This window comes from Micromonospora sp. DT15, from assembly GCF_049841475.1.
GTDB lineage: Bacteria > Actinomycetota > Actinomycetes > Mycobacteriales > Micromonosporaceae > Micromonospora.
The window spans coordinates 79301-136236 of sequence record NZ_JBNCKJ010000009.1; the positions used below are offsets into that span (position 1 = coordinate 79301).

The 56936-nt window shown below is 71.1% G+C and carries 50 protein-coding genes, 1 tRNA gene and 1 pseudogene (1 of these 52 cut by a window edge); 30 read left to right on the forward strand and 22 right to left on the reverse strand.

Annotated elements, in window-relative coordinates; genetic code table 11:
- Positions 1-64: 64 nt before the first annotated feature.
- The 3 genes from rocD to ACLQ3F_RS20520 form a co-directional block, all read right to left on the reverse strand.
- Positions 65-1279: an ornithine--oxo-acid transaminase gene (gene rocD / locus ACLQ3F_RS20510; RefSeq protein WP_425851046.1), complete on the reverse strand. Its 1215-nt coding sequence runs from the start codon at positions 1277-1279 to the stop codon at positions 65-67.
- Positions 1279-2094 carry a dimethylargininase gene (ddaH, locus tag ACLQ3F_RS20515; RefSeq protein ID WP_334502249.1) on the reverse strand — a complete coding sequence of 272 codons (816 nt, stop codon included), beginning with the start codon at positions 2092-2094 and terminating at the stop codon, positions 1279-1281. The genes rocD and ddaH overlap by 1 nt, the downstream gene beginning before the upstream one ends.
- 591 nt (positions 2095-2685) lie before the next feature.
- Positions 2686-3633 (reverse strand): thrombospondin, encoded by a 948-nt coding sequence (locus ACLQ3F_RS20520; protein ID WP_425850846.1) that lies wholly within the window; start codon positions 3631-3633, stop codon positions 2686-2688.
- A gap of 336 nt (positions 3634-3969) precedes the next feature.
- On the opposite strand from ACLQ3F_RS20520, the gene ACLQ3F_RS20525 reads away from it, so the two are divergent.
- Positions 3970-4779 carry an Fpg/Nei family DNA glycosylase gene (locus ACLQ3F_RS20525; protein WP_425850847.1) on the forward strand — a complete coding sequence of 270 codons (810 nt, stop codon included), beginning with the start codon at positions 3970-3972 and terminating at the stop codon, positions 4777-4779.
- Between the two features lie 146 nt (positions 4780-4925).
- On the opposite strand, the gene ACLQ3F_RS20530 is transcribed toward ACLQ3F_RS20525, so the two are convergent.
- Positions 4926-5822 (reverse strand): aminoglycoside phosphotransferase family protein, encoded by an 897-nt coding sequence (locus tag ACLQ3F_RS20530; protein ID WP_425850849.1) that lies wholly within the window; start codon positions 5820-5822, stop codon positions 4926-4928.
- Between the two features lie 99 nt (positions 5823-5921).
- On the opposite strand from ACLQ3F_RS20530, the gene ACLQ3F_RS20535 reads away from it, so the two are divergent.
- From ACLQ3F_RS20535 to ACLQ3F_RS20550, 4 genes are all read left to right on the forward strand, one after another.
- Positions 5922-6773 carry an LLM class flavin-dependent oxidoreductase gene (locus ACLQ3F_RS20535; protein ID WP_425850850.1) on the forward strand — a complete coding sequence of 284 codons (852 nt, stop codon included), beginning with the start codon at positions 5922-5924 and terminating at the stop codon, positions 6771-6773.
- Positions 6770-7195 (forward strand): nucleoside deaminase, encoded by a 426-nt coding sequence (locus tag ACLQ3F_RS20540; protein WP_425850852.1) that lies wholly within the window; start codon positions 6770-6772, stop codon positions 7193-7195. Before ACLQ3F_RS20535 ends, ACLQ3F_RS20540 begins: the two co-directional genes overlap by 4 nt.
- 236 nt (positions 7196-7431) lie before the next feature.
- On the forward strand, positions 7432-8697 hold the full coding sequence (locus tag ACLQ3F_RS20545) for an AGE family epimerase/isomerase (protein WP_425850853.1): 1266 nt from the start codon (positions 7432-7434) through the stop codon (positions 8695-8697).
- A complete protein-coding gene (locus tag ACLQ3F_RS20550) occupies positions 8694-9647 on the forward strand; it encodes a carbohydrate kinase family protein (RefSeq protein ID WP_425850855.1) in 954 nt (317 codons plus the stop codon). Before ACLQ3F_RS20545 ends, ACLQ3F_RS20550 begins: the two co-directional genes overlap by 4 nt.
- Before the next feature lie 166 nt (positions 9648-9813).
- Here ACLQ3F_RS20550 and ACLQ3F_RS20555 read toward each other — a convergent pair whose 3' ends face one another.
- The 3 genes from ACLQ3F_RS20555 to ACLQ3F_RS20565 all read right to left on the reverse strand — a co-directional run bounded on the left by ACLQ3F_RS20555 (position 9814) and on the right by ACLQ3F_RS20565 (position 13394).
- Positions 9814-10782 (reverse strand): LacI family DNA-binding transcriptional regulator, encoded by a 969-nt coding sequence (locus ACLQ3F_RS20555; protein ID WP_355008237.1) that lies wholly within the window; start codon positions 10780-10782, stop codon positions 9814-9816.
- Between the two features lie 72 nt (positions 10783-10854).
- Complete coding sequence (locus tag ACLQ3F_RS20560; protein ID WP_425850856.1) at positions 10855-12234, reverse strand: FAD-dependent oxidoreductase; 1380 nt, start codon at positions 12232-12234, stop codon at positions 10855-10857.
- Positions 12235-12257: 23 nt separating this feature from the next.
- Complete coding sequence (locus tag ACLQ3F_RS20565) at positions 12258-13394, reverse strand: carboxylate-amine ligase (RefSeq protein ID WP_357195599.1); 1137 nt, start codon at positions 13392-13394, stop codon at positions 12258-12260.
- 163 nt (positions 13395-13557) lie between these two features.
- On the opposite strand from ACLQ3F_RS20565, the gene ACLQ3F_RS20570 reads away from it, so the two are divergent.
- From ACLQ3F_RS20570 to ACLQ3F_RS20580, 3 genes are all read left to right on the forward strand, one after another.
- Entirely contained in the window at positions 13558-13851 is a 294-nt protein-coding gene (locus tag ACLQ3F_RS20570) for a DUF6412 domain-containing protein (protein ID WP_425850858.1), read from the forward strand.
- Between the two features lie 102 nt (positions 13852-13953).
- Positions 13954-14709, forward strand: a complete 756-nt coding sequence (locus ACLQ3F_RS20575; protein ID WP_425850860.1) for a YidC/Oxa1 family membrane protein insertase — start codon at positions 13954-13956, stop codon at positions 14707-14709.
- A gap of 63 nt (positions 14710-14772) precedes the next feature.
- A complete protein-coding gene (locus ACLQ3F_RS20580) occupies positions 14773-16158 on the forward strand; it encodes a chitinase (RefSeq protein WP_425850862.1) in 1386 nt (461 codons plus the stop codon).
- A gap of 40 nt (positions 16159-16198) precedes the next feature.
- Here ACLQ3F_RS20580 and ACLQ3F_RS20585 read toward each other — a convergent pair whose 3' ends face one another.
- Together ACLQ3F_RS20585 and ACLQ3F_RS20590 are read right to left on the reverse strand one after the other, a co-directional pair.
- Entirely contained in the window at positions 16199-16870 is a 672-nt protein-coding gene (locus ACLQ3F_RS20585) for a DedA family protein (RefSeq protein ID WP_425850863.1), read from the reverse strand.
- A gap of 57 nt (positions 16871-16927) precedes the next feature.
- Positions 16928-17542 (reverse strand): DUF1349 domain-containing protein, encoded by a 615-nt coding sequence (locus tag ACLQ3F_RS20590; RefSeq protein WP_425850865.1) that lies wholly within the window; start codon positions 17540-17542, stop codon positions 16928-16930.
- 80 nt (positions 17543-17622) lie between these two features.
- Between ACLQ3F_RS20590 and ACLQ3F_RS20595 the strand changes: the two genes are divergently transcribed.
- Positions 17623-19275 (forward strand): alpha-amylase family protein, encoded by a 1653-nt coding sequence (locus ACLQ3F_RS20595; protein ID WP_425851048.1) that lies wholly within the window; start codon positions 17623-17625, stop codon positions 19273-19275.
- A 43-nt stretch (positions 19276-19318) separates the two neighbouring features.
- Positions 19319-20077 carry a 3-oxoacyl-ACP reductase FabG gene (gene fabG, locus ACLQ3F_RS20600; protein WP_393220378.1) on the forward strand — a complete coding sequence of 253 codons (759 nt, stop codon included), beginning with the start codon at positions 19319-19321 and terminating at the stop codon, positions 20075-20077.
- A gap of 55 nt (positions 20078-20132) precedes the next feature.
- Here the strand turns inward: fabG and ACLQ3F_RS20605 are convergent, their stop codons facing one another.
- The 3 genes from ACLQ3F_RS20605 to ACLQ3F_RS20615 all read right to left on the reverse strand — a co-directional run bounded on the left by ACLQ3F_RS20605 (position 20133) and on the right by ACLQ3F_RS20615 (position 21448).
- Complete coding sequence (locus tag ACLQ3F_RS20605) at positions 20133-20549, reverse strand: hypothetical protein (protein WP_425850867.1); 417 nt, start codon at positions 20547-20549, stop codon at positions 20133-20135.
- A complete protein-coding gene (locus ACLQ3F_RS20610) occupies positions 20542-20934 on the reverse strand; it encodes a hypothetical protein (RefSeq protein ID WP_357195623.1) in 393 nt (130 codons plus the stop codon). Before ACLQ3F_RS20610 ends, ACLQ3F_RS20605 begins: the two co-directional genes overlap by 8 nt.
- 151 nt (positions 20935-21085) lie before the next feature.
- On the reverse strand, positions 21086-21448 hold the full coding sequence (locus ACLQ3F_RS20615) for a cupin domain-containing protein (protein WP_357263209.1): 363 nt from the start codon (positions 21446-21448) through the stop codon (positions 21086-21088).
- Between the two features lie 240 nt (positions 21449-21688).
- Here ACLQ3F_RS20615 and ACLQ3F_RS20620 point away from each other — a divergent pair, with 240 nt between their 5' ends.
- A complete protein-coding gene (locus ACLQ3F_RS20620; RefSeq protein ID WP_355008101.1) occupies positions 21689-22591 on the forward strand; it encodes a Gfo/Idh/MocA family protein in 903 nt (300 codons plus the stop codon).
- Between the two features lie 177 nt (positions 22592-22768).
- On the opposite strand, the gene ACLQ3F_RS20625 is transcribed toward ACLQ3F_RS20620, so the two are convergent.
- The gene (locus ACLQ3F_RS20625; protein WP_355008100.1) at positions 22769-22960 is read right to left on the reverse strand and encodes a DUF2795 domain-containing protein; all 192 of its coding nucleotides are present in this window, start codon (positions 22958-22960) and stop codon (positions 22769-22771) included.
- A 128-nt stretch (positions 22961-23088) separates the two neighbouring features.
- Between ACLQ3F_RS20625 and ACLQ3F_RS20630 the strand changes: the two genes are divergently transcribed.
- Complete coding sequence (locus tag ACLQ3F_RS20630; protein ID WP_357195628.1) at positions 23089-24345, forward strand: erythromycin esterase family protein; 1257 nt, start codon at positions 23089-23091, stop codon at positions 24343-24345.
- Between the two features lie 102 nt (positions 24346-24447).
- Here ACLQ3F_RS20630 and ACLQ3F_RS20635 read toward each other — a convergent pair whose 3' ends face one another.
- The 3 genes from ACLQ3F_RS20635 to ACLQ3F_RS20645 all read right to left on the reverse strand — a co-directional run bounded on the left by ACLQ3F_RS20635 (position 24448) and on the right by ACLQ3F_RS20645 (position 27770).
- Positions 24448-26649 carry an MMPL family transporter gene (locus tag ACLQ3F_RS20635; RefSeq protein ID WP_425850870.1) on the reverse strand — a complete coding sequence of 734 codons (2202 nt, stop codon included), beginning with the start codon at positions 26647-26649 and terminating at the stop codon, positions 24448-24450.
- Complete coding sequence (locus ACLQ3F_RS20640) at positions 26649-27236, reverse strand: TetR/AcrR family transcriptional regulator (RefSeq protein WP_357195634.1); 588 nt, start codon at positions 27234-27236, stop codon at positions 26649-26651. Before ACLQ3F_RS20640 ends, ACLQ3F_RS20635 begins: the two co-directional genes overlap by 1 nt.
- A 105-nt stretch (positions 27237-27341) precedes the next feature.
- A complete protein-coding gene (locus ACLQ3F_RS20645) occupies positions 27342-27770 on the reverse strand; it encodes a winged helix-turn-helix transcriptional regulator (RefSeq protein ID WP_425850872.1) in 429 nt (142 codons plus the stop codon).
- Between the two features lie 78 nt (positions 27771-27848).
- Between ACLQ3F_RS20645 and ACLQ3F_RS20650 the strand changes: the two genes are divergently transcribed.
- The 5 genes from ACLQ3F_RS20650 (at position 27849) to ACLQ3F_RS20670 (ending at position 33665) form a co-directional block, all read left to right on the forward strand.
- Positions 27849-29312 carry an MFS transporter gene (locus ACLQ3F_RS20650; protein WP_425850874.1) on the forward strand — a complete coding sequence of 488 codons (1464 nt, stop codon included), beginning with the start codon at positions 27849-27851 and terminating at the stop codon, positions 29310-29312.
- 52 nt (positions 29313-29364) lie between these two features.
- Positions 29365-30324, forward strand: coding sequence for a DNA polymerase domain-containing protein (locus ACLQ3F_RS20655; RefSeq protein ID WP_425850875.1), 960 nt, complete (start codon positions 29365-29367; stop codon positions 30322-30324).
- A gap of 64 nt (positions 30325-30388) precedes the next feature.
- Positions 30389-30838, forward strand: coding sequence for a helix-turn-helix transcriptional regulator (locus ACLQ3F_RS20660; protein ID WP_355008093.1), 450 nt, complete (start codon positions 30389-30391; stop codon positions 30836-30838).
- A gap of 5 nt (positions 30839-30843) precedes the next feature.
- Positions 30844-31254 carry a VOC family protein gene (locus ACLQ3F_RS20665; protein WP_357195648.1) on the forward strand — a complete coding sequence of 137 codons (411 nt, stop codon included), beginning with the start codon at positions 30844-30846 and terminating at the stop codon, positions 31252-31254.
- A gap of 29 nt (positions 31255-31283) precedes the next feature.
- On the forward strand, positions 31284-33665 hold the full coding sequence (locus ACLQ3F_RS20670; protein WP_425850877.1) for an ATP-binding cassette domain-containing protein: 2382 nt from the start codon (positions 31284-31286) through the stop codon (positions 33663-33665).
- Positions 33666-33680: 15 nt separating this feature from the next.
- On the opposite strand, the gene ACLQ3F_RS20675 is transcribed toward ACLQ3F_RS20670, so the two are convergent.
- Complete coding sequence (locus tag ACLQ3F_RS20675; RefSeq protein ID WP_124855056.1) at positions 33681-34307, reverse strand: TetR/AcrR family transcriptional regulator; 627 nt, start codon at positions 34305-34307, stop codon at positions 33681-33683.
- A gap of 123 nt (positions 34308-34430) precedes the next feature.
- On the opposite strand from ACLQ3F_RS20675, the gene ACLQ3F_RS20680 reads away from it, so the two are divergent.
- Positions 34431-36566 carry an ABC transporter permease gene (locus ACLQ3F_RS20680; RefSeq protein WP_425850878.1) on the forward strand — a complete coding sequence of 712 codons (2136 nt, stop codon included), beginning with the start codon at positions 34431-34433 and terminating at the stop codon, positions 36564-36566.
- A gap of 57 nt (positions 36567-36623) precedes the next feature.
- Here the strand turns inward: ACLQ3F_RS20680 and ACLQ3F_RS20685 are convergent, their stop codons facing one another.
- Positions 36624-37049, reverse strand: coding sequence for a VOC family protein (locus tag ACLQ3F_RS20685; protein WP_425850880.1), 426 nt, complete (start codon positions 37047-37049; stop codon positions 36624-36626).
- A gap of 177 nt (positions 37050-37226) precedes the next feature.
- On the opposite strand from ACLQ3F_RS20685, the gene ACLQ3F_RS20690 reads away from it, so the two are divergent.
- Together ACLQ3F_RS20690 and ACLQ3F_RS20695 are read left to right on the forward strand one after the other, a co-directional pair.
- Complete coding sequence (locus ACLQ3F_RS20690; RefSeq protein ID WP_425850882.1) at positions 37227-37442, forward strand: hypothetical protein; 216 nt, start codon at positions 37227-37229, stop codon at positions 37440-37442.
- Positions 37439-37786 (forward strand): annotated as a pseudogene (locus tag ACLQ3F_RS20695) (helix-turn-helix transcriptional regulator); the annotation flags it as partial. The gene ACLQ3F_RS20690 and the pseudogene ACLQ3F_RS20695, both read left to right, overlap by 4 nt.
- A gap of 419 nt (positions 37787-38205) precedes the next feature.
- Here the strand turns inward: ACLQ3F_RS20695 and ACLQ3F_RS20700 are convergent.
- The 4 genes from ACLQ3F_RS20700 to ACLQ3F_RS20715 all read right to left on the reverse strand — a co-directional run bounded on the left by ACLQ3F_RS20700 (position 38206) and on the right by ACLQ3F_RS20715 (position 40871).
- A tRNA-Arg gene (locus ACLQ3F_RS20700) sits at positions 38206-38280 on the reverse strand.
- A 92-nt stretch (positions 38281-38372) separates the two neighbouring features.
- Entirely contained in the window at positions 38373-39068 is a 696-nt protein-coding gene (locus tag ACLQ3F_RS20705) for a winged helix-turn-helix domain-containing protein (protein ID WP_425850883.1), read from the reverse strand.
- Positions 39069-39384: 316 nt separating this feature from the next.
- Complete coding sequence (locus ACLQ3F_RS20710; RefSeq protein ID WP_425850884.1) at positions 39385-40053, reverse strand: DUF305 domain-containing protein; 669 nt, start codon at positions 40051-40053, stop codon at positions 39385-39387.
- An 8-nt stretch (positions 40054-40061) separates the two neighbouring features.
- The gene (locus ACLQ3F_RS20715; RefSeq protein WP_425850886.1) at positions 40062-40871 is read right to left on the reverse strand and encodes a DUF3105 domain-containing protein; all 810 of its coding nucleotides are present in this window, start codon (positions 40869-40871) and stop codon (positions 40062-40064) included.
- Positions 40872-40968: 97 nt separating this feature from the next.
- Here ACLQ3F_RS20715 and argS point away from each other — a divergent pair, with 97 nt between their 5' ends.
- The 10 genes from argS to ACLQ3F_RS20765 all read left to right on the forward strand — a co-directional run.
- Complete coding sequence (gene argS / locus ACLQ3F_RS20720) at positions 40969-42636, forward strand: arginine--tRNA ligase (protein ID WP_425850888.1); 1668 nt, start codon at positions 40969-40971, stop codon at positions 42634-42636.
- A 1-nt stretch (position 42637) separates the two neighbouring features.
- Entirely contained in the window at positions 42638-44023 is a 1386-nt protein-coding gene (gene lysA, locus ACLQ3F_RS20725) for a diaminopimelate decarboxylase (protein WP_425850889.1), read from the forward strand.
- A gap of 8 nt (positions 44024-44031) precedes the next feature.
- A complete protein-coding gene (locus tag ACLQ3F_RS20730) occupies positions 44032-45342 on the forward strand; it encodes a homoserine dehydrogenase (protein ID WP_357195705.1) in 1311 nt (436 codons plus the stop codon).
- 139 nt (positions 45343-45481) lie between these two features.
- A complete protein-coding gene (gene thrC, locus ACLQ3F_RS20735; RefSeq protein WP_355008081.1) occupies positions 45482-46531 on the forward strand; it encodes a threonine synthase in 1050 nt (349 codons plus the stop codon).
- 141 nt (positions 46532-46672) lie between these two features.
- Entirely contained in the window at positions 46673-49954 is a 3282-nt protein-coding gene (locus tag ACLQ3F_RS20740) for an efflux RND transporter permease subunit (RefSeq protein WP_425850891.1), read from the forward strand.
- 134 nt (positions 49955-50088) lie between these two features.
- Positions 50089-50931, forward strand: coding sequence for a polysaccharide deacetylase family protein (locus ACLQ3F_RS20745; RefSeq protein WP_357195676.1), 843 nt, complete (start codon positions 50089-50091; stop codon positions 50929-50931).
- Positions 50932-50942: 11 nt separating this feature from the next.
- Complete coding sequence (locus ACLQ3F_RS20750; RefSeq protein ID WP_357195679.1) at positions 50943-52187, forward strand: MFS transporter; 1245 nt, start codon at positions 50943-50945, stop codon at positions 52185-52187.
- Positions 52188-52251: 64 nt separating this feature from the next.
- The gene (gene thrB, locus ACLQ3F_RS20755) at positions 52252-53196 is read left to right on the forward strand and encodes a homoserine kinase (RefSeq protein ID WP_425850893.1); all 945 of its coding nucleotides are present in this window, start codon (positions 52252-52254) and stop codon (positions 53194-53196) included.
- A 296-nt stretch (positions 53197-53492) separates the two neighbouring features.
- Complete coding sequence (gene rho, locus ACLQ3F_RS20760; RefSeq protein ID WP_425850895.1) at positions 53493-55676, forward strand: transcription termination factor Rho; 2184 nt, start codon at positions 53493-53495, stop codon at positions 55674-55676.
- A gap of 179 nt (positions 55677-55855) precedes the next feature.
- Positions 55856-56936, forward strand: the start of a protein-coding gene (locus ACLQ3F_RS20765) for a phosphodiester glycosidase family protein (RefSeq protein WP_425850896.1). It continues 2414 nt past the right edge of the window; 1081 of the gene's 3495 nt are visible here — the first part of the coding sequence; the start codon lies at positions 55856-55858; its stop codon lies beyond the right edge, outside the window.

Below are 56936 nucleotides of genomic sequence, written 5' to 3' on the forward strand. Positions count from 1 at the left end.
ATCATGAAGTTATTGCCACGACACGCCGAGGCGCAGGGCAATAACTTCATGATCGACGCAGGGGTTACGGGGCCAGGACCTCGGCGAGGGCGTCGATTGCGAGGTCGATCTCCGCTTCGGTGATGACCAGGGGTGGGGCGAGCCGGATGGTGGAGCCGTGGGTGTCCTTGGCGAGGACTCCGCGCTCGGCGAGCCGCTCACACGCCTCCCGACCGCTCATCAGCGCCGGGTCGATGTCCAGCCCGGCCCACAGGCCGCGGACGCGTACCCCGACCAGACCCTTGCCGACCAACCCTTCCAGGCCGGCCCGCAGCCGCTCACCCAGCTCGGCCGAACGGCGCTGGAACTCGCCGGTGGCCAGCAGCCGGACCACCTCGATCGCCACCGCGCAGGCGAGCGGGTTGCCACCGAACGTGGAGCCGTGCTGGCCGGGCTTGAGCACCCCGAGCACGTCTGCGTTCGCGGCCACCGCGGAGACCGGCACGATGCCGCCGCCGAGCGCCTTGCCGAGCAGGTACATGTCCGGCACGACGCCCTCATGGTCACAGGCGAAGGTCGCGCCGGTACGCCCCAGACCCGACTGGATCTCGTCGGCGATGAACAGCACGTTGCGCTCGGTGCAGACCTGGCGTACGCCCGGCAGGTAGCCCTCCGGCGGCACCACCACACCCTGCTCACCCTGGATCGGCTCCAGCAGCACGGCCACTGTGTTCTCGTCGATCGCGGCGGTCAGCGCCTCCAGGTCGCCGTACGGCACGACAGTGAACCCCGGGGTGTACGGCCCGAAGTCGGCGCGGGCGTCCTCGTCGGTGGAGAAGCTCACGATGGTGGTGGTTCGGCCGTGGAAGTTGCCCTCGGCGACCACGATGTTGGCCTGGCCGGCGGGCACGCCCTTGACCTGGTAGCCCCACTTGCGGGCCACCTTGATCCCGGTCTCCACCGCCTCGGCGCCGGTGTTCATCGGCAGCACGAGGTCCTTGCCGCACAGCTCCGCCAGCTCCCGACAGAAGTCGGCGAACTGGTCGTGGATGAACGCACGGCTGGTCAGCGTCAGCCGGTCCAGTTGGGCGTGCGCGGCGGCGATCAACTGCGGGTGCCGGTGACCGAAGTTCAGCGCGGAGTAGCCGGCCAGACAGTCCAGGTAGCGGCGGCCGTCAACGTCGGTGAGCCAGGCACCCTCGGCGGACGAGATCACCACCGGCAGGGGGTGGTAGTTGTGCGCGGTCCAGCGCTCGGCGTCCCGGACCGCTCCCGGCGTACGCAGCTTGTCATCCACGATCACTTGCTTGCCTTTCCCTGACGGAGTCGCAGCGTGCAGCACTTCGGTCCGCCGCCGGCCTTACGTAGCTCGGACAGGTCGACCCCGATGGTCTCGTAGCCCCGGTCGCGCAGCTTGGCGGCCAGGTCGGTGGCCTGCGCGGGCAGCACAACGTGCCGCCCGTCGCTGACCGCGTTCAACCCCAGCACCTCGGCGTCGGCCATGGTGGCGTGCACCGCGTCGGGGAAGAGCCGGCGCAGCACAGCCTGGCTGCCCGGGGAGAACGCCTCCGGCAGGTACGCCACGGTCCGCTCGTCGAGCACTGTCAACGCGGTGTCCAGGTGGTAGAAGCGCGGGTCGACCAGTTGCATGGTGATCACCGGGTAGCCGAAGACCTCCTGCAACTGGGCGTGCGCGGCGTGCGCCGTACGGAAGCCGGTGCCGGCCAGCAGGTGGTCACCGGCCAGCAGGACGTCACCCTCGCCCTCGTTGACGTGCTTCGGGTCGTACATCTCGAAGCCGGCGGCCTCGAACCAGGCCCGGAACGCCGGCGCCTCGTCGGCGCGCTGCGGGTCCCGGAACTGCACGGCCATCGCCTTGCCGTCGATCACGGTGCCGCCGTTGGCGGCGAAGACCATATCGGGCAGGCCGGGCACCGGAGTGATCTCCTCGACGGTGTGGCCCAGGTCAAGGTACGTCTGGCGCAGCTGCTCCCACTGCCGGACGGCCAGCGCGGCGTCGACCGGCGCGCTCGGGTCCATCCAGGGGTTGATCGCGTAGTCGACGGCGAAGTACGTCGGCCGGCACATCAACAGGCGCTGGCTGGTGGCGTCCATCGTCATTGTCCTGCTCCCAGGGGTCGGGCGCGCCCGGCCACCGTGGCCCACGGGCTGGCGCCGTTGCTCAACGGTATGCGGCGTGAGCGGCAGGATCCACCGCCAGGAGTTGCGCAGGGCGTAGATCCGTTGCGTGTGGTGAGACCTCCGAGGCGATTCGTTGCGTCGGAGCCGAGATCCGGCAGGCAGAGCTCAGAGGCAGGGCCGGGAGGCCGGTTCGCAGCCTTTGCTCTGCTGCCTTATGTGCGCCACCAGACGGCGTCGCCCTCACCGGCGAGTAGCGGAATCCGCCACCACTTCCCGGCGCCACTCATCGGACACCTGGCCCCGACCCCCTGGCGCATATAGGGCAGCAGAGCAAAGGCTGGCGTACATGGTTCGCCCGGCAGTGTGGGGTGGGGGATCGCCGGGTGACGCGCGAATCCTCCGGCGATCTGGACCGGAGACGTCGAACCCCGGAAACACTTCAGGGGCGGCGAACCGCCGCCCCTGAAAGGGTGTCTCCCGGCCGGTGAACCACCGGACTGATCGGGTTGCCGGCGAACCGCCGGCTGCTCGCCGGTGCATCACCGGCGAGCGGAACAGTGCCCGCTAGAAACGATCGACAAACTGTGAGTCAAGCCACTCACGGAAGCGCTGCACCCAGTCGCCGTCGGTGGTCGGCCAGTCGAACTGGCCGGTCATCGCGAGCACCCCGATCACGACCGCGGCCAGACCGATCAGCACCCCGAAGAGCGCGTCGGTCTTGCCGGCGACGTGCCGGCGGCGGGTGGCCATCAGGCCGAGCACCGACAGCACCGCGCCGAACGCGCCGAGCCCGATGCCGTACCCGGCCAAGGTTCCGGTCAGCACGAACGTCGCACCGACGACCGAGACGATCAGGCCGAGGGTGGCGAGCAGACTGGCCCGCGGTTTCGGGCCACGCGTCACCGGCGGCTCAGGCGTGGTCGCGCCCGGGGTCGGGTCGACAGTGCGGTCCGTGGTGGTCCGGTCCGTGACGGCACTGTCGGCCGTGACCCGGTCGGTGGTGTCGGGCCGACGGGTGGTGCTGTCGAGGTCGGCGTCCCGCTCGGCGGTGCGCTCGGCGGTCCGCTCAGTGGTCGGGGCGACGGCGGGCCGGGCCTCGGTCTCCACCTTGCTGGTGGTGCCGGTGCGGGGCTCCGGCGTGACCGGGCGGGTCGTGCCGTTCACGGGCTCGGGTGCGACCGGGCGGGCCGTGCCGTTCGAGGGCTCGGGCGCGACCGGGCGGGCGGTGCCCCGGGAGTCGACCTCCGCCGGTCGACCGGTGGCAGCTCGGGCCACCGCCGCCCGCTCGTTGGCCCGCCGCTCGGCCTCACTGATCTGGCCGTCGGTCGTGCCGGCGCTGCGGTACGTCGTCTGGTCGGCGTCCCGGTCGGTGACCACCGGGCGGCCGACGCTGTCGTCGGACTGGGCGGGCTCGGTGACCGGGGTGTCGCGGCCGTCCACTTGGCCGTCGAGGTTCTCGTCCCGCGTCGGTGCCGGCTCGGACCGGCGGGACAGCGAAGGAATCCTGACCACTACACACCTCCTGATGAATGCGTGGTGGCCGACGGAAAGGGTGGCACCCACGCGGTGTCGGCCCTCAAATACCCACCTGGGCGTTTCCTGACACCAATCCTGGGTACGGCCGCCAAGACCGGCCTCGGCGGGCCTCGCCGCCTGGCCCGGACCAGCCCCGTCGCGTTGATCGACTCGGCTTCCTGGAAGTCGCGGTTTCCCGCCTCCGTGGACACCCCGATTTCCTGAAACCCGAGTCGATCAACGCGACGGGGACCGGGTCGGTCGAGGCGGCGGCGGGCCCGGTGCGGATCAGCGCGCGGGCCGGTCGGGCGGGGCTGGCTATCCTTGGCACCTGTGCCAGAAGGACACTCGATCCATCGCCTGGCGGCCCGGCACGCCGAGCTGTTCGCCGGGGACAAGCTGCTCGCCGCCAGCCCGCAGGGCCGCTTCGCCGAGGGTGCCGCCCGGCTCTCCGGGACAGTGCTGGAGGGCACCGAAGCGTACGGGAAACACCTGCTGCACCACTACGCCGGCGAGCTGACGTTGCACGTACACCTCGGGTTGTATGGCAAGTTCACCGACGGGCCGGGGGAGCCGCCGGAGCCGGTCGGGCAGGTGCGACTCCGGCTGGCCAGCGACCGGCACTGGCTCGACCTGCGCGGGCCTACGGCCTGTGAGCTGTTCACCCCACCCGAGGTGGCCGCGCTGCGGGACCGTCTCGGGCCGGATCCGTTGCGCGCCGACGCCGACCCGGAGCGGGCGTACGCCCGGATCGCCCGTAGCCCCACCCCTCTCGCCGCTCTGCTGCTGGACCAGTCGGTGGTGGCCGGCACCGGTCTGATCTTCGTGACCGAGGCGCTGTTCCGGGCGGGACTGCCGCCCACGATGCCGGGCCGACAGTTGACCAGTACCGGCTGGGACGCGCTCTGGGCCGACCTGGTCGGCTTGATGCGGCTCGCTGTCGAGCACGGTCGGATCGACACGGTCCGCGACGCGCACCTGCCAGAGGCCATGGGCCGGCCGGCGCGCGTGGACCGGCACGGCGGCGAGGTGTACGTCTACCGCCGCCCGGGAGCACCCTGCCACGTCTGCGGCACCGAGATCAGTCGCGGCGAACTGGCCGGCCGCAACCTGTACTGGTGCCGCACCTGCCAAACCACCTGACCCGCCCACCCGGGCACCCGCGCCCCGCGCCCGCCGATCTTGCGGTTTGTGTTGTCGGTATGGGTGGATACGCGCGCTGTGTCGGGACAGAAAGTGCAAGATCGCGGAGTTGGGGCGGGTGCGGGAACCCTGCGCGCTGCTGGAACTCAGTCGCCGTCGAGCAGCCAGCGGACCACCTCGATCTTCTCGGGGAAGACTGTGTCGTCGGCGAGGCCCCAGGACAGGGTGTGTCCGATCGTCCAGCCTCGGACCCGTTCCCGGTCCAGTCCCAGGTCGGTGCTGAACCGGTCCAGTCGATGCCGGACGGCGGCCGGTGAGTGGCCCAACTCCGGGCCGCGCACCATCGGCACGACCGAGAACTCCCGTTCCCCGGTCAGCGGCTTCGGGTCGATCGCCAGCCACGGCCCTCGATCGCCGCCGAGCGCGTCGCCGCCGAGCGCGTTGGCGGCGAGGATGTTGCCGGCGTGCAGGTCCTGGTTGACCAGCACCTGCTCGCCCTGGCTCGACGCCAGTCCGCTGAGCAGGTCGAGCGCCGCATCCAGCAGTCGTCGCTCGTACGGTCGGCCGGCCCGCTCCCAGGCCCGGGGCATCCGGTCGATCCAGCCGGCGGCCTCCCGTGCGAGCGGGGTGAACGGCGTGTCGGCCGGTCGCCAGAGCCGGGGGAGCAGTCCGACCACCACGTCCAGCGCCCGGTCCGGCGCAAGGTCGTGCAGGGGAGTGCCGGGCTGGCAGCGTTCGAGCAGAAGGGCACGCCGCCCGGGGTCGTGGGCGAGCAGACGGACCGCCGCGACGCCGTCCCAGAGTGCCAACGCGTCGGCCTCGTGCCGGCTCTCCTCGTCGGGATACTGGAGTTTCAGCACCACAGCGGTGCCATCGGGCAGGTGGGCGGGGAGCGCCAGTGACGCGTACGCCTGCCGGAAGGGCGGCCCGACCCGCAGCGACCAGCGCTCGGCGCACTCGTTCAGCCACGTCGGGAGTGCGGCCAGCCAGGCGCGACCGGCCGGTGATCCTCGTACCCAGTCGAGTCCTTCGGGCAGATCCATCCGGCGCTCCTGAGTCGTGCGGCGATCCGCGGCGGCTGCCAGGTGACTCAGCCGGGCTGCGGCGTTCACACACCGGTCCACAGTGGCTAGCGTGGACGGGTGCAGATTGGTGTGAACGTACCGAACTTCGCCCCGGGCACCGACCCCGACGTGCTGCGTCGGTGGGCGCAGACGGTGGAGGGTCTCGGCTTCGACCTGTTGATGGTCTCCGATCACATCGCGGTGACCCCGGACGTGGCCGAGCAGTATCCGGCGCCGTTCTACGAGCCGTTCACCACGCTGTCCTGGCTGGCCGGGGTGACCAGCCGGGTTCGGCTGGGCACCACTGTGCTCATCGTCCCGTACCGGCATCCGCTGCTCACCGCCCGGATGGCGGCGAACCTCAACCGGCTCAGCGGCGGGCGGCTCGTCCTCGGTGTCGCCGTCGGCTGGGCCCGGCAGGAGTTCGAGGCGCTCGGCGTGCCGTTCCGGCAGCGCGGCGCGCTGACCGACGAGTACCTGCACACCATGCGTGCGGCCTGGCAGGACACCGACGACTACGACACGGCAGCGATCCCGATCTGGGTCGGTGGCAACAGCGAGGCCGGCATGCGTCGCGCGGTGATGCTCGGTGACGCCTGGCATCCGCTGCGGTTCACGCCGGGACGGCTGGCCGAGGCGGTCGGACGACTGACGGACATCGCCGGCGAGTTGGGTCGCCCGGTGCCCGCGCTGGTGCCGCGGATCGCGCTCCAGGAGACCCGGGAACCGATCACCGACCCGGACCGGCTCGCCGGTGTCGGCACCATCGACCAGATCGTCGCCGACCTGGACCAGCTTCGTGTGCTCGGCGCGGAGACGGTCGTGCTGGACCCGTTCAACGGTGACCTGACCGAGATCCGCCAGCCCGAACGCGCCTGGCGGACCCTTGCGGCAGTGGCCGCACATCACAGAACCCAGGAGGACCGATGACCCCCGACGACGAGAAGTTTCTCCGCCATGCCGTCGACATCGCCAGGCGGGCGGGGGCTTCCGGCGAACGGCCGTTCGGCTCGTTGCTTGTCGACGCGGCCGGCGTCGTCCTGATCGAGGACCACAACACCGTGGTCTCCGACGCGGACATCAGCGCTCACCCGGAGTTGAAGCTGGCCCGCTGGGCGGCTCGGGAACTCACTCCCGAGGTGGCCGCCGGCACCACCATGTTCACCAGTTGTCAGCCCTGCGCGATGTGCGCGACGGCGATCGACCGGTCCGGCCTCGGACGGGTGGTGTACGCGCTGTCCACCGAGCAGTTCGAGGAGGTCAAGCCGGCCACCCCGCCGCTGCCCCCGGTCCGCTACGAGGGGCCGGCGCTGTTCGACGAGGCACGCCAGCCGATCGACGACTACTACTGAGCGGAGCCGCTCCGGGTCGGTGTGACGCAGCCGGAATTGACAGTCGGCCGGCTGCCGGAGCAGGGTTGAACGGTGACAACGATGTCAACGGTCAAATAGGAGGAAAGCCCTCTAGCTGCGCGCCGACCCTGGCCAGTCGAATCGTGGCGTACCGTTGGCAGTTTTGCGGCGCGGACCCGGTCCGTTCGCCGATCCTGGCCGTATGTCCCTTTCCTACCCCACGGTGACCAGCTGAAATGACCGACGTGCCCCGATCCGACGCCGCAACGACCCCTGCCCCGCCGGGGTCACCAGACCTGCCCGAGCTGGACGAGTTCCTCGTCGACCAGACCCGGACGCTGCTCAACACCGCCCGCCGCTCGCTTCGGCCCGAGGGCGGCTTCTGGTGGCTCACCGACGACCGCACCCCGGATCGCGGAGAACCCATCCACACCTGGATCACCTGCCGGATGACCCACGTGGCCGCCCTCGCCCACCGCAACGGCGACCCGGACGCCGCCGCCCTGGTCGACCACGGGATCGCCGCGCTCAGCACGCTGCTGTGTGACGACCGGTACGGCGGCTGGTTCGGCGCGGTGGACCAGCAGGGAGCACCCGTCAACGACCGCAAGGCCGGCTACGACCACGCGTTCGTGCTGCTCGCCGCCTCCAGCGCCGCGCGCGCCGGACGCCCCGGCGCGGACCGGCTGCTCGCCGACGTGCTGGCCGTCGTGCGGGACCGGTTCTGGGACGACGACGCCGGCGCTGTCCGCGAATCGTGGAACCGGGACTGGACGGTCACCGAGGACTACCGGGGCGCCAACAGCAGCATGCACATGGTCGAGGCGTTCCTCGCCGCTACCGCCGCCACCGGTGACGCGAGTTGGGCCGACCGGGCCCTGCGGATCGCCACCCACCTCGTGCACGGTGAGGCGGCCCGACACGACTGGCGGCTCCCCGAGCACTTCACCACCGACTGGACGCCGCTGCCCGACTACAACCGGGACCAGCCCGCCGACCCGTTCCGGCCGTACGGCTCCACGATCGGGCACTGGCTGGAGTGGGCCCGGCTGCTGCTGGAGTTGGAGGCGGTGCTGCCGCAGCCACCCCGCTGGCTGCTCGCCGACGCCCGGTCCCTGTTCGCCGCCGCCGTGCGTCGCGGCTGGGCGGTCGACGGCGCGGACGGCTTCGTCTACACCATCGACTGGGACGACCAGCCGGTGGTGCGCTCCCGGATGCACTGGGTTCTCGCCGAGGCCCTCGGCGCGGCGATCACCCTGCGTCGCCGTACCGGGGACGCGGTCTACCTCGACTGGTACCGGGTCTTCTGGGCGTACGCCCGCCGCAGTCTCATCGACCAGACCGGATGGCGGCACGAGTTGGACGCGCAGAACCTGCCCGCCGACACGGTCTGGCACGGCCGGCCGGACGTCTACCACGCCTACCAGGCGGTACTGCTGTCCCGCGCGGCCGACGGGCTCGGCGGCACCGGCCCGCTCGCACCGGGGGAGGTGACCGCGTGATCGTCGTCGCGGGTGAGGCGCTGATCGACCTGGTCGTCACGGCCGAGGGGCAGCGTGCCGTCCCGGGTGGTTCGCCGGCGAACGTCGCCGTCACCCTGGCCCGGCTCGACCAGCCGGTACGACTGCTGGCCCGACTCGCCGACGACGACTACGGTCGGCAACTCGTCGCGCATCTGAGCGCCAACCGCGTGGACCTGGAGTGGGCGGTACGCGCCGCGGAGCCCACGTCGGTGGCGGTGGCCACTCTGAACGCCGCCGGGCAGGCCAGCTACGAGTTCCGGCTGGCCGGTGCGGCCGACTGGCAGTGGACGCCGCAGGAGTTGCCCGAGCTGGCGGGGTCACCGGCGATCGCGCTGCACAGCGGGTCCCTCGCGCTCGCGTTGGCACCCGGCGCGGAGGCGCTGGAGGGCCTGCTCGCCCGGGAACACCAGCGGGACGGGCTCACCGTCTCCATCGACCTCAACCTGCGCCCGAGCATCGTCACCGACCGGGCGGCGGAGCAGGAGCGGGTACGCCGGCAGGTTCGCATCGCGCACCTGGTCAAGGCCAGCGACGAGGACCTCGCCTGGCTCTACCCGGACCGTTCGGTGGCCGACGTGATGACCGAATGGCGTACCGCCGGTGTGTCCTGCGCCGTGGTGACCCGGGGCGGGGACGGCGCCTTGCTGCTCGCGCCCGACGGCTCGCTGCACGAGGAGCCGGCGGTCCGCACCACGGTGGTCGACACCGTCGGCGCCGGCGACTCGTTCACCGGTGGCCTGCTGGCCGCGCTGGCCGACCTCGACGCGCTCGGCGACAGCCCGGCCGACCGGCTGGCCGCGGTGACTCCGCAGCAGTGGGGTGCGGTGCTCCGACAGGCCGCCACGGTGGCCGCCCTGACCTGCGCCCGCCGAGGCGCCAACCCCCCGACAAAAGCAGAGGTCGAAGCCCTCCTGACCCCCGCGCCCTGACCCCGCCCTCGCGCCCTGACCCCGTCCCCGCGCCCTCGTCCCCGCGCCCTGACCCCCGCGATCTTGCACATTCTGTCCCGGCAAAAGGCGCATCCCTGCGCAGGTCGCCAACAGTAAGTGCAAGATCGCGGGGGTCAGGCGGGCCCGGGGGCGCGGGATCAGGGGGTCAGGTTAGGCCGCGTTTTAGGAGCCTGGTGGGGAGGACCGTGGTGTCGGGTGGGGTGTCGTCTCCGGCGATTCTCTGGAAGAGGCGTTCGGTGGCCACCTTGGCCAGCTCTCTCGTGTCGTAGGCGACGACGGTCAGCGGTCGGGGCATCAGGTGGGCCAGCTCGAAGTCGTCGAAACCGACAAGCGCGGCGTCACTGCCCCGCCGGTGCAGCTCCTGGAGCGCGCCGACGGTGAGCCGGTTGTTGGCGCAGAAGAACGCGGTGGGCGGCTCCGGGAGGTCGAGCAGCGCGGCGACCGCTCGGCCGGCCTCCTCGGGCGCGATGAGCCGCTCGCGGATCAGCGACTCGTCCGGTTCGACGCCGGCAGCGTCCAGCGCCGACCGCGCCCCGGCCAGCCGCTCCCGCATGGTGGGCACGCTCGGCGCGCCGAGCAGCAGACCCACCCGCCGGTGCCCCTCGTCGAGCAGCGCGCTCACCCCGGCGTGACTGCCACCCCGGTTGTCCAACAGCACGGCGTCGGCGTGCAGCCCCTGCGGCGGCCGGTCCAGGAACACCACAGGCATGCCCAGCTCGACCTCGCGACGCAGGAACGAGTGGTCCAGGCCCGCCGGCACCACCAGCAGACCGTCGACGCGGCGTTGGGTGAAGTCCTGGAGCAGGGCGCGTTCCCGCTCCGGGTCCTCCTCCGACGACGCGGTGATCAGCATGGTGCCGTGCGCGGCCGCGATCTCGGCGGCGACGCTGGCGATGGTCGCGTAGAACGGGTTGGCGATCTCCTCGATCAGCAGCCCGACGGTGGCGTTGAGCTGCCGGGAGCGCAGGTTACGGGCGATGTCGTTGCGTCGGAAGCCCAGCTCGGCGATGGCGGCCAGCACCCGGCCGACCAGTTCCTGCCCCACCGGCTCGTCGTTCACGACCCGGGAGACCGTCTTCAGGCTGACGTCGGCCCGCCGGGCCACGTCCACCATCGTGGGACGCCGACGCACGGTCGGCCGGGTCGGGGTCTGGGTCACGGGGTGGTCCTCCACGGCGGGCGCGGGTCAACGGTCGAGGGCGGCGAGCGCGTCGACCGCTTTTCGGGCGGCGATGAGCACCGGATCCCAGACCGGCGCGTACGGCGGAGCGTAGCCCAGGTCGAGCTGCGTCATATCGTCCACCGTCATGCCGTTCCACAACGCCACGGCCAGTGTGTCGATCCGTTTGGCCGCCTCGGACCAGCCGACGATCTGCGCGCCGAGCAACCGACCGCTGGGGCGCTCGGCGATCAGCTTGACCGTCATCGGCCGGGCGCCGGGGTAGTAGCCGGCCCGGTTGGTCGACTCGGCGATCACCGAGACGAACTCGAAGCCGGCGGCGGTGGCCTCCCGTTCGCGCAGGCCGGTCCGGCCCACCTCCAGGTCGCAGACCTTCGTGACAGCCGTGCCGATCACGCCGGTGAAGGTGGCGTACCCGCCGCCGATGTTGATCCCGGCGACCCGGCCCTGCTTGTTGGCGTGCGTGCCGAGCGGCACGTGCACCGGCAACCCGCTGACCCGGTGCAGGGTCTCCACGCAGTCACCGGCCGCCCAGACGCCGGGGTGCTCGGGCACCCGCATCCGGCGGTCCACCCGGATCCCGCCGGTCGGTCCGAGGGGCAGCCCGGCGGCCTTGGCGAGCGCAGCGTTGGGGCGTACGCCGAGGCCCAGGACCACGACGTCGGTCGGGATCGGCCCCTCGGCGGTGACCACCGCGGAGACCCGGCCGTCCCGCTGTTCCAGGCCAGTCACCGGCAGGCTGGTGCGGATGGTGACGCCGAGGCCGCGCATGGCCTCGGTGACCAGCTCGGCCATGTCGGCGTCGACTGTCGCCATGGGCTGCTCGCCCGCCTCCACCAGGGTCACCGAGAGGCCGCGTTGGATCAGGGCCTCGGCGATCTCGACGCCGATGTAACCGCCGCCGACCACCACGGCCCGGCGTGGCTGCGGGTCGGCGTCCAGCCAGTGTCGTAGCGCAGCACCGTCGTCGAGGGTCTGCATGCCGAACACGCCGTCCGCGTCGGTGACCGCCCACTGCGGCTTCACCGGCACCGCGCCGGTGGCGTACATCAGGTCGTCGAAGCGTTCGCGGACCTCGCCGCCGCCCGTCAGGTCCCGGGCCACGACCTCGCGGCGTTCCAGGTCGATGGCCGTGACCTCGTGGCGCATCCGGACGTCCATCGCGTACTCGGTGCGGAACGTCTCCGGGTCGCGGGCGATCAACGCCTCGGGGCCGGGCACCAGGCCGCTGATCCAGTACGGGATGCCGCACGCCGAGTAGGAGGTGAAGTTGCCCAGCTCGAAGACCACGATCTCCAGGTCGCCACGGTCACGGCGGCGTCGGGCCTGGGACGCCGCCGACATTCCGGCGGCGTCCCCGCCGATGACGATCAGCCGTTGCGCCACGGGCTCATCTTGTCACGCGGTGATCAGCCGCGGGTCTGCCGTGCGACGTCCTGCACCACGTCGGTGAGTCGGCCGGTGCGTTCGAACACCGCACGCTGCCGTGCCGCGCCGCTGCCGTGCCGGCGCAAGCCGCCCAGCAGGTCGTTCACCTCGGCCCAGTCGCCGTGCTGCTCCAGCGCCGGCCGCATCCGCTCCACAAACCGGTCCAACAGCTCCCAGGCCGGGCGCAGCTCACCGTTCGTGACGTCGACGGCTTCGCCTTCCAGGCCGTCATGGGCGGCCCGCCAGTGCGCCCCGACCAGCAGGTGGTGGTCGGTCTGCAACGCCGGCCGGCCGGCCTCGACATCCGCCATGGCGGTGGCGACGAGCGCCCGGACCAGCGCGGCGACGAGCACCGCGTCGTCCACCGACGGGCAGACGTCGCCGATCCGCAGCTCGACGGTCGGGTACTTCGCCGACAGGCGGGCGTACCAGTAGAGCATCCCCTCGTCGAGCATCACCCCGCTGGAGATCAACTGGCGGATCAGCCGCTGGTAGTGCTCGTGCGACTCCAGGAACGGGGTCGGCGCCACCGACGGCCAGCGCTCCCACTCGACCGAGCGCCAACTGGCGTAGCCGGTGTCCTCGCCCCGGGAGAACGGCGAGTTGGTGGTCACCGCGTGCAGCATCGGCAGCCACGGCCGTACATGGTTGAGCACCTGCACGCCGGTGTCCGGGTCGGGCACCCCGACGTGGACGTGCATGCCGTTGTTGCCGGGGCCGGGGACGAGCAGCCGGAACCGCTCGATCATGCGGTCGAAGCGTGGCTTGTCGACCACCGGTGGCACCGGGCCGTCGACCGGGCCGGTGCCGATGGCGAGCAGGCGTACGCCGGCCCGCTCGGCGGCGTCGGAGAGCGCCTTACGCAGGACGCCGAGGGAGTGCCGGATCGACGAGAGCTCCAGGCCGGGCGGGCTGCCGATCTCGATCTGACTGGTCTGGAACTCCCGCTCCACCTGCCCGCGAAGTTCGGCCGGCACCTGCTCCATGACGAGGTCCACGGCCGGGACCGCGGCCCCGGTGTGCGGGTCGACGAGCAGGAACTCCTCCTCGACACCCACGGTGAGCAACCCGGTGGCCGCAGCCCTGTCGCTCAGCGCGTCCGCCACCTGACCGGTCATCGACATCACCCGTCCGTTTCTGCCGTTCGCGGTCCGTCCGCGTCGGTCCTTCGCTTGGTTACCCAACGTGGCGATGCCGGGAAACGTGGCGGCGGCACGTCGTCCTCGAAGGCGGGCCGCCGATTCGGCCGGGTGACGAGACAGCGGGTCCTATGCTGAGCCCGTGCCGGTGCTGCTGGGCTATGTCGGGGTCGCGTGGATGTCCGCGTTCGCCCAGCTCACCCTGCTCGCAGGCCGCCCTGTGGACCTGCTGGCGGGCGCCGCGATGACCGCCCTGGTGCTGCTCGCGGTGGTGCTCGCGGCCCGGGTGCGCGACCGGGCGGGCGTGCCCGGTGCGGGGCCGCGCTCGGCCGGCCTGCGGGCCCGCTCCCGCAGTCGCCGAATGCCCCGCCAGATCGACCCGGATGCGGCGGGTCGACCTCGTCCCCGTGCTCCGGGGCACCCCTCGGCCGCGTAGCGCCTCGCCGCCGCGCGGCCGATCCCGCCGTCACCGGCCCCCCTTGCTGGGCGGACGCCGCCCGGGGGAGGGCCTCACCGGAATCGGACCGAGGGGTTTCCCATGCTTGCCTTCGCACCACTGCACGACGCTGTCGCCGCTGCCGGCAGCGCGCTGAACTGGCTCACCGAGCTGCTCGAACCACTGGCCGGCGGCGGAGCGACAGCCGCCGCCATCGTGCTTTTCACCATCGCCGTCCGGCTGCTGATCTCGCCGCTGACCGTCGCGCAGGTCCGCGGTGAGCGGCGCCGCGCGGCGCTCGCCCCGCAGGTGCGTGAGCTTCAGCAGCGGTACGCGGACGACCCCGCGTCGCTTCAGCGCGAGGTTTTCACGTTGTACCGCGAGGCCGGCGCGAACCCGGTCACCGGCTGCCTGCCGCTGCTCATCCAGGCGCCGTTCCTGCTGGTGCTGTACCGGTTGTTCAGCACCAGCGAGGGCGGCACCGGGCTGCTGGACGAGCGGTTGGCCGGCGTGCCGCTGGGTCACCATCTCAGCGACGGGCTGGCCGGTGCTGCCGGACCGCTGTTCGGCGTACTGCTGGTGGTGTTGCTGGCGGTGGCCTGGTGGTCGTCGCGGCGGGCCCGGCGGGCGTCGGCGGCGGTGGGCACTGTGGCCGGTACGCCGACCGAGGGGCCGGGGGCGGCCACGCTCGGCCGGCTGCTGCCTCTGCTGCCGTTCACGACGGTGCTGGTGGCGCTGGTGCTGCCGCTCGCCGCGGTGATCTACCTGGTCACGACGAGCGTGTGGTCGGCAGTTGAGCAGGCGGTGCTCCGCCGCCCGCAGGCCTCTCCGATGGGTGCTCTGGACAGAAACAGTTAACTGTCTTAATAATTAGCGGCAACGTTGACGTCCATAAATGCCCGTCCGGGCCCGGAGGGTCGCATGAAACGCTCCAGATCTCTTGTCCTGTCCCTCGTCGCCGCCCTCGCGGCCACCCTCGGCGCGGCCTGGGTGGCGCTGCCCGCTTATGCCGCCGGCGCCACCGCCAGCTTCGTCAAGACCGCCGACTGGGGCTCGGGCTGGGAGGGGAAGTACACGATCACCAACGGCGGCAGCTCGACCATCAACGGCTGGAACCTGACCTTCGACCTGCCGTCCGGCACCACCCTCGGCAGCTACTGGGACGCGTTGCTCAGCTCCACCGGCCAGCGGCACACCTTCACCAACAGGTCCTGGAACGGCACCGTCGCCCCGGGGGCGTCGGTCTCCTTCGGCTTCCTGGCCAGCGGCTCCGGTTCGCCGAGCGGCTGCCAGCTCAACGGCGTGTCCTGCGGCGGCGGCACTCCACCCACCACGCCCCCACCCACCACGCCTCCGCCGACGACGCCTCCGCCGACCACCCCACCGCCGACCGACCCACCCACCGGTGGGTTGCCGAAGCACCTGCTCACCGGGTACTGGCACAACTTCGACAACCCCGCGGTCGAGCTGCGGCTGCGCGATGTCCCCACCGAGTACGACCTCGTGGCGGTCGCCTTCGCCGAGGCCACCTCGACGCCCGGCGCGCTCACCTTCGGCGTCGACCCCGGACTGGCCGCCTCGCTCGGCGGCTACACCGACGCGGACTTCACCGCTGACGTCCGCACCCTGCACAGCCGGGGCAAGCGGGTGATTCTCTCCGTCGGCGGCGAGACCGGCCGGGTCACAGTGAACAACGCCGCCTCAGCCACCGCGTTCGCCGACACGGCCGCCGCGCTGATCGCCAGGTACGGCTTCGACGGGATCGACATCGACCTGGAGAACGGACTCAACCCGACGTACATGGCGCAGGCGCTGCGCGCCCTGCGGGCCAAGATCGGATCGGGCCTGATCATCGCGATGGCGCCGCAGACCATCGACATGCAGAACCCGGCCGGCGGCTACTTCAAGCTGGCGCTCGACATCAAGGACATCCTCACCGTCGTCAACACGCAGTACTACAACTCCGGCGCGATGCTCGGCTGCGACCAGAACGCCGCGTACGGCCAGGGCACCGTGAACTTCATCGTCGCGTTGGCCTGCATCCAGTTGGAGGCCGGGCTCCGCCCCGACCAGGTCGGCCTCGGTCTGCCCGCCGGAGCTGGGGCGGCCGGCGGCGGCATCGTCGCGCCCAGCGTGGTCAACGCCGCCCTGGACTGCCTGGCCCGGGCCACCAACTGCGGCAGCTTCCGCCCGCCGCGCACCTACCCGGGCATCAGGGGCGCGATGACCTGGTCGGTGAACTGGGACGTCAGCAACGGCAATGGCTTCGCCAACACCGTGGGACCGCACCTGGACACCCTGCCCTGACCACCCCGCTGGCCTTCCGAAGCGCCAGCGGCACAGCGGATCAGCGACCGGCGGTCACCGACCGCCGGTCGTCGCGGTCCCGACGCTTGCGGACCTTGCGGATCGCCCAACTGGCCACCATCACGACGAAGACCGCGACGATCGCGTAGTTGAACCAGTCGCTGTAACGTGCGACGTCCTGCCAACGGCTGCCCAGCGCATAGCCGGCCCCCACGATGAGACCGTTCCACACCCCGCTGCCGATCGTGGTGAGCAGGATGAACTCACCCATCGGCATCCGGTTGGCCCCGGCCGGCACGGAGACCAGGCTGCGGACCACCGGCACCACCCGGCCGATCAGCACCGCCCACCGGCCGTGCCGCTCGAACCACTTGTCGGCCCGTTCCAGGTCGTCGCTGTCCACCAGGGGAATGTGGTCCAACCAGCGCTTGAGTCGTTCCTCGCCCAGCGCCGCGCCGAGCCAGTAGAGCACCAACGCGCCCACCAGCGAGCCGACCGTCGCGGCCAGCACCACGACGAAGACGTTGAACTTGCCCTCGTGCGCGAGGAAGCCGGCGAGCGCCAGCACGATCTCACTGGGAATCGGCGGGACGATGCTCTCCAGCGCCACCAGCAGCGCCACTCCGACCGGGCCCATCACCTCGATCACCGAGGCCACCCAGCCGGTCAACCCGGTGAACTCGGACGGGTCGCCAGCCTGGGCGTACGCCATGGTGGTCCTTCCGGTCGGCTGTCGGGGATCGGAGGGTCATACCCACCGGGGCCCGATTCACACCTCCGGGTGCAGCGCGGTGTCCGCCGGACCCTGCCGCCAACCGGTGAACACCACTGTCAGACCGGCGCGGGACGGCGCGCAGCAGAACGGGCCGGCCAGGGCCTCCGCCGTCGGGTCCAGCGGAGCGAGCCGGACCAGTCTCCACGGTTCGTCGTCGACCCGGGCGCGAACGGTCACCGCGTCACCCGCCCGGCTGACCCGGACCGTCACCTCCCGGCCCGCCCACTCCGGCACCGGCGCCACCGACCAGTCGGAGAACTCCCGGGTCACCACAGCGCCGAGCTGCGACTCGCCGTCGCTCACCTCGACGCCGGCCTTGGTCCAGGTCCGCTCGTCGACGCGGACGAACGCGCCGGCCTGGTCGAACTGCGCCGAGAAGTCGAGCCGGAAGCTCACCTCCATCGCGGTGCCGACCGGCAGCGGCGCCAGCAGGGCCGGGCCGTCGTCGTGCACGAAGCCGTAACTGGTCCGCCGCCAGAAGTCGCTCTCCGCGGCCGGCTCGACGACCAGTTCGCCGGCCGGGCCCTCCTCGACGCGTACCGGCGGGTGCAGCCAGCTGCCCCGGGACCAGTCCAACAACTCGCTCGGCGGCACGAGGTCGTTCTCCATGACGGGCACGGTAACCCACAGCCGTCGCCGGTCGGCCCGGCTGGTTTGCCGCGATGATCAACTGGAGAGATTTCTTCGGCATGGGTGACCGTTGGTATTCCGAAGCCGTCGTCTACTGCCTCGACATCGACACGTACGCCGACTCCGACGGCGACGGGGTCGGTGACATCCGTGGCCTGATCGGGAGGCTGGACTACCTGGCCCGCCTCGGCGTGACCTGTCTGTGGCTGCACCCGATCCACCCGTCACCCAACCGCGACGACGGCTACGACGTCACCGACTTCTACAACGTGGACCCGCGCTTCGGCACCCTGGGCGACTTCGCCGAGCTGCTGCACCAGGCGCAGAACCGGGGCATCCGGGTGATCATCGACTTGGTGGTCAACCACACCTCCGACGAGCACCCGTGGTTCCAGTCGGCCCGCTCCTCGCCGGACTCGCCGTACCGGGACTGGTTCCTCTGGTCCGACACCGAGCCGGCCGACCGGCACCAGGGCATGGTCTTCCCCGGCGAGCAGAAGGAGACCTGGAGCTACGACCGCACCGCCAAGGCGTGGTTCTACCACCGGTTCTACAAGTTCCAGCCGGATCTCAACTTCGCCAACCCGGAGGTCCGGGCCGAGGTCAAGAAGATCATGTCGTTCTGGCTCCAGCTCGGCGTCTCCGGCTTCCGGATGGACGCGGTGCCGTTCATCATCGAGCTGACGGAGCCGGGCAACCCGGACTCGCCGAAGGACTTCGAGTTCCTCACCGAGATGCGCCAACACGTCCAGTGGCGGCGCGGCGACGCCGTCCTGCTGGCCGAGGCGAACGTCGAACCCGACCAGCTTCCCACGTTCTTCGGCGACACCAGCGGCTCGGGCAACCGCATCCACATGCTCTTCGACTTCATGCTCAACGGTCGACTCATGCTCGCCCTGGCCCGCGAGGACCCGGAGTCGCTGATCGAGGCGCTCCGGGACACCCCGAAGCTTCCGGTCGGAGGGCAGTGGGCCACCTTCCTGCGTAACCACGACGAGATCGACCTGTCCCGGCTGACCACCGAACAACGCAACCAGGTGTACGCGAAGTTCGGCCCGGACGAGAACATGCGCATCTACGACCGGGGCATCCGTCGCAGGCTCGCCCCGATGCTCGGCAACGACCGGCGGCACATCGAACTGGCGTACGCCCTCCAGTTCTCGATGCGCGGCACGCCGGTGCTGCGGTACGGCGAGGAGATCGGGATGGGCGAGGACCTGTCGCTGCCCGGTCGGGAGGCGATCCGTACCCCGATGCAGTGGTCGTACCAGCCGAATGCCGGCTTCTCCACGGCGGACCCGGAGAAGCTGGTCCGCCCGGTGATCGACAAGGGTGAGTTCGGCTACCAGAACGTCAACGTCACCGCCCAGCGCAGCGACTCGAAGTCGCTGCTCGCCTGGTTCGAGCGGATGATCCGTACGCTGCGGGAGGCCCCGGAGATCGGGTCCGGCTCGACGACCCACATCGACGTGGCGATGCCGGCCGGAGTGCTCGCGCACCGGGCCGACGGGCCGACGGGAACGATGGTCTTCGTGCACAACCTCGGCACCGACGACGTCGAGGTGGACCTCAGCAGCCTCGAAGCGGAGGCCGACCTGCCCATCGACGTGCTCGCCGACCGTGGTTACGGAGAGTTGGGCAAGCTCGGCGCGGTCAAGGTCTCCGGCCACGGATACCGGTGGATTCGCCTATGCCGAGGGCCGGCCTGTTGAGGTTAAGCTCCTCCGATCGACCCCACGTTACCGGGAGGTAATCATGTCGGAGGAGTCCCGCGTCGCCATCGTCACCGGAGCGGCACGCGGCATCGGCGCGGCCACCGCCCGACGGCTGGCCGCCGACGGAATGGCCGTCGCCGTGGTCGACATCGAGGAGGCGGCCACCAAGGAGACGGTGGACGCCATCGCCGGGGCCGGCGGCCGGGCGCTCGGGGTGGGCGCCGACGTGTCCGACCGCGACCAGGTCGAGGCGGCGGTGAGCCGCGTCGCCGCCGAGCTGGGCGCGCCCACGGTGCTGGTCAACAACGCCGGTGTGCTCCGCGACAACCTGCTGTTCAAGATGACCAGTGCCGACTGGGACACGGTGATGGGGGTGCACCTGCGCGGTGCGTTCCTGTTCAGCCAGGCCGCCCAGAAGCACATGGTGGACCGCAAGTGGGGGCGGATCGTCAACCTCTCCAGCACCTCCGCGCTGGGCAACCGGGGCCAGGCGAACTACGCCGCCGCCAAGGCCGGTCTACAGGGCTTCACCAAGACGCTCGCCATCGAGCTGGGTCCGTTCGGGGTGACGGTGAACGCCGTCGCACCCGGCTTCATCGTCACCGACATGACAGCGGCCACCGCCGCCCGGATGAAGGTCGACTTCGACGACTTCCAGAAGCACGCCGCCGCCGAGATCCCGGTCCGCCGCCCCGGCCGCCCGGAGGACGTCGCGCACACCATCTCGTTCCTGGCGAGCGAGGGCGCCGGCTTCGTGTCCGGCCAGGTCATCTACGTCGCGGGCGGCCCACGGGACTGACCCGTACTCCCGACGAGGGCGCTCCGGCAGACAAGCCGGCGCCCTCGTCGCCGGGTCAGGCGGGTGCGCGGCGGGTGCGCCAGAGCCAGATCAGGCCGAGCACCGGCAGCACCAGCGGGATGTAGCCGTACCCGCTGCCGAACTGCGACCAGACCGTCTCGTCCGGGAAGAGATCCTTGTCGACCAGGCTCAGGATGCCGACCGCGACCACCCCGACCAGCTCCACCGAGCAGCACGCCAGCGCGACCCGACGGCCGGTGTGCCCGGCGCGGGCCAACCCCACCGCCGCAACGATGTAGATGAGCGCGGCCACCCCGGAGAGCAGGTACGCCACCGGCGCCTCGTCGAACTTGGTGGCGATCTGCAAACCCGCCCGACTCGTCGCCGCGATCGCGAAGAGCAGGTAGATGGCGATCAGCAGCCGCCCCGGGCCGGAGTTCGTGCGCTGCCGAGCCGATTCTGTCTCAACCACCGAGCACCTCCCAGGTCTGCTGCAACCGGACGACCACCACCGGGGCCACCAGGCAGACCGCGCACACGATCGCCGAGCCCCAGCGGGTCGGTTCCATCCGGGCCAGCACCCAGGCCAGTGGCGGCAGACACACCAGCGTGACCAGGTAGCCGAAGAAGGCGCCGGGCTCGCCGGGCCGATCCCCGCCGCCGACCGCGACGAGCGCCAGCACGCTCAACACCAGCAGTGCCACTTCGAGTACGGCCAGACCGACGAACTGCACAGGGTCCGGTGGTCGGTGGCGTACCGCAGCCACCAGCGCCCACACCGCCACGAGCAGCGACAGCACGATCGGCACTGCCGCGACGATCCCGTCCACCGGCGAATCGACGCCCGCGCTGGTCACCGGCACCACCCGGTCGTTGCCTCGGTCACCGGCACAGCCTACTAACCGTCGTAGTAAAGGGGTGCCCTGCCTCTCCGCGTGTGACGCGCGCCCGTCGAGGGTCCGCGGCCCCGGTGCCCATGCTCCCGGTGCCCAGCTTTTCGGGTGGGCGTCAGTCGCCTGCTTGGAGCCAGTAGACGGAGACGGCGAGGAGTGGGTCCGGTCCGTCGTTCCGAATCTGATGCGGCACCCTGCTGTCGAACGCCGCGACGTCGCCGGCCCGCAGGACACGCGCCTGGTCGGCGAACGTCAGGGTTCCGGTCCCGGACACGATGATCCACACCTCACGGGAGCGATGGACATCCAGGTCGTTGGAGGTGTTCGGGGCCACCGACCAGCGCGCGACCTCGAACGGGGCGGGCGCCGTCGACGGGAACGGCAGCAGCGCGCGGTGCACCGGGCCGCCCTCGGTGAAGTCGTACCAGTGTTCAAACGCCACGACACCGCTGGTGATCGCTGAATCCGAGCTCCGCATGCCGTCGAGCCTGCCCCGCCGTACCTGGTGTGTCTGGCGGTGATCGGACCTGACGCTGCCGAGAGCGGTGCCGGCGGACCGCTGCTCACCGACAGCCGGGCGGGTAGCTCGACCACCGACCGGAAATGAAAGGTGAGCTGCTTCGATTGGTCGAACCCGCCGCCGTTCCGGCCGCCAGGGCGACTAGCGTGGATCACGTCCGTGGCGTTGTCGCGGTGCGGGGAAACAGCGGAGGTACACGTGCTGCGGTTCGGCTTGTTCGGCACCGGTCACTGGGCGATCGAGACGCACGGGAAGGCGCTGCACGCCCATCCCGACGCGGAGCTGGTCGGTGTGTGGGGTCGCAACCCGGAGCGGGCCTCCGCGCTGGCCGAGCGGTACGGGGTACCCGCCTACGCCGACGTCGACGCGCTGATCGAGCAGTGCGAGGCGATCGCCGTTGCCCTGCCGCCGGACATCCAGGCCGACATCGCGGTCCGGGCGGCCCGCGCCGGTCGGCACCTGCTGCTGGACAAGCCGCTGGCGCTCAGCGTGGACGATGCCGACCGGGTCGTTGCCGCCGCCGAGGAGTCCGGGGTCGCCTCGGTCGTCTTCTTCACCCAGCGGTTCCAGCCGAACGTGACAGCGTTCCTGGCCGCCACCGCCGCCGCCGGGGGCTGGCAGCACGGCCGGACCACCGCGTTCGCCTCGATCTTCCAGGACGGCAGCCCGTACGGCGGCTCGTTGTGGCGTCGGGAGCACGGTGCGCTCTGGGACATCGCCCCGCACGCGCTCTCGATCCTCCTGCCGGTCCTGGGCCGGGTGACGCAGGTGGCGGCGATGGACGGACCGAGCGGGATGGTGCATCTGCTGCTCACCCACGAGGGCGGTGCCACGAGCAGCGCCTCGCTCTCCCTGGACGCCCCGACCGAGTCGATGGCCCGGGAGTTCGTGTTCTACGGCGAGAACGGCATCGAGAACGTCCCGTTCGGCGAGAACGACGCCGCCACCGCGTTCGGCGTCGCCATTGACCAACTCGTCGAGCAGGTGCGGGCGGGCACCCGGGACCACCGCTGTGACGTCCGCTTCGGCCGCGAGGTCGTCGCCATCCTCGCCGCCGCCGAAACCGCCCGAACCGAATCCCGCACCATCCCCCTCCCCTAACCCCCCAACCCCCACCCCCGTCGCCCCGGTGATCATGAAGTTAGCGGCGCGACACGCCGTGGCGGATGGCAATAACCTCATGATCACCGGGGCGGGGCGGGGCGGGGCGGGGCGGGGCGGGGCGGGGCGGGGCGGGGCGGGGCGGGGCGGGGCGGGGCGGGGTGGGGCTGGTTGGGTTTAGGTGGGGGTGGTTAGGGCGGCGTTCAGCTCGTCCGGGTTGTTGAACTGCTCGGGCGGTAGGGCCTGGAGCATCTGCAACATTGCCGTGCTGGCCCCGTTCTCCTGACCCCAGCGGATCAGGTCCTCCCGGGAGACCGGGTAGTCGAGCCCGGCCAGGTACTCCTGCAACTGAACCCCGGTGACGGTCATGTCGGCCGGCTACCCGCTCGCGGTGGTCGTACACCGGCTTGGTTGGAGCCCACGACGGCCCGGCGGCCGGCGTGTCGGCCCGCGACGCGCCCACGGTTTGCCGCTGCGGCGGTCGGGTAGCCGCTGGCATGCTGGTTCAGCGGCTCGGCGCGCCGAGCGATTTCGACCCGTTGCTGGAGCGCGTTCGCAATGCCCGGGTGGTGATGATCGGCGAGTCCACCCACGGCAGTTACGACTACTACCGGTTGCGCGAGCAGCTCACCCGCCGGTTGATCGCGGAGTGTGGGTTCTCCTTCGTCGCGGTGGAGGGTGACTGGCCCGACTGCGATCGGGTACACCGGTCGGTGACGGCCGCGCCGGGTGGCGCGCTCGAACCGCAGCTCGCACTCGACCAGTTTGAGCGATGGCCGACCTGGATGTGGGCCAATGCCGAGGTGGCCCGGTTCGCCAGCTGGCTGCGGGCCTGGAACCTGGAGCTGCCGGAGGAGCAACGGGCCGGGTTCCACGGCCTCGACGTGTACAGCCTCTGGGAGTCGATGCAGGCGATCTTCGACTACCTGGGGGAGGAGGACCCGAAGTCGCTGGAGGCGGCGCAGGACGCCTACCGGTGTTTCGAGCCGTACGGCAAGAGGGTCGAGGAGTACGGCGCGGCCAGCCGCTTCGTCTCGGCCCGGTGCGAGGAGGAGGTCGTCCGGTTGCTCGCCCGGACCCGTGAACACGCCCTCTCCGACGGCCCGGACCGCTTCTCGGCCTGGCAGAACGCGGAGGTGGTGGCCGGCGCCGAGCGCTACTACCGGGCGATGGTGGCCGGCGGGCCGGACTCGTGGAACATCCGCGACACCCACATGCAGGACACCCTGGACCGGCTGTTGGAACGGTACGGCCCGGACGCACGGGGCGTCGTCTGGGCGCACAACACGCACGTCGGAGATGCGCGGGCCACCGACATGGCCGCCGACGGGATGGTCAACATTGGTCAGTTGGCCCGGGAGCGGCACGGCGAGGACGCGGTGGCACTGGTCGGCTTCGGCAGCTACCGGGGCACAGTGATCGCCGCACCCCGCTGGGGTTCGCCGCCCGAGGCGATGGTGGTGCCTCCGGCTCGGGAGGGCTCGGTCGAGCGGCGGTTGCACGAGCTGATGCCGGAGCGGGCGGTGCTGATCTTCGGCGGCGACGATCAGCCGGGCTGGGTCACCGAAACCGTTGACCACCGGGCGATCGGGGTCGTCTACGACCCGTCGTTCGAGTCCTGGGGCAACTACGTGCCGACCCGGCTGGGCGACCGCTATGACGCCTTCATCTGGTGCGACGACACCACGGCCCTGCACCCGCTACCGGTGCCAGCGGCCCCCGGCGAAATGGAAACCTACCCAGCAGGAGTCTGACCCGCGCCCGCTGGCGTCGATCATGGAGTTGTGGTGCTGGACGAAGGCCTCTGATCGGGGCACGACGGGCACCACAACTCCATGATCGACCGGGTGGTGCGGTCAGACGTGCGTGGGGGTGCGATCTTCCAGGTGCTCGCGCAGGCCTTCGCCTTCGATGTCCACGTTGGGCAGGGCGCGGTTGAGCCAGCGGGGCAGCCACCAGGCGCGGTCGCCGAGGAGCGACATGACCGCCGGGACGATGGTCATCCGGACCACGAACGCGTCGATGGCCACGCCGATGGCGAGCGCGAAGCCCATCGACTTGATGATCGGGTCTTCGAGGAACACGAAGCCGCCGAAGACGGACATCATGATCAGCGCGGCGGCGGTGACCACCCGGGCACCGTGGCCCATGCCGCTGATCGTGGCCTCACGCGCGGTGTCGCCGTGCACGAAGTCCTCCCGCATCCGGGAGACCAGGAACACCTCGTAGTCCATGGCCAGCCCGAACAGGATGCCGATCAGCAGGATGGGCAGGAAGCTGACCAGCGGGGCCGGGGTGTCCAGGCCGACCAGGTCGGCGAGGTGGCCCTGCTGGAAGATCGCCACCGTGATGCCGAACGTGGCGGCCACTGTGAGCAGGAAGCCCAGCGCCGCCTTGAGCGGCACCAGCAGCGACCGGAACACCAACATCAGCAGCAGCACCGAGAGCCCAACGACCAGCAGCAGGTAGATCGGCAGTGCGTCGGAGAGCTTCTCCGAGACGTCGATACCAATGGCGGTGGCGCCGGTGAGCAGCACCTCCGCGCCCTGCACCCCACCGACCGCGTCGCGGACGTCGTGCACCAGGGTCTCGGTGGCCTCATCGGTCGGGCCGGTCTTCGGCACCACGCCGAGCAGCGCGGTCCGACCGTCCGGGCTCAGCTGCGGCGGTGCCACGGCGAGGACGTTCTCGGTGCGCTGGATCATCGCGGTGACCTGCGGCACCGCGGCCGCGGTCGCCTGCGCGTCGTCGCCCGCCACGACCACCGCGAGCCGACCGGTGAAGCCCGGACCGAAGCCCTCGGTGGTCAGGTCGCTCGCCACCCGGGCCGGGGAGCCCTCGGTCGCCGTACTGGCGTCCGGCAGAGCCAGCCGCATGTCCGGCGTGGGCAGCGCGAGCAGGCCCAGGCCGAGCAGCGCGACCAGGATGACCGGCACCCGGAAGCGGGTGACGAACCGCGCCCAGCGGAAGCCGAACCCGGAGCGGTCCTCGACCGGCAGCGTCTCCTCGCCCACCGGCTCACCTGGCGCGGCGGAGTCGACAGTGGAGCGCAGCCGGCGCGGGAGCACCCGGTTGCCGGCAAAGCCGAGCAGCGCGGGCTGGAGGGTGATCGCCACGAGCACGGCGATGGTGACCGTACCGGCGGCGGCGAGACCCATCACGGTGAGGAACGGGATGTTCACCACGGCCAGACCGGCGAGGGCGATGACAACTGTGGCGCCCGCGAAGACCACGGCGGAACCGGCGGTGCCCACCGCGCGGCCGACCGCCTCCTCCGGGGACAGGCCTTCGAGCAGGTTCTGTCGGTGCCGGGAGGTGATGAACAACGAATAGTCGATGCCGACGGCGAGGCCGAGCATCAGCGCCAGGATCGGCGCGGTGCTGGTCAACTCGATGACACCGCTCAGCGCGAACAGACCTGCCATGCCGACACCCACGCCGATCAGCGCGTTGAGCATGGTCATTCCGGCGGCGACCAGTGAACCGAACGTGATGATCAGGACGATCGCGGCGACCAGTACGCCGAGCGCCTCGGTGGAGCCGATCTCCGGCTCACCGCCCAGCACCTCGCCACCCGGGGCGACCTGCCAACCCTTCGCCTCGACGGCCGCGCCGACCTCCTCGTACGCGGTGCGTTGCTCGTCGGTCACATCGTCGCCGCCGGTGGCGAACTGGACCTGGACCAGCGCGTACCGGCCGTTGGGCGAGACCGCGCCGACCTGGAACGGGTTGACCGCGCCGACCACGCCGGGCAGAGCCGAGGCCTCCTGGACCAGCTCCTGCACCACGGCCTGGCCCTGCGGGGTGGCCAGTTGGCCGTCGGCAGGTGCCTTGAGCGCGATGGTGCCGGTGGCACCACTGGCCGCGGGGAACTGGTCGGCCAGCAGGTCGAGCGCGCGCTGGCTCTCGGTGCCGGGCATTGTGAAGTTGCTCGCCGTCGGGCCGCGCAGGGTCGCCGCGGCCAGGCCGGCGACGACGAGTACGACTAGCCAGAGCGCGACGACGAGGCGTCGCCGGCGCAACGCGCCCCGGCCGAGCCGGTAGAGCAGGGTGGCCATCAGGAGTCCTTGTCCTCGGTCGTGGGTGAATGGGGCACTGGTGCGTCGACGGGTTCGACGGCCCGCCGGGCGAGAGTGAGCAGGGCGAGGCGCAGTTCGTCGTCGGGGATGTCGGCGAACTCGCCGCACGCCTCGGAGATGCCGGCGAGCAGCACCAGTGCGGCGATCCGGGCGCCTGGCCGGTCGGAGTGCCCGGCAAGGGCGTCCCGCAGCCGGTCGGAGATTTCCTGGATGTGCGCGAAGGCGGGCTGGCACAGCAGCTCCGGGAACTCGCCGCGCAGGACGGCGATCTCCTGTCGGAACCGCACCGCGAGGTCGACGAAGCCGCTTGCGGCGACCTCCTGGGCGGCAGCCCCGGTCAGGCCGTTGAGCTGGTCGTCGAGGCTGCGAAGCACCTCGATCGCGGGTGCCATCAGTTCGGCGAGCAGGGCTTCCTTGTTGGCGAAGTGGTAGAGCACGGTGGCCTTGGAGCAGCCGACCTCCCGGGCGATGTCCTGCAGAGAGGTGCCCCGGTAGCCGGTCACAGTGAACTGCCGCGCCGCCGCGGCGAGAATCTCGCCGTGCGTGTCGGGTACCGCTCTGCCCATGCCCGGTCCACCTCCCGCAGACCAGCATGCCTGACCGATCGGTCAGACCCTGACCGATCGGTCAGATGGAAGCGGTGGCGTTCACCACACTCCTGGCGGGTTTGCTCAGGCGTGCTGGGTGTCGTACCTGGTCCGGGCCTCGGCGATGGCCCGCCGATGCCGCTCGGCCCAACTGGTCAGCGCGACCAGCGACTCGTAGAGCTCCAGCGCCATCGGGGTGGCCGTGTACTCGACCTTGGGCGGGACGGTCGGGTAGACGGTGCGGTGCAGCAGGCCGTCCCGCTCCAGGTTGCGCAGCGTCAGCGTGAGCATCCGCCGGCTGATCCCCTCGATGTGCCGCTCCAGTTCGGTGAAGCGCACCGGGCCGTGCGAGGCGGCCACCAGGATGCCGATGCTCCACTTGCCGCCGACCCGGTCGAGCACCTCGCGGACTGTGCACGCGCGAGCCTGGCCCGGGGTGAACGGCACGTTCTCGGCCGAGCAGGTCAGCTCGGCCTTGACCAGCGCGGACACATCGCTGTTCCTCTGGGACATCAAAGTGCCTCCTTCCGCCGCGGTTAATGGTCACAGACGATGACCTCGGTAACAAACCGTGCACCAAGGAGGGGTTCCGTGGAACGTGTCGTCCCATCCCGCTGGCCGGCGCTGCTGGTGCTCTGCGCCGGCAGCCTGATGATCATCCTGGATGGCACCGTCGTCGCTGTGGCGCTTCCCGCCATCCAACGCGACCTGGGCTTCAGCGCCACCGGCCTGGCCTGGGTGGTGAACGCCTACCTGGTCGCGTTCGGCGGGCTGCTGCTGCTCGCCGGCCGGCTCGGAGATCTGCTGGGCCGCCGCAGGGTCTTCCTGGCCGGCGTCGCGATGTTCACGGTCGCCTCGCTGGCCTGCGCGGTCGCCACCGGGCCGGCCCTGCTGGTGGGCGCGCGGTTCGGGCAGGGCGTCGGCGGCGCTCTGGCCATGGCGGTCAGCCTCGGCATGATCGTCCGGCTCTACCCCGAAGCGGCCGAGCGGGCCCGCGCCATCGCCGTCTTCAGCTTCACCGGCGCGGCCGGTGCGTCGGTCGGCACGGTCGCCGGAGGGGTGCTCACCGAGGCCGCCGGATGGCGGACCATCTTCCTTGTCAACGTGCCGATCGGGACGGTCATCCTCATCGCGTCCCTCCGCCGGCTGCCGTCCGAAGGAGGGATCGGCCTGCGCGCCGGCCTGGACCTGCCCGGCGCGCTGCTCGCCACCGCCGGTCTGATGGCCGCCGTGTTGGGCATCGTCGGAACGGGCGAGCACGGCTGGACCAGCCCCCGGACGCTCGGCGCGGTGGCCCTCGCGGTGCTGCTGCTCGGCGGGTTCGCGCTGCGCCAACGGGTGGCGGCGGCCCCGCTCGTGCCGTCCCGGGTGCTGCGCGTCCCGGGCCTGGTGGCGGCGAACGCCGTGCAGTTCCTCATGGTCTGCGCGTACTTCGGGTTCCAGTTCCTGCTCGCCGTGGAGCTGCAACTGGTGCTGGGGTTGGATGCCGCCGCGACCGGCTGGGCCTTCCTGCCCACCCCGGTCGTGATCGCCGTCGTCTCGCTCGGCCTGGCCGGTCGGCTGATCGCCCGCTTCGGTGCCCGGATGGTCCTGCTGGTCGGGCTCGGCCTGGCGAGCGTCGGCTTCCTCCTGCTCGCCCGGCTGCCCGCCGACGGCGCCTACGTCGCTGACGTACTCCCCGCGATGTTGATCTTTGGGGTGGCCGGCGGCCTGACCCTGCCGGCGGTCACCACGGCGGCCATGGCCGGCGCGACCGACACCGACGCCGGGCTCGCCTCCGGCCTGGTCAACACCACCCAACAGGTAGGCGGAGCGGTCGGCCTGGCCGCGCTGGCCACAGTTGCCGCCACCCGCACCGACGGGCTGCGGGCCGCCGGCTGGGCCGAGACCGCCGCGCTCGCCGGCGGCTACCGGACGGCGTTCGCCGTGGCCGTGGGTCTCGTGGTCGCCGCGTGGCTGGTGGCGCTGACCACACTGCCCCGACGCCCGGCCCGGCCGTCGTCGGCGGCCGACCCGTCGGAGTCGGCCGGGGTGGGTGCCGGAATCGATCCGTAGCGAAGCGCCGCGTCCAGTTGACCGACGGCGGTGCGGCCGGGAGGGTGGTCGGGTGAGCAAGGCTGACGAGACCCGGGACGGCGTGGCCCTGACCAACCTGGACCAGCCGCTGTCCGACCGGGACGACGCGACGAAGCGTGACCTGGTCGACTACCTCGACGCGGTCCGGGACCGGATCCTCCCGCAGCTGCGGGGCCGGCCGCTGTCGGTGATCAGGGTCCGCCCCGGCCAGCCGCCGTTCATGCAGAAGAACCTGCCCCGCTACACCCCGGACTGGGTCCGCCGGGCGCCGGTCTGGGCGGAGGCGTCGCACCGGGAGATCTCGTACGCCCTCTGCGACGACCGCCGCACCCTGCTCTGGTTCGCCAACCAGCGGGCGGTGGAGTACCACCCGACGCTGGCCACCGTGGCGGATCTGCATCGCCCGACCCACCTGATCCTCGACCTGGACCCGCCGGACGGCGACGGGTTCCGCGCGGCGGTCGACGCCGCCCTGCTGGTCCGTCAGGCGCTCGCCGACGCCGGCCTGGCCGGTGCGGTCAAGACCAGCGGCGCCAAGGGCGTGCACGTCTTCGTTCCGGTGACCGACGAACCAACGGCCGAGGAGCTGGCCGCCGCCACCCGGGCGCTCGCCGTCCGCGCCGAGCGGCTCGACCCGGCGCTGGCCACCACCGCGTACATCAAGGAGGACCGGGGCGGCCGGGTCTTCGTGGACGCCACCCGGGCGGGCGGGGCGACGGTGGCCGCCGCGTACAGCCCCCGGTTGCGCCCCGGAATGCCGGTCTCGTTCCCGGTCGACTGGGCGGACCTGACCGAGGTGACCCCCGCCGACTTCACCATCCGGACCGCGCCCGCACTGCTCGCCGACGGCGACCCGTGGGCCGCGCTGATGCCGGCCCCGCAACTGCTCCCCGCCGACCTGGTCGCCGAGGGCCGGACCATCCCGGTCGCCCGGGTGCAGGCCATGCACGAGGGGAAGCGCCGGGCCCGCGCCCGCCGCGAGGCCGGCTGACCGGCCCGCCGGCCCCCGCCCGGCGAGCGGCGGATTGTCGGTGGGTTGTGGCACGATTTCGCAGGTGAGCAGCAAATCCGACGCGACCCAGCGACTGGCCGACCTGGCGCGGCTGCGCCGGGTCCGCGACCGGATCGACCGGGAGTACGCGTCTCCGTTGGACGTCGAGGCGCTCGCCCGTGGCGCGCACATGTCGGCCGGGCACCTCAGCCGTGAGTTCCGGCTCGCCTATGGCGAATCTCCCTACAGCTACCTCATGACCCGGCGGATCGAGCGGGCAATGGCCCTGTTGCGCCGTGGCGACCTGAGCGTCACCGACGTCTGTTTCGCTGTTGGTTGCTCGTCGTTGGGCACCTTCAGCACCCGCTTCACCGAGCTGGTGGGCGTGCCGCCCAGCGTCTACCGGCGGCAGGCGGCGCAGGCGACGGCCGGGATGCCGTCGTGCGTGGCGAAGCAGGTGACCAGACCGGTCAGGAATCGAGAAGCGCGGGTCGCCGAGCCGCAACTAGCGTGACCAGCATGGACATCACCATTCACTCGAGCTTCCTGCCGCACACCGACCCGGAGGCCTCGCTGGCCTTCTACCGCGACATCCTCGGCTTCGAGGTCCGCCTCGACGTCGGGTACGAGGGGATGCGGTGGATCACGGTCGGGCCGGTCGGCCAACCCAGCACCGCCATCGTCCTGCACCCGCCGGCCGCCAACCCCGGCATCACCGACGACGAGCGGCAGACCATCCTTGAGCTGATGGCCAAGGGCAGCTACTTCGGTGTCAACCTGGCCACCACCGACCTCGACGCCACCTTCGCCAAGTTGGAGGCCAGCGACGCCGAGGTCGTCCAGGAGCCGACCGAGCAGCCGTACGGCGTGCGCGACTGTGCCTTCCGGGACCCGGCGGGCAACATGATCCGCATCCAGGAAGTGCGCTGATTCCTGCGCGCCCGACAGATGGAGACACGATGAGCACGGCCACCCAGCCGTCCGCGCCGCACGTTGCCGACAGCCACGACCTGATCCGGGTGCAGGGCGCGCGGGTGAACAACCTCAAGGACGTCAGCGTCGAGATCCCGAAGCGGCGGCTGACGGTGTTCACCGGTGTCTCCGGCTCCGGCAAGAGCTCGCTGGTGTTCGGCACCATCGCGGCCGAGTCGCAGCGGATGATCAACGAGACCTACAGCGCCTTCGTGCAGGGCTTCATGCCGACGTTGGCGCGGCCCGAGGTCGACCTGCTGGATGGCCTGACCACGGCGATCATCGTGGACCAGGAGCGGTTGGGTGCCAACTCCCGCTCCACCGTCGGCACCGCCACCGACGCCAACGCGATGCTGCGCATCCTGTTCAGCCGGCTCGGGCAGCCGCACATCGGCTCGCCCAACGCGTACTCCTTCAATGTTCCCTCGGTGAAGGCGACCGGGGCGATCACCGTCGATCGCGGCGCCGGCAAGACGAAGACCGAGAAGGCGACCTTCAACCGTCTCGGCGGCATGTGCCCACGGTGCGAGGGCATGGGTGCGGTGACCGACATCGACCTGTCGGCGCTCTACGACGACAACCTCTCGCTCAACGAGGGCGCGATCACCATCCCGGGTTACAGCATGGAGGGCTGGTACGGCCGGATCTTCCGGGGCTGCGGCTACTTCGACCCGGACAAGCCGATCGCCAAGTTCACCAAGCGGGAGCTGCACGACCTGCTCCACCGGGAGCCAACCAAGATCAAAATCGACGGCATCAACCTGACGTACGCGGGCCTCATCCCGTCGATCCAGAAGTCCTTCCTCGCCAAGGACATCGACGCCCTGCAGCCGCACATCCGCGCGTTCGTGGAGCGCGCGGTGACGTTCACGACCTGCCCCGAGTGTGCCGGCACCCGGCTCAGCAAGGAGGCCCGGTCGTCGAAGATCAAGGGCAGGAACATCGCCGACGCGTGCGCGATGCAGATCAGCGACCTGGCCGACTGGGTCCGCGGGATCGACGAGCCGTCGGTGGCCCCGTTGCTGGCCGGCCTGCAACACCTCCTCGACTCGTTCGAGGAGATCGGGCTGGGCTACCTGTCCCTCGATCGACCGTCGGGCACCCTCTCCGGCGGCGAGGCCCAGCGCACCAAGATGATCCGCCATCTCGGCTCCTCGCTCACCGACGTCACCTACGTCTTCGACGAGCCGACGATCGGGCTGCACCCGCACGACATCCAACGGATGAACGAGCTGCTGCTCCAGCTGCGCGACAAGGGCAACACAGTGCTGGTCGTGGAGCACAAGCCGGAGGCCATCGCCATCGCCGACCACGTCGTCGACCTCGGGCCCGGCGCAGGCACGGAGGGCGGGACCGTCTGCTACGAGGGCACGGTGGAAGGTCTGCGGACCAGCGGCACCATCACCGGCCGGCACCTCGACGACCGGGCGGCCCTCAAGGAGACGGTGCGGACGCCCACCGGCAAGCTGGAGATCCGCGGCGCCACTGCCAACAACCTCCAGGACGTGGACGTCGACTTACCCCTCGGGGTGCTCGTCGTCGTGACCGGCGTCGCCGGCTCCGGCAAGAGTTCGCTGGTGCACTCCTCGATCCCGGCCGGCGCGGGCGTGGTCTCGATCGACCAGGGCGCGATTCGCGGCTCACGGCGCAGCAACCCGGCCACCTACACCGGGTTGCTCGACCCGATCCGCAAGGCGTTCGCGAAGGCCAACGGGGTGAAGCCGGCGCTGTTCAGCGCCAACTCCGAGGGCGCCTGCCCGAGCTGCAACGGTGCCGGCGTCATCTACACCGACCTGGGGATGATGGCGGGCGTCGCCGCACCCTGCGAGGACTGCGAGGGCAAGCGGTTCCAGGCGTCGGTGCTGGAATACCGCTTCGGCGGCCGGGACATCAGCGAGGTGCTCGCGATGTCGGTGACGGAGGCCGAGAAGTTCTTCGGCGCCGGCGAGGCGCGTACGCCGGCAGCGCACGCCATCCTCGAGCGGCTCGCCGACGTCGGGCTCGGCTACCTGAGCCTGGGGCAGCCGCTCACGACTCTCTCCGGCGGTGAGCGGCAACGGCTCAAACTGGCCACCCACATGGCTGAGAAGGGCGGCGTCTACGTCCTCGACGAGCCGACCACCGGCCTGCACCTGGCCGACGTCGAGCAACTGCTCGGCCTGCTCGACCGCCTGGTCGACGCCGGCAAGTCGGTGATCGTCATCGAGCACCACCAGGCGGTCATGGCGCACGCCGACTGGATCATCGATATCGGCCCCGGCGCCGGCCACGACGGCGGCCGGATCGTCTTCGAGGGCACACCGACGGACCTCGTCGCCGGCCGCTCCACCCTCACCGGCGAGCACCTGGCGGCGTACGTCGGCAGGTGAGCCAGTGGACGGCGATCAGCGCTCCGCTCGGCGTGGCCGGCTGATGGGGGCGCTGAGCATTCCGGTGATGGCGTCGACGAGGAAGTCGCCGACCTCGGGCCATCGGGGGTCTTCTCCGTTGCGTTCGGCGAGTGCCTCGACCTCGGCTGTCGCGGTGCTGACGATGCGGGTGATCAGGCGCGCCCGACCGGCGACCACGTCCGGGTCGAGGTGCCGTAGTCGCGCGGCCAGTGAGGCCCGCAGCTGTAGTGCCTGTGGCGTGGTGTCCTGGGCTTCCCGCATGAACGGCTCAGTGGCGGGGTTGTGCAGCACGTGATCGAGGAACCGGGCCCGCCAGCTCGGGCGTGGTAGCTGGTCGAGGACGCGCATGCTCGGTGCCACGAGACCGCGTATGTCGCCGAGGACGGAGTCCTCGGTTGGGGGCATGCCGGCGCGCACTTGCGCCACGTCGTGCACGTGGCGGGCCATCAGTGCCTTGAGCAGGCCCTCGCGCCCGCCGAAGTAGTAGCGCACTGCTGAATGGTTGGTGTTGCCGGCCGCTTCAGCCACCCTGCGGTCGGAGACCTCGGCGACTCCGGACTCGGCGAACAGCCGCTCCGCCGCGTCGAGCAGCGCGGTGCGGGCCGCCTCGGACCGCCTCATGACCGGCCCCCTCGTGTCCTCGCCCGGATGTGACTCAGGTCAACCTAGCCGGATTCCCGCTCCCGGCATCCGCCGCCTACAGTTTGTAAGTCACTTGGCGTACAAATATGAGCTGGAGCGTGCATGGATACCGAAGCCGTGATCGAGGCTGCCGACGTGGTGGACGGCCGCCCGCCCGGCGCGGACCGCAAGGAACAGATCATCCGAATGGTCGCCCTGTTCGTGATGCCGTTCCTCATGGTCACGATGATGTTCGCGACCTACATGTCGACCATGCACTCCCCGCACCCCCGGGACATGCCGGTAGCGGTCGTCGGCAGCGGCGCCACGGCGCAGGCCCTCGTCGACGGGCTCAACTCGGGCGACAGCACCGAGGCCACGCTGGTGACCACCCGCGACGACGCCGTCGACCTGATGCACGACCAGGAAGCCGCCGGCGCGCTCGTCCTGCCCACCGACGGCAGCGCCAACGCGACGATTCTCACCGCCTCGGCGGCCGGAGCCTCGCAGAACGCCACCGTTCAGCAGTTGCTCGCGCCCGTGGTCTTCCAGAACAGCTTGCAGGCCACCACCGAGGACGTCGCACCGCTACCCGCGGGTGACTCGGCCGGCATCGCGGTCCTGTTCGCGGCGATGGGCATGATGCTGGCCGGTTACGTGCCACTGAGCATCATGGTGATGGGCGTCCCCCACCTGCTGCGGCTGCGACGGTTCCTGCCCGTGCTGGCCGGCTGGTCCGCGCTCACGAGCTCGATCATCTGGCTCATCCTCGGGCCCGTCGTGGGTGCCGTCGACGGCCACTACCCCACCTTCCTCGGCGTCGGCATGCTCGCCACCGCAGCCGTCGGCCTGGCCCAGCTGCTGCTCTCCAAGCTGATCGGGCCCCTCGCGGTGCTGCCCGGCATGCTGCTCTGGGTCGTGTTCGGCATGCCCGCGTCGAACCTGGCCCTGTCCGTGCACAACATGCCCGGGTTCTTCCAGTTCCTCCATGGCGTGCTGCCGCTCCCGGCGGCCGGTGAGGCGCTGCGCTCGGTCCTGTACTTCGACGGCAACGGTCTGGGCACCCACCTGATCGTCCTGGCTGTGTGGATCGTGGCCGCCCTCGCGCTCTGCCTGCTCAAGGAGCGCAGCGCGAGCGGGAACATGATCCCCGGCGTCCCGCCGATCACCGACCCCGACGCGAAGGCCCCCGCTCTGGCCGGCGGGCCGCCGCGCTCCAAGCGATTCCGGTACGTGGCCGCAGCGGGCTTCCCGCTGGCCATCCTCGTGGTCGTCGTGGGTGCCATGGGGTTCTCCATGCACAAACCGCAACCGCACGACATCCCGGTCGTCGTGGTCGCCGCTGCCCCTGGGCAGGCTCAGCAGACCGCTGCCGGTCTCAACGCGCAGCTCGACGGCATCCTCGACGTCACCGTCGCCGACACGGTTGCCGAAGCCACCGAGCAGATCCAGTCCCGCGACGTGGTGGCCGCCTTCGTCCTGCCGTCGGCACCGGACACTCCGGCGACGCTGTACTCGGCGTCCGCCGCCAACGCCAGCCAACAGTCCGCGATCCGCGCGATCTTCCAGCCGATCACCGCGGCCCAGGGCCTCCCGCTGACGCTCACCGACGTGCAACCCCTGAGCGAGACCGACACCGGCGGCAGCAACAGCATGTACGTCGGCATGTCCTGGATCATGGCCGGGTTCCTGTTCCTGGCCGTCCTGCGCGGCGGTGCCCCGCACGTGCGCCGCCTGCGCCAGTTCCTGCCGCTGCTGGGCGGCTGGGCGATCGGCATGTCCGTCTGGCTGTGGTTCCTCTTCGACGTCCTCATCGGCGCGATCAGCGGCAACGCCCTGGAGACGATCGCCTACGGCGCTCTGACCATCTTCTCGGTCTCCCTGGCCACCGGAGTGCTCACCCGTACCGTCGGCCTGGCGGGCATCATCCCGATGATGGTGGTGCTGATGATGGCCGGCGTACCCGCCTCCGGCGGTGGCATGTCGGTGTACCTGGTCCCCGAGGTGTTCCGCCCCCTCCAGGACGTGCTGCCGTTGCCCGCGGCGGTCGACATCGCCCGATCGCTGCGGTACTTCGACGGCGTCGGCGTCGGGCAGAATCTGCTGGTCATCGCTATCTGGGGCGCTGCCGGACTCGTCGGAAACCTCGTGATCGACCAGTGGCTCAAACGCCGCGAGCGCCGCTCGGACTCCGGCGGCCCGGACGCGGGTACGACACCCGGGACGCACCTGAGGTTGGTGCCGGCCGAGGCGCGCTGAGCGGCACCGCAGCCCACCGCCGATCCCTCGTGATCGGCGGTGGGCTGCTCCTTCTGGTCAGGCAGGCTTGTACCCGACGGCGACGTCGAGCACCCAGGTGACGCCGAACGGGTCGGTGAGCATGCCGTAGAGGGGAGCCCAGCCGGCGGGCGCCAGGTCGACCAGGACGGTCGAGCCCTCGCTCAGCCTCTTCCAGTAGCCGGTGATCTCGTCTGCGTCGCTGCCCCGGACCGAGACGAAGAACGGGCTCTCGCCCTGGCTCCACGGCCGCGCCGACGGCACGTCGTACGCCATGATCTGGAAGCCCTCGGCGGACGTGACCTGACCCCACATGACCTGGTCGGCCTCGTCCGGGCTCTGCACGTTGTGGGCGTCGGCGTAGGTCACCGCGGCGAGGTCCCCGCCGAAGACGGACCGGTAGAAATCGAGGGCGGCCCGCGCGTTGCCCCGAAGGTTGATGTGCGCGACGGTGTTGATGCTCATTGCCGCTCCTCGTGTGACGACCCGTGGCTGGTGCACCGGGTGCAACGCCGACGATGGCAGGGGTAGCGGTCAGGCTGTGTCCGCTACCTGGGGCAGACTCGGATGCATGGCCACGACCTCCGCGAGGCTGCTGTCGCTGCTCTTGCTCCTCCAGGCCCGAACACCATGCGGCAGGTCATGCCCAGCCGACTGCGGCACCGCATCGACGCTCTCCAGGTCACCGCCGTCGGACAACCCACCACCGGGCCGGACTCCCCGGTCGACCGCGCCGTGCTGACAGCCATCGGCGCGGCCGTCAACGCCCGCGAGGTTCTGCGCTTCGACTACGCCTCGACGAGCGCCGCCACCGACGCGACGCCTCGCCGCGTGGAGCCCCACCACCTCGTCACCTGAAAGGGCGCTGGTATCTCGTCGCCTGGGACCTCGACCGGGACGACTGGCGAACCTTCCGCTGTGACCGGGTCAGCCCGCGTACCCCGACCGGACCACGCTTCACCCCACGACAACTACCCATGGGAGACGTGGCCACGTACGTCACGGGCCGCTTCCGAGGTTCCACCGACAGCTCAGCGTGGCCCTGCGTTGGTGAGGTCATCATCGACCTTCCCGCCGCCGTCGTCGCCGCGTACAGCCGCGACGGGCTTGTCGAAGAACTCGGCCCCGACCGCTGCAGGCTCGCACAGGGCTCCTGGTCCTGGGTCGGCCTCGCAGCCGCGCTCGGCAGGTTCGACGCGGACATCGAGGTGATCGGTCCGGTCGAGCTCAAGGCCGCCTTCGCGGGACTCGCCCGCCGCTACGCCGACGCGGCCCGTCCCAAGCAGACCCCACGCGTACATGGCGACGGCGCCCGCACCGGCGAGAAGCGCCGCCGCCCGCTACCAACCCAGCCGGGAGCGTTCGCCTTTCCTGAGCATCGCGCCGAGCCCACGTACGGTGAGGATCGCCGCGGTGGCGGCTCCGCCCAGCGCGGCGAGGAGCAGCCCGAGAAACAGCATGACGACATCAGGGATCTTGCGGGTTCGCGTGCCCTCGTCGGGGCGGCGGGGCTCACGTCCACCCGGGTGGCCCGCTGCGGGCTTCGGCGAGTGGAAACGCAAAACCGGGCGCGTGGAGGCTGTATCCCCCTGCGCCCGGCAGTGTCGTGTGAAACTTTTCCTGGTGCCCCCGGCAGGATTCGAACCTGCGCCCCCGCCTCCGGAGGGCGGTGCTCTATCCCCTGAGCTACGGGGGCTCAGCGACTGGAGAAGACTAGCAAACCTCCTCTGCGTACGCCGAATCGGTATCGGGTGAGCCGATCGTGTCGGCAACCGGCTCACCCGGTGCTCAGGCCGCAGCTACCGCCCGCCCGCAACTGGGTAGCGGGTGCAGGACTATTCGCCGGGGGAGCCGGCGCGGCCACTCGTTGCGTGGCCAGGAGCCGTCCACGATCAGGTGGACGGTGCGCTCCTCCTCGCCACTGAGCCGCAGCACGAAGTCGCGGGGGAGCGGCGGGTCCACCGTCGGCGTAGTGATCATGAAGCGCACCCGACCGCGGGACGAGACAGCGGAGATCACGTCGGCGGCCGGCATCGTGCCGCGCAGCCGGACCCGGCCGATCCAGTAGACCTCCGCGAGGTGCTCCTGGGCGGCCCGGGTGATCCCCGGGTACTCGCTGCGGACCCAGCGCTCCACGGCGCTGACGCAGAGCCCGCAGGCACGCTCCCGCGGTTCCCGCGGACCCAACCCCCAGGCCCGCAGGTACGCCCCGACCGCGCCGGTGTCCAGCGGCAGCTCGAAGCGCCGCTGGATGAGCGTGGTCAGGCTCTGCCGTGTCCACAACTCCTCGTCCAGGCCGAACTCGTCGGGATGGACGCCCCGCAGCATGTCGATCAACTCGAGTTCCTGTTCGCGGCTGAGCATTCCCGGCTCGCCCTGCCGCTGTCCGCGACGGACGGCTGCCACCGCCCCGTCACCACCGATGGTGTGGCGTCGGCACCAACTGGTGACCGAACGCCGTGCGTCTCTGAGTGCAACCCCCACGTCTTGGGCAACGAGCCCGAATCGCAACTGGTCACGATATGTGGGGAGAAAACTCTCTAAGCAACGTAATCGCCTGTGCCACGCAAAACGCCCAGAAGGTACGAGAGGGGTGTTCAGGTCATACGCGGCGGGTCTGGCCTCCTTGATCGACTCGCGTTCGTGGAACTCGGGGCGTCTCGGTCGCATGGACGGCGCGGTTTCCTGCAACCCGAGTCGATCAAGGCCGGGCGGGGTCGGTGTGGGCGGGACACATGATGCGGCCCGCGTCACCGCCACGGATCGGCGGGGACGCGGGCCGTTGCGCCCGTCCGGTCGGTCAGCCCTTGGCCTGCGCCTGGAGCTGCCGGAGGTTGTTCAGCTCGCTCTGCTGGGTGTTCTTCATGGTCTGGGCCACCCGCACGACCTCGGCGTTGTCGGTCTCGTCGAGCGCCGCGTCGATCATGTGGATGCCGCCCAGGTGGTGGTCGTACATCAGGGTCAGGAACTGCCTGTCGACCTCGATGCCCTGAGCGTTGCGCAGGGCGGTCATCTGCTGCGGCGTGGCCATGCCCGGCATCAGACCGTCCTTGACGGTGGCCCCGTCGGACATCCACGACATCGGCGGGTTCGACGCGGTAGGGCTGAGGCCCCACTCGCGCAGCCAGGTCTGCATCGCGCCGATCTCGCCCTGCTGCCCGGTGGCGATGTCGACGGCGATCTGCCGCACCTCGGGGAGGGTCGCCGACCGGTACGCGATCAGGCTCATCTCCACCGCCTGCGCGTGGTGGGTCGTCATGTCCCGGGCGAAGCCCGCCTCGACCGAGGCGTCACCGGGTCGGGTGATCCGTGGGGTGAGCAGACCGCCCGCGTACCCGAGGAGGAGCCCCACCACCAGCATGATGGCGAGCGCCAGCACGCCGTAGCGCGATGCCGGAGCCCGGCCGCCCTCGTCCGGGGCGGCCGGGGTCTCGTCGTACTCGCTGTCGGTGGTTGCCGGAGCGGTCATTGCCGTCCTTACTGGGTGGGCTGCTGCTGGAGCTCACGCGGCGTGGTGCCGGTGGCGGTGATGCCGGTGTTGCAGAGCGCCGTCGGGCCCTCGACGGAGGCGTTCACCCGCAGGTCCTTGATGAACTCGTCGATCCGCGAGTCGTCGGCGTTGTCGACCTTGAGCTGGTAGCCCCAGGCCTGAAGCGAGATCGGCTTGTCCAGGCCCTCGTACGGGCTCATCAGCATCTTCTCGACGCCGCGCACCTTGCCGGCGAGCTTGTCGACCTGGTCCTTGGGCAGGTCCGGGCGGTAGGTGATCCACACCGCGCCGTGCTCCAGGCTGTGCACCGCGTGCTCGCTGGCGATCGGGGCGTCGTACACGTCGCCCATGCAGTTCTGCCAGGCGGCGTTGTGCGCCCCACCCACCGGCGGCGAGTAGTTCCAGGTCAGCGGGCCCGACTTGTGCGACTCGTACTTCAGGCTGTCCGGGTCGGACTTGCGGATGTTGGTGATGCCGTCGATGGCGTTGGCCCGCTTGTCCCACGGCTTGGCGCCCTGGAACGACGCCCAGGCGCCGTAGCCGATGATGCCGGCCGCGAGCACGCCCACCGCGACGAAGAGCGCGATCGGACCCCAGGCGCGGCCCTGGCTCACCTTGACCGGTGTGACCGGCTTGCGCGGGCCCTTTCCACCGGCCCGGGGGGAGCCTGCCGGCTTGCCCGTCGGCTTGCCGGAACTGGCCTTGGCGCCGGACGCCGGCCGGCCTGCGGCCGGCTTCTTGCCGGTGCTGACCACGGTCGGGCGGCGCTCAGGGCCACCTGGGGTGCTGATGCTCATCGTGCCTCGTCAAGTCGGTCGGTCAGGGGAGTGGCGGGCCGGTAGACGCGCAGGGGAGCCGCCGAGTGCCCGAGTCTACCCCCGATAACATGGCAGGGTGACTCCTGCAGAACTAGCCTCGGTCGTCCTTGCCGCCGCCCACGCCGTCTTCGAGCAGCGTGGGCTCGACCGCGGCGCGTTGCCGGCGAGCACTGTGGTGGAGCGACCGCGCAACCCCGAGCACGGCGACTACGCCTCGACGCTCGCGCTGCAGTTGAGCAAGAAGGTGGGCGTCCCGCCCCGGGAGCTGGCGACCGCCCTGGCCGACGAGCTGGGCCGGGCGCCGGGTGTCAAATCGGTCGAAATCGCCGGGCCGGGGTTCCTGAACATCCGGCTCGACGCAGCTGCGGCCGGTCAGCTCGCCCGGGTGATCGTCGAGGCCGGCGCGGAGTACGGCCGCAGCGACCGGCTCGCCGGCGAGAAGATCAACCTGGAGTTCGTCTCGGCCAACCCGACCGGGCCGGTGCACATCGGCGGGGTCCGTTGGGCGGCCGTCGGTGACGCGCTGAGCCGGCTGCTGCGGGCCACCGGCGCCGACGTCGGGACGGAGTACTACTTCAACGACGCCGGTTCGCAGATCGACAGGTTCGCCAGGTCGCTGCTCGCCGCCGCCAAGGGCGAGCCGGCGCCGGAGGACGGCTACGGCGGGGCGTACATCGCCGAGATCGCCGCCGAGGTGCAGGCCCGCCGGCCGGAGGTGTCCTCGCTCGACGACGACGCCGCCCAGGAGGTCTTCCGGGTCGAGGGCGTCGCGTTGATGTTCGACGAGATCCGCTCCTCGCTGCGTGACTTCGGGGTGGAGTTCGACACCTACTTCAACGAGAAGGACCTGCACGATCGGGGTGAGCTCGACCTGGCGCTGAACCGGCTGCGCGCGCAGGGGCACCTCTACGAGTCGGAGGGCGCCACCTGGCTGCGCACCACCGACTTCGGCGACGACAAGGACCGGGTGCTGCGCAAGTCCAACGGCGAGTGGACGTACTTCGCCGCGGACTGCGCCTACTACCTCGACAAGCGCGAGCGCGGCTTCGAGCGGGTCGTGATCATGCTGGGAGCCGACCACCACGGCTACATCGGCCGGATGAAGGCGATGGCCGCCTGCTTCGGTGACGACCCGGAGCGCAACCTGGAGATCCTCATCGGGCAGCTGGTCAACCTGCTGCGCGACGGCGCCCCGATGCGGATGAGCAAGCGGGCCGGCACGGTGATCACCCTGGAGGACCTGGTCGAGGCGATCGGCGTGGACGCCTCCCGGTATGCGTTGGCCCGCTACTCCAGCGACTCCCCGATCGACATCGACATCGAGCTGTGGACCCGGGCGACCCGCGACAACCCGGTCTACTACGTGCAGTACGTGGCGGCCCGAACCGCGGGCGTGGCCCGCAACGCCGCCGAGGTGGGGCTGGTCCCGGGCGACGGGGACGCATTCCGTCCCGAGCTGCTCGACCACGAGAAGGAGAACGAGCTGCTCAAGGCGCTCGCCGAGTTCCCCGCTGTGGTGGCCACGGCCGCGGAGCTGCGGGAGCCGCACCGGGTGGCCCGTTACCTGGAGGAGAGCGTCGCTGCCTCCTACCACCGGTTCTACGACAACTGCCGGGTGCTGCCGCTGGGCGACGAGGAGGTCAGCGACCTGCACCGTGCCCGGCTGTGGCTCAACAACGCCACCCGCACGGTGATCGCCAACGGCCTGCACCTGCTCGGCGTCTCCGCTCCCGAGAGGATGTGAGATGCGGGCTCATGAGGCTGGTGCGCTGCACGCGGACATCAGCAAGCAGGGGCCGGCCTGGCTGCGTACCCCGGAGGACGTCAACGCCCTGATGCCGGCGCTGTGGCCGCGCAGCGTGACGCGCGGCGCGGACGGCGCGGTCGCCGTCGCGGGCCTCAGCGTCCGCGACATCGCGGCCGAGTTCGGCACCCCGGTGTACGTCCTCGACGAGGCCGACCTGCGCTCGCGCTGCCGCGACTTCCGGGCGGCCTTCCCGACCGAGGACATCTTCTACGCGGGCAAGGCGTTCCTCTGCCGGGCGGTGGTCCGGATGATCGCCGAGGAGGGGCTGTTCCTCGACGTCTGCACCGGCGGCGAGCTGGCCACCGCCCTGTCGGCGGGAATGCCGCCGGAGCGGATCGGCTTCCACGGCAACAACAAGTCGGTCGCCGAGCTGGGTCGCGCGCTGGACGCCGGTGTGGGCCGCATCATCGTCGACTCGTTCACCGAGATCGACCGGCTCACCACGCTGGCCCGCGAGCGCGGGGTCCGGCCCCGGGTGCTGGTCCGGGTCACCGTGGGCGTCGAGGCGCACACCCACGAGTTCATCGCCACCGCCCACGAGGACCAGAAGTTCGGCTTCTCCCTCGCTGGCGGTGCCGCGGCGACGGCCGCGTTCAAGATCCTCGATGAGGGCGTGCTGGAGCTGCGCGGCCTGCACTCGCACATCGGCTCGCAGATCTTCGACGCCAGTGGCTTCGAGGTCTCGGCCCGTCGGGTGCTCGCCCTCCAGGCGCAGATCCGCGACGCGCGCGGGGTGGAGCTGCCCGAGCTGGACCTGGGCGGCGGCTTCGGTATCGCGTACACCACCCAGGACGACCCGGCGACACCGCAGGATCTGGCCAAGCGGCTTCGCAAGATCGTCGATTCGGAGTGCGCGGCGGAAAATCTGGCGGTGCCGCACCTGTCGATCGAGCCGGGCCGGGCCATCGTCGGCCCGTCCGTGTTCACCCTCTACGAGGTCGGCACGGTCAAGGACCTCGACGGCCTCCGGACGTACGTCAGCGTCGACGGTGGGATGAGCGACAACATCCGCACCGCCCTCTACGACGCGTCCTACTCGGCGACGCTGGCCTCGCGGGCCTCGACAGCGCAGCCGTTGCTCGCCCGCGTGGTGGGAAAGCACTGTGAGTCCGGGGACATCGTGGTGAAGGATGAATTCCTGCCCGCCGACGTGCAGCCCGGAGATCTTGTCGCAGTGCCCGGCACCGGTGCGTACTGCCGAAGCATGGCCAGCAACTACAACCATGTGCCCCGGCCACCGGTGGTCGCCGTGCGCGACGGCCAGGCGCGTCTGATCGTCCGGCGGGAAACCGAAGACGACCTGCTCGCATTGGATGTTGGATGACGTCACCTGTGCGCTTGGCGCTGCTCGGCTGTGGCACTGTCGGCCAGGAGGTGGTCCGGCTGCTGCACGAGCAGTCGGCCGACCTCACCGCGCGGATCGGCGCCCCGCTGGAGATCGCCGGCATCGCCGTCCGTCGGCTCGGCCGCGACCGGGGTGACCTGCCGGTCGACGAGGACCTGTTCACGACCGACGCGCTCGGCCTGATCAAGCGCGACGACGTGGACGTGGTCATCGAGGTGGTCGGTGGCATCGAACCGGCCCGGAGTTGGCTGGTCGAGGCGTTGCGCGCCGGCAAGAGCGTGGTCACCGCCAACAAGGCGCTGCTGGCCGAGGACGGCGTGGCCCTGCACGAGGCGGCGGCCGAGGGCGGCGGCGATCTCTACTACGAGGCGTCAGTGGCCGGGGCCATCCCGCTGCTGCGCCCGCTACGGGAGTCGCTGCACGGCGATCGGATCAACCGGGTCACCGGCATCGTCAACGGCACCACCAACTTCATTCTCTCCGCGATGGACGCGACCGGCGCCGGCTTCGCCGAGGCCCTTGAAGAGGCCACCGCCCTGGGGTATGCGGAGGCCGACCCGACCGCCGACGTGGAGGGCTTCGACGCGGCGGCGAAGGCGGCGATCCTCGCCTCGCTGGCGTTCCACACCCGGGTCGGCGCCGCCGACGTGCACCGCGAGGGCATCACCGAGGTGACCGCCGCGGACATGGCCAGCGCCCAGGCGATGGGCTGCACGATCAAACTGCTCTGCATCGCGGCCCGGGGTGTCGACTCCACCGGCCAGGAGACGGTCAGCGTCCGGGTGCACCCGGCGATGATCCCGCGTAGCCACCCGTTGGCCAGCGTCGGGGACGCGTTCAACGCGGTCTTCGTGGAGGCGGACGCGGCCGGGCAGTTGATGTTCTACGGTCGGGGCGCCGGTGGCGCGCCCACCGCCAGCGCGGTGCTCGGTGATGTGGTCGCGGTGTCCCGCAACCGGCTCGCCGGGGTGCGCGCGGCCAGCGAGAGCGCGTACGCGGACCTCGCGGTCCGGCCGATGGGTGAGGCGTTGACCCGCTACCACGTGAGCCTCGACGTGGCAGACCGCCCGGGTGTGCTGGCGTCGGTGGCGAGCGTGTTCGCCCGGCACGACGTGTCGATCGCGACTGTGCGGCAGGGCTCGGCGGGCGGGCCAGCGGGCCGCGACGGCGACGCCGAGCTGGTCATCGTCACCCACGTGGCACCGGACGCCGCGCTCGCCGCGACCGTCGGCGAGCTGCGCGGTCTGGACATCGTCCGGTCGGTCACCAGTGTGCTGCGGGTCGAGGGCGGCGCCTGAGTCGTTGCATCATCGACGGGGCGGCGCGCGCGTCCCGCCAGGTGGGTAGGCGGGGGTGTGCCATTGACCACTCCAGCAGGCTGGTCCAAGGTGGCCCTGACAATCGGGTGGGCACGGCGGTAGAGGCGAGGAGAGCGACATGTGGCGGGGTCTGATCGAGGCGTACCGGGATCGGCTGCCGGTCACCGCGGCCACGCCGGTCGTCACGCTGCACGAGGGCAACACCCCGCTGTTGCCGGCGCCGGTGCTGTCCGCCCGGCTCGGTTGCGACGTGCACCTCAAGGTAGAGGGCGCCAACCCGACCGGCTCCTTCAAGGACCGGGGGATGACCCTCGCGGTGTCCAAGGCGGTCGAGGCCGGCAACAAGGCCATCATCTGCGCCTCCACCGGTAACACCAGCGCCTCCGCCGCGGCGTACGCGGCCCGGGCCGGGTTGACCTGCGCCGTGCTGGTGCCGCAGGGCAAGATCGCGTTGGGCAAGTTGGCCCAGGCGCTGGTGCACGGCGCGAAGCTGCTCCAGGTGAACGGCAACTTCGACGACTGCCTCGCGACGGCCGCCAAGCTCGCCCAGGACTACCCGGTCGCGTTGGTCAACTCGGTCAACATCGACCGGCTGCACGGCCAGAAGACCGCAGCCTTCGAGATCGTCGAGGCGCTCGGCGACGCGCCCGACATCCACTGCCTGCCGGTCGGCAACGCCGGCAACATCTCCGCGTACTGGATGGGATACGCGGAGGATCGGGCCGCCGGTGCCACCACCCGCACCCCGAAGATGTACGGCTTCCAGGCGGCCGGCGCGGCCCCGATCGTGACCGGCCAGGTGGTGCCGGAGCCGTCCACCATCGCCACCGCGATCCGGATCGGCAACCCGGCGAGCTGGACCAAGGCACTGGATGCCAGAGACGCCTCCGGTGGCCTGATCGCGTCGGTGACCGACCGGGAGATCCTCTCCGCGTACCGTCTGCTCGCCCGTGAGGTGGGGGTCTTCGTCGAGCTGGGCAGCGCGGCCAGCGTGGCCGGCCTGTTGCAGCAGGCCGCGGCGGGCGCGGTGCCGCCCGGCTCCACAGTGGTCTGCACGGTGACCGGCCACGGGCTGAAGGACCCGGAGTGGGCGATTTCCACAGCGCCGGCACCGGTCACCATCGCGAACGACCCGCTGGCCGCGGCGCGCGCCCTCGACCTGGCCTGAGCGCGTCGCCGTCCGGGTGGTGTTCGACGGCGGGCAGCTGAACGGCGCGACGGCCCGGGGGCGGCGGGGGCCGAGGTATGCGAGTCCGGCACACTTTCGGGTATCCCCGCCCGCATTCTCGTTCAGGAGTGAGCCAGGCCGATGTCGCTGCTCGCCAGATTCAGCCTCGCCAACCGAGGGCTGATTGCCCTCATCGCGGTGGTGACCACGGTGTTCGGAGTGTTCGCCGTGCCGTCGCTGAAGCAGCAACTGCTGCCGTCGCTCGAATTCCCGGCCGCGTTCATCGTGGCTCCCTTCCCCGGCGCCGGCCCCGAGATCGTCGAGTCGCAGGTGACCGAGCCGATCGAGAACGCCCTCCAGGGCATCCCGGGGCTGGACCAGGTCACCTCCACCTCCCGCGAGGGGGCGGCCACCGTCCAGGTGACGTACGAGTTCGGCACCGACCTCGACGACGTCGTCAACAAGATGCAGACCGCGTTGAGCCGGATCGACTCCCAACTGCCGGAGGGCGTCGACCCGCAGGTCATCGCGGGTAGCACCGACGACCTGCCGGCGGTGGTGCTGGCCGCGGCCGGCGCCGCGGACGAGCGGGCGCTGGCCGAGAAGCTGCGCGCGACTGTGGTGCCGGAGCTGGAGGGCATCGACGGGGTACGCACTGTCGAGGTGACCGGCACCCGCGACGACGTCGTGGTGGTCACCCCGGACCCGGCGAAGTTGGCCGCCGCGAAGATCCAGCCGACGGCCATCGGCGCGGCGCTGAAGACCAACGGCGTGGCGGTTCCGGCCGGCGCGGTGACCGACGGAGCGTTGGCCCTCCCGGTGCAGGTCGGCACGCCGATCGCCACCCTGGAGGAGCTGCGCGGCATCGTGGTCGTCCCGGCCGCGGCACCCGTTCGCCTCGGTGACGTGGCGACGGTCGAGCAGCAGCTCGCCCCGGCCACGGCGATCACCCGGACCAACGGCAAGGACAGCCTCGGTATCGCGGTCACCGCGGCACCGGACGGCAACGCCGTGGAGATCTCGCACGAGATCCGGGACCGGCTCGACGACCTGAAGGACGCCTCCGGCGCTGAGCTGACAGTGGTCTTCGACCAGGCGCCGTTCGTCGAGAAGTCGATCGAGTCGCTGACCACGGAGGGCCTGCTGGGCCTGGTGATGGCGGTCATCGTCATCCTGGTGTTCCTGCTGTCGGTGCGCTCGACGGTGGTCACCGCGGTCTCCATCCCGCTCTCCGTGCTGGTGGCGCTGATCGCCCTGTGGATCGGTGACTACTCGCTCAACCTGCTCACCCTCGGCGCGTTGACCATCGCGGTCGGTCGTGTGGTCGACGACTCGATCGTGGTGTTGGAGAACATCAAACGCCACCTTGAGTACGGCGAGGAGAAACGGCACGCCATCATCACCGGCGTTCGGGAGGTCGCCGGTGCGGTGACCGCGTCGACCCTCACCACGGTGGCGGTGTTCGCGCCGATCGCGCTGGTCGGCGGGTTCGTGGGCCAGCTCTTCGCGCCGTTCGCGATCACCGTGACGGTGGCCCTGCTCGCCTCGCTGCTGGTGTCGCTGACAGTGATCCCGGTCCTCGCGTACTGGTTCCTCAAGCCGCGCGGCGGCACCGCTGACGACGAGGCGGTACGGCACGCGGCGGAGGAGAAGGAGCTGCGCAGCCCGTTGCAGCGGGCGTACCTGCCCGTGATCGGGTTCGCCACCGGCAAGCGGTCGACCCGTTGGATCACCGTCGGGCTCGGCCTACTGGTGCTCTTCGGCACCTTCGGTCTGGCGCAGAAGTTGGAGACCAACTTCCTGGACGACTCCGGCCAGGACACCCTCAACATGAGCCAGGAGCTGCCGGCCGGCAGTGGCCTGGCGGCCACCGACGCGGCGGCCAAGCAGGTCGAGTCGGTGCTGTCGAACACCGACGGCGTCGAGACGTACCAGGTGACCGCCGGCGGTGGGGACAACCCGTGGGCGGGCGGCGGCGGCAACAACGTCGCCAGCTGGTCGCTGGCGCTCGACGGTGACACCGACGCGAAGCAGATGCGTGAGGTGCTGCGCAAGGAGTTCGACAAGCTCGGCGCCGGTGTGGGTGAGATCAGCTTCGGTGGCGGGCAGGAGGCATCGACCAGCCAGCTGGAGGTGATCGTCCAGGCCAGCGACCCGGAGGCGCTGACCCGGGCCGCCGAGGAGGCGCGGGCCGCGATGGCCGGCCTGCCGGACGTCGAGGACGTGTCCACCAGCCTGGCCGCGCGGGTGCCGCGGGTCGACGTGGTGGTGGACCGGGTCGCCGCCGGTCGGGTCGGGCTCACCGAGGCCGCCGTGGGGCAGCTCGTGTCGCAGGCGTTCCGGGGAGCGCCGCTGGGTCAGGTCGCGCTCGACGGCCAGCAGCAGAACGTGGTGCTGCGGTTGGGCACGCAGCCGCCGATGACGGTGGAGGAGCTGCGGGCACTGCCGGTTGGTCCGGTCAAGCTGGGCGACATCGCGCAGGTCACCCAGGGTGAGGGCCCGCAGCAGGTCACCCGCATCGACGGTGAGCGCAGCGTGTCGGTGACCGGCGCGGCGACCGGCTCGAACCTGGGCGCGACCAGCAAGGAGTTGCAGAAGCGGCTGGACGGCCTCAACGTGCCGGGTGCGAGCTTCACCATCGGTGGTGTCAGCGCGGACCAGGCGGACGCCTTCGCGGACCTGGGCCTGGCGGTGCTGGCCGCGATCGCCATCGTCTTCCTGATCATGGTGGCCACGTTCCGTAGCCTCACTCAGGCGCTGATCCTGCTGATCTCCATCCCGTTCGCGTCGACCGGTGCCATCGGTCTGCTGTTGGTCACCGGGACGGCGCTCGGTGTGCCGGCGCTGATCGGTGTGCTGATGCTGGTCGGCATCGTGGTGACCAACGCGATCGTGTTGCTCGACCTGATCAACCAGTACCGGGCGCAGGGCATGGGGGTCCGGGAAGCGGTGGTCGAGGGTGGCCGTCGCCGGCTGCGCCCGATCCTGATGACGGCGGTAGCGACGATCTTCGCGCTGCTGCCGATGGCGTTCGGGTTGACCGGTGAGGGCGGCTTCATCTCTCAGCCGCTGGCGGTCGTGGTGATCGGTGGTCTGCTCAGCTCGACGCTGCTCACGCTGATCCTGGTGCCGACGCTCTACACGATGGTGGAGCACACCAAGGAGTCGCTGCGGGCTCGGCGCGCACGACGGCGTTCCGGCGGGTCGGCGGTGACCACGACGACGGAGACCGACGAGGCGCCAGCGCCGAACCAGGTCGCGGTGCCGAGTGGCGCACCCGCCCCGGTCGCGACCGAGGGTGTGCAGCCGGCCGGGCGACCCGCGCCGTCGGCCGCGCTGGTGGAGGGCACGGACCAGTTCGAGGTGCTGCGGTTGCCGCGTAGCCGTACCTCCCCGCTGCCTCCGGCGGAGCCGACCGAGTAGGTCGCAGAGCAGTTTGGAACGCCCCCGGCGGATTGTCGCCGGGGGCGTTCCCGGTTCATTCGACCGAAAACACTCCGACTCGACCACCCCACACATTGTGTAACTTCTTGCATACTCCTCGTAGACGGGTGGGGGTGTGGGTGAAGCGGGGCGGGCAGATGGCCGAGGGCGCGCGCGGGTGGGGCCGACGCGACCTGCTGCGCCGTGGCCTGCTGGTGGTGGGCGGTGTGGCCATCGGCGCGGGGACGTCCGAGGCGTGGTGGATCACCCATCGCCGGATGCCGATCGCCGGCGGCCCCGCCAGCGCCACCCTCGGTAACGGCCAACAGGATGTCGGCTCCGGCGCGGTGGACGTCGTCTGGTCCGGGCGGACCAACCAGCGCCTGGTGGCCCTCACCTTCGACGACGGGCCGGCACCACAGTGGACTCCCATGGTGCTCGACACACTGGCCCAGCACCGGGTGCCGGCCACCTTCTTCATGGTCGGCGCGCAGGTCCGTCGACACGCCGACGTCGTCCGCGACCGGCTCGCCGGGCACGAGGTGGGCAACCACAGCTGGGAACACCGGGACCTGGCCGAACTGGACGCCGCCGAGGCGTACGACGACCTGCGCCGCAGCCACGACGCGATCGCCGACCTGACCGGGGTGCCGCCGGCGCTCCTCCGCCCGCCGTACGGCCACCTGGGCGGGGCGGTGCTGCACGCGGCGGCCCGGCTGGACTATCGGCTGGTGCTCTGGTCGTTGCAGATGGTGGAGCGCCAGTTCCCCGACGATCCGGCCGGTCACGCCCAACGGATCGTGGCCGAGGTTCGACCGGGAACGATCGTGCTCGGCCACGATGTGGGGGCGCACCGGCGGCTGGTCGCACTGCGGGGTCTGACCGACATGATCAACGGGCTACGGTCGCGTGGTTACACCTTCGTCACGGTTTCGGCGCTGCTGGGAGCGGGTGTGGGTACGACACCGACCAGGTAGGGTCGCGCTCCGTGGCGTCCACCCTCTCGGTTCTGACCGGCAATCGGAGCTTCCGCAACCTCTTCGCCGCCGAGCTGGTGGTCTTCGGCGCCGACTGGTTCGTCATGGTGCCGCTGCTGGTGCTGCTGCCGCACCTGACCGGCAGTGGCGTCTGGGGCGCGCTGGTGTTGGCCGTGGACACCGGCATCGTGGCGTTGCTGCTGCCGTACACCGGCACCATCGCCGACCGCTTCGACCGCCGAAAGATCATGATCGCCGCGAACGTGGCCGCGCTGGCGGGCGTGTTGCTGCTGCTCGGCGTGCGGAACGCCGGAACCGCGTGGCTGGCGCTGGTCGCCATCGGAGTGGTGGCGGTCGCCAAGGCGTTCTACTCGCCGGCCGCCCAGGCTGCGCTGCCCAACGTGCTGGAGCCCCACGAACTCGCCGCTGGCAACGCCGTCGCCGGCTCGGCCTGGGGCACCATGACCGTGGTCGGTGCGTCGCTCGGCGGCGTGCTCAGCACCGCTGCCGGCCCGTACGTCTGCTTCTGGGTCGCGGCGGTGGGCCTGGCGGCGGCCGCGGCCCTCGCCACCCGGATCCGTCGGCCGTTGCAGGCGCCTCGGGACGCCGACCAACCGGCCCAGCGAACCTGGTCGGCGGTCCGCGAGGCGCTCGGCTACATCGGTCACCGCCCCCGGGTGCTCGCGCTTGTCACCGTCAAGTCCGCGGTGGGCCTGGGCAACGGCGTGCTGACAGTGTTTCCGCTGCTGGCCGGCGTGTACGGTGTCGGCCCGCTCGGTGCCGGCCTGCTGTTCGCCGTACGTGGCGCGGGAGCGTTGGTGGGGCCAATCCTGATGCGCCGGGTGTTGACCAACCGGGCCTGGCTGCTGCCCGGGCTCGCGCTGTCCATGTCGCTCTACGGCCTGTCCTACCTGGGCACCTCGGTGGTGCGATGGTTTCCGCTGGTGCTGCTGCTGGTCTTCGTGGCGCACTTCGCGGGTGGCAGCAACTGGGTGATGTCGAACTTCGCCCTTCAGGGTGAAGTCCCGGACCGGTTGCGGGGCCGCGTCTTCGCCACCGACATGATGCTGGCGACGCTGGCGATCTCGGTGAGTCAACTGGCGGTTGCCCTGGTGGTGGACTCGGTCGACGAACGGGTGGTGCTCGCCGGCTGCGGTCTGATCACCCTCGTGTACGCGGTCGGCTGGCGGATCGCCACCCGCCGGCTGTCGCTCACCGATCCGGCCGTCGAGCCGGTCCCGGACCCGGCCGGCTGAACTCGACGGTCCCAGGCAGCGGGCGCGGGACCGGTTCGTCGGTCCCGAGCCCTAGCATGGGCGCGTGCCGACGAACTTCACCGCCGAGCCGGTCCGGGTCCGCGTCCCGGCGACCAGCGCCAACCTGGGCCCGGGCTTCGACGCGCTGGGTCTCGCCCTCGGGCTCTACGACGACGTGGCCGCCGAGGTCGCTTCGGGCGGTGTCCGGGTGACAGTGACCGGGCAGGGTGCCGGTGAGCTGCCCGACGACGACCGGCACCTGGTGGTGCGGGCCATGCGCGCCGCGTTCGACGTGCTCGGGGCCCACCCCGCGGGGCTGAGCGTGGAGTGTGTCAACCGGATCCCGCAGGCACGTGGGCTGGGCTCCTCGTCCGCCGCGATCGTCGCCGGGGTGCTGCTGGCCCGTGCCCTGGTCGTCGATGGGGAGCAGCGCCTCGACGACGCCGGCGCGCTGCGACTGGCCGCCGAGATCGAGGGCCACCCCGACAATGTGGCGCCGTGCCTGCTCGGCGGTTTCACTGTGGCCTGGTCCGAGCCGGGCGGCGCCCGGGCGGTTTCGCTGCCGGTCGCCGCAGCGGTGCGGCCGACTGTTTTCGTTCCGGCGGAACGCGGTTTGACCGCGACCGCGCGGGCGGCTCTGCCGGCAACCGTGCCGCATGGTGACGCCGCGTTGACCGCCGGGCGCGCAGCGCTGCTGGTGCACGCGCTCACCACGGACCCGACCCTGCTGCTGCCGGCGACCGTCGACCGACTCCATCAGGATTACCGCGCAGCGGGCATGCCAGGCACATCTGCCCTGGTCAGCGCGCTGCGTGCGGCCGATGTGGCAGCTGTGGTCAGTGGGGCGGGGCCGACTGTTCTGGCGCTCAGTCAGCCTCCGGCGGGCTTCCCAGTGGGAACAGACTGGGAGATCTGGCAGTTACCGATAGACGTCAGCGGCGCGCGGGTCGCACGGGGTAGACTTGGACACGCCGAGCGGGACCCTGTTGCCGCAGGTCGGAAGAGTTGATTACGCTCTAGACCTAGCACAGCCGCGAAGCACGCGATCTCCTGCGGGGCGGCGCACCCCCGAAGCTCTCGGCGGTCAGCCCGTCTACCCCTGCCAAAGGCCCACGCCGCACCGCAGTTTCCACAGGTCGCCGCAGACGGCGAGACCTGCTCACCGACGTTGGTGAGTCGGGATACCGACCGGCTGCTGTGTCACAGACTCCCGCGACGCGTCCTTGCGAGGCGGGTGCACCGAGGCCGCCCGGCCACCTGAGCTCCGACTCCGGGCAGTCCCGGCCTATCGAGGGAAGGAATCCATTGAGCGACACCACCGACGTGACGTCGGATGTTTCCAACGTCGCTGGCGATGCCACCGCAGCCGCTCCCGCCCGTCGGCGGCGTAGCGGCACCGGTCTGTCGGCGATGCTGCTGCCAGAGTTGCAGAGCCTGGCTGCGTCGCTCGGCATCTCCGGCACGGCTCGCATGCGCAAGGGCGAGCTGATCGCCGCGATTTCCGAGCGGCAGGGCGGCAACGCCGCCGGGACCCCTCGACCACGGGCCGAGGTCGCGGCCGCGGCCGCCCCGACCCGTGAGGGAGTGCGCGCCGAGGTGCGGGAGACCGCCGACCGGCCGGCAGCCGAAGGACGCGGTGCCGAGCAGGCGCCGGCCGAGCCGGCCGCCGAGACCGAGGGCCGTAGCCGCACCCGGCGGAGCCGGACCGCAACGGCGGAGGCCCGTACCACCGAGGCTCGCCCCGCTGAGGCGCGGACGACCGAGGCGCGGACGACCGAGCCGCGGGCGACCGAGGCGCGGGCGACCGAGGCACGGACGACCGAGCCGCGTAGCGACGAGGCGGAAGCCGGCGAGCGGGCCGAGCGTGGCGAGAACCGCCGCGACCGGGCCGAGCGTCCGGAGCGCGCCGAGCGTGCCGACCGGGGCGAGCGTGCCGACCGGAATGAGCGTTCCGACCGGGGCGAGCGGGCCGAGCGTGGCGAGCGGACCGAGCGGGCCGACCGCGGTGAGCGTGCCGACCGGGGTGAGCGGACCGAGCGTGGCGAGCGCAACGACCGGGGCGACCGTGCCGAGCGTGGCGATCGGGCCGAGCGGGGCGAGCGCAACGACCGGGGCGAGCGTTCCGACCGGGGCGAGCGGGCCGAGCGCAACGACCGACCCGACCGTGGTGACCGCAACGACCGCAACGACCGTGGTCAGCGTGTCGAGCGGGACAGCGACGACGACGACGAGGGTGGCGGCCGGCGCGGCCGGCGCAGCCGTTTCCGGGACCGTCGCCGTGGGCGCGGCGAGCGGACCGAGACCGGCACCGACACCGGCGGGCGTGAGCCGCAGGTCAACGAGGATGACGTACTCGTCCCGGTGGCCGGCATCATCGACGTGCTCGACAACTACGCCTTCGTGCGGACGACCGGTTACCTGGCCGGCCCGAACGACGTGTACGTCTCGATGTCCCAGATCAAGAAGTACGGCCTGCGCCGCGGTGACGCGATCACCGGTGCGGTGCGGGCGGCCCGAGAGGGCGGCAACAGCGGTGACCAGCGGCGCGACAAGTACAACCCGCTGATGCGGCTGGACACGATCAACGGGATGGAGCCCGAGGAGGCCCGGCGTCGTCCGGAGTTCTACAAGCTCACCCCGCTCTACCCGCAGGAGCGCCTGCGGCTGGAGACCGAGCCGCACATCCTCACCACCCGGGTCATCGACCTGGTCATGCCGATCGGCAAGGGCCAGCGGGCACTCATCCAGTCTCCGCCCAAGGCGGGTAAGACGATGGTGCTGCAGGCGATCGCGAACGCGATCACCCGCAACAACCCGGAGTGCCACCTGATGGTGGTGCTGGTGGACGAGCGGCCTGAAGAGGTCACCGACATGCAGCGGTCGATCAAGGGCGAGGTCATCGCGGCCACGTTCGACCGTCCGCCGCAGGACCACACCACGGTGGCGGAGCTGGCCATCGAGCGGGCCAAGCGCCTCGTCGAGCTTGGGCACGACGTCGTCGTGCTGCTCGACTCGGTGACCCGGCTCGGTCGGTCGTACAACCTGGCGGCGCCGGCCAGCGGCCGGATCATGTCGGGTGGTATCGACTCCACGGCGCTGTACCCGCCGAAGCGCTTCCTCGGCGCGGCCCGCAACATCGAGAACGGCGGGTCGCTGACCATCATCGCCACGGCGCTGGTGGAGACCGGGTCCATGGCGGACACGGTCATCTTCGAGGAGTTCAAGGGCACCGGCAACGCCGAGTTGAAGCTGGACCGGAAGATCGCCGACAAGCGGACCTTCCCGGCCATCGACATCAACCCGTCCGGTACGCGTAAGGAAGAGGTCCTGCTCGCACCGGAAGAGCTGGCCATCATCCACAAGCTCCGGAAGGTGCTGCACTCGCTGGACTCGCAGGCCGCGATGGATCTTCTGCTGGACCGGCTCAAGCAGTCCCGCACGAACATCGAGTTCCTGATGCAGATCGCGAAGTCGACGCCGGGGGAGTAACCATCCCCGGGTGACGACGAAGGGGCACGGCCATCGCGGCCGTGCCCCTTCGTCATGTCCCGGGCCCGACATCCGCAGCCGGCGGGCGATGACCTCCACGCCGTCAGATGATGGAATTTTCCTTCGGTTCAGCCGACAGGTATTGAAACTTCTATTCATCGCCGGGTTGACTGTCGTCCATGCGTACCCGCAGACGATCCGCCCGCCGCACCGGCGTCCTGCTGCTGACGCCGCTGCTCGCCCTGGCCCTGTCGCCGCCGGCCACCGCCGCACCCACCATCGACCCGCCCAGACCGGCCTCACCGTCCGTGGCCTCACCCACCATCGCCGAGGACGCGCCGCCCGCGTCCTCCCGCCCGGCCGGCTCGGTCAGCCTGTCCGCCGCGCCGACGGTCGCGACCGCCCCGACCACCGGCGCTGGTGGTCTGGAGCCGGCCGGTGGGCTGGAGACCACGAAGGCCACCCGGCCGGTCGCGCCGGGCGTGCAACTGACGTCCTTCGACCGGTACGACGCCGAGGGCTGGCTGCGCGCCGACGCGCTCACCACCGACCTGGCCGGCGGCTCCACGGTCGACTACGTCAACTCCGGCGCGGTCAGCCGGGCCGAGCCCCTGCGAAAGGCGGTGGACCAGTCGCGCGCCGTCGCCGCGGTCAACGGCGACTTCTTCGACATCAACAACTCCGGTGCCGCCCAGGGCGTCGGCGTCCGTGACGGCGAGCTGATCCAGTCGGGGGTCAACGGTCATCGCAACGCGGTGGCGGTCACCACCAACGGGGTCGGGCGGGTGATCGAGGTGAACTTCGACGGCAGCGCCGCCCTGCCCACCGGGCCGGTCCCGCTGACCCAGTTCAACAACATGGTGCAGTCCGACGGCATCGGCGCCTTCACCGAGCTGTGGGGGACGTACTCCCGGCAGCGTGCCGTGGAGGGCGCGGCCCGGGTGGTCGAGGTCACCGTGACCGGCGGTCGGGTGGCCGCGGTGGGAAGCGTGGCCGGTAGCGGCCCGATCGTCGCGGGCAGCACCGTGCTGCTCGGCCGCGACCTCGGCGCGGACGCGCTTGCCGGTCTGCGCCCCGGTGACCCGGTGGCGGTCGCCTGGCGGCCGAAGCCGTCCGACGGCAGCACCCTGCACGCGGCGGTCGGGGGCGGCAACGTCCTCGTCCGCGACGGCGTCGTGCAGGCCATCGCCGACCCGACCCTCGCACCCCGCACCGCCGTCGGGTTCAGCGCCGACGGTCGAAAAATGATCATGCTGACGG

What these genes read in the sequence shown, in the direction of transcription:
- ACLQ3F_RS20640 (WP_357195634.1), bottom strand. Translation starts at nt 27,236, where the DNA reads ATGGGCAGAGCGGTACCCGACACGCACGGCGAGATTCTCGCCGCGGCG.
- ACLQ3F_RS20565 (WP_357195599.1), bottom strand. Translation starts at nt 13,394, where the DNA reads ATGACCGGTCAGGTGGCGGACGCGCTGAGCGACAGGGCTGCGGCCACC.
- ACLQ3F_RS20585 (WP_425850863.1), bottom strand. Translation starts at nt 16,870, where the DNA reads ATGGCGTACGCCCAGGCTGGCGACCCGTCCGAGTTCACCGGGTTGACC.
- ACLQ3F_RS20685 (WP_425850880.1), bottom strand. Translation starts at nt 37,049, where the DNA reads ATGAGCATCAACACCGTCGCGCACATCAACCTTCGGGGCAACGCGCGG.
- ACLQ3F_RS20530 (WP_425850849.1), bottom strand. Translation starts at nt 5,822, where the DNA reads ATGGATCTGCCCGAAGGACTCGACTGGGTACGAGGATCACCGGCCGGT.
- ACLQ3F_RS20635 (WP_425850870.1), bottom strand. Translation starts at nt 26,649, where the DNA reads ATGGCCACCCTGCTCTACCGGCTCGGCCGGGGCGCGTTGCGCCGGCGA.
- ACLQ3F_RS20740 (WP_425850891.1), top strand. Translation starts at nt 46,673, where the DNA reads ATGTCGCTGCTCGCCAGATTCAGCCTCGCCAACCGAGGGCTGATTGCC.
- thrC (WP_355008081.1), top strand. Translation starts at nt 45,482, where the DNA reads ATGTGGCGGGGTCTGATCGAGGCGTACCGGGATCGGCTGCCGGTCACC.
- ACLQ3F_RS20710 (WP_425850884.1), bottom strand. Translation starts at nt 40,053, where the DNA reads ATGACCGCTCCGGCAACCACCGACAGCGAGTACGACGAGACCCCGGCC.
- ACLQ3F_RS20675 (WP_124855056.1), bottom strand. Translation starts at nt 34,307, where the DNA reads ATGAGGCGGTCCGAGGCGGCCCGCACCGCGCTGCTCGACGCGGCGGAG.
- ACLQ3F_RS20625 (WP_355008100.1), bottom strand. Translation starts at nt 22,960, where the DNA reads ATGACCGTCACCGGGGTTCAGTTGCAGGAGTACCTGGCCGGGCTCGAC.
- ACLQ3F_RS20615 (WP_357263209.1), bottom strand. Translation starts at nt 21,448, where the DNA reads ATGCGGAGCTCGGATTCAGCGATCACCAGCGGTGTCGTGGCGTTTGAA.
- ACLQ3F_RS20670 (WP_425850877.1), top strand. Translation starts at nt 31,284, where the DNA reads ATGAGCACGGCCACCCAGCCGTCCGCGCCGCACGTTGCCGACAGCCAC.
- ACLQ3F_RS20555 (WP_355008237.1), bottom strand. Translation starts at nt 10,782, where the DNA reads ATGGTGGACGTGGCCCGGCGGGCCGACGTCAGCCTGAAGACGGTCTCC.
- ACLQ3F_RS20645 (WP_425850872.1), bottom strand. Translation starts at nt 27,770, where the DNA reads ATGTCCCAGAGGAACAGCGATGTGTCCGCGCTGGTCAAGGCCGAGCTG.
- ddaH (WP_334502249.1), bottom strand. Translation starts at nt 2,094, where the DNA reads ATGGACGCCACCAGCCAGCGCCTGTTGATGTGCCGGCCGACGTACTTC.
- ACLQ3F_RS20630 (WP_357195628.1), top strand. Translation starts at nt 23,089, where the DNA reads ATGCTGGTTCAGCGGCTCGGCGCGCCGAGCGATTTCGACCCGTTGCTG.
- ACLQ3F_RS20575 (WP_425850860.1), top strand. Translation starts at nt 13,954, where the DNA reads ATGCTTGCCTTCGCACCACTGCACGACGCTGTCGCCGCTGCCGGCAGC.
- ACLQ3F_RS20595 (WP_425851048.1), top strand. Translation starts at nt 17,623, where the DNA reads ATGGGTGACCGTTGGTATTCCGAAGCCGTCGTCTACTGCCTCGACATC.
- ACLQ3F_RS20680 (WP_425850878.1), top strand. Translation starts at nt 34,431, where the DNA reads ATGGATACCGAAGCCGTGATCGAGGCTGCCGACGTGGTGGACGGCCGC.
- ACLQ3F_RS20690 (WP_425850882.1), top strand. Translation starts at nt 37,227, where the DNA reads ATGCCCAGCCGACTGCGGCACCGCATCGACGCTCTCCAGGTCACCGCC.
- fabG (WP_393220378.1), top strand. Translation starts at nt 19,319, where the DNA reads ATGTCGGAGGAGTCCCGCGTCGCCATCGTCACCGGAGCGGCACGCGGC.
- ACLQ3F_RS20590 (WP_425850865.1), bottom strand. Translation starts at nt 17,542, where the DNA reads ATGGAGAACGACCTCGTGCCGCCGAGCGAGTTGTTGGACTGGTCCCGG.
- ACLQ3F_RS20545 (WP_425850853.1), top strand. Translation starts at nt 7,432, where the DNA reads ATGACCGACGTGCCCCGATCCGACGCCGCAACGACCCCTGCCCCGCCG.
- lysA (WP_425850889.1), top strand. Translation starts at nt 42,638, where the DNA reads ATGCGGGCTCATGAGGCTGGTGCGCTGCACGCGGACATCAGCAAGCAG.
- ACLQ3F_RS20665 (WP_357195648.1), top strand. Translation starts at nt 30,844, where the DNA reads ATGGACATCACCATTCACTCGAGCTTCCTGCCGCACACCGACCCGGAG.
- ACLQ3F_RS20540 (WP_425850852.1), top strand. Translation starts at nt 6,770, where the DNA reads ATGACCCCCGACGACGAGAAGTTTCTCCGCCATGCCGTCGACATCGCC.
- ACLQ3F_RS20580 (WP_425850862.1), top strand. Translation starts at nt 14,773, where the DNA reads ATGAAACGCTCCAGATCTCTTGTCCTGTCCCTCGTCGCCGCCCTCGCG.
- ACLQ3F_RS20715 (WP_425850886.1), bottom strand. Translation starts at nt 40,871, where the DNA reads ATGAGCATCAGCACCCCAGGTGGCCCTGAGCGCCGCCCGACCGTGGTC.